Source organism: Cellulosimicrobium sp. NPDC057862 (assembly GCF_042797035.1).
GTDB lineage: Bacteria > Actinomycetota > Actinomycetes > Actinomycetales > Cellulomonadaceae > Cellulosimicrobium.
Genome location: NZ_JBHVMH010000007.1, coordinates 113,041 through 170,711, shown reverse-complemented (window position 1 = coordinate 170,711; position 57,671 = coordinate 113,041). Strand labels below are relative to the sequence as shown.

General features: G+C 74.5%; 50 protein-coding genes (2 of these 50 only partly in view). 17 read left to right on the top strand and 33 right to left on the bottom strand.

The genetic code is table 11. The features are described from left to right. A protein-coding gene (locus ACFVN3_RS11440; RefSeq protein ID WP_231581808.1) for a LacI family DNA-binding transcriptional regulator crosses the window boundary here: on the top strand, positions 1-957 show its 3' portion. It extends 81 nt beyond the left edge of the window; 957 of the gene's 1,038 nt are visible here — the last part of the coding sequence; its start codon lies off the left edge, out of view; its stop codon occupies positions 955-957. A 203-nt stretch (positions 958-1,160) separates the two neighbouring features. Further along, positions 1,161-3,011, top strand: coding sequence for a glycoside hydrolase family 13 protein (locus tag ACFVN3_RS11435; RefSeq protein ID WP_378232956.1), 1,851 nt, complete (start codon positions 1,161-1,163; stop codon positions 3,009-3,011). Positions 3,012-3,090: 79 nt separating this feature from the next. On the opposite strand, the gene ACFVN3_RS11430 is transcribed toward ACFVN3_RS11435, so the two are convergent. After that, complete coding sequence (locus tag ACFVN3_RS11430) at positions 3,091-3,342, bottom strand: hypothetical protein (protein ID WP_378232955.1); 252 nt, start codon at positions 3,340-3,342, stop codon at positions 3,091-3,093. A 69-nt stretch (positions 3,343-3,411) separates the two neighbouring features. After that, positions 3,412-4,656, bottom strand: a complete 1,245-nt coding sequence (dusB, locus tag ACFVN3_RS11425) for a tRNA dihydrouridine synthase DusB (protein WP_378232954.1) — start codon at positions 4,654-4,656, stop codon at positions 3,412-3,414. A gap of 116 nt (positions 4,657-4,772) precedes the next feature. Between dusB and ACFVN3_RS11420 the strand changes: the two genes are divergently transcribed. Continuing rightward, positions 4,773-4,931, top strand: coding sequence for a hypothetical protein (locus ACFVN3_RS11420; protein WP_144425673.1), 159 nt, complete (start codon positions 4,773-4,775; stop codon positions 4,929-4,931). 119 nt (positions 4,932-5,050) lie between these two features. On the opposite strand, the gene ACFVN3_RS11415 is transcribed toward ACFVN3_RS11420, so the two are convergent. After that, positions 5,051-6,454 (bottom strand): glycine--tRNA ligase, encoded by a 1,404-nt coding sequence (locus ACFVN3_RS11415; protein ID WP_378232953.1) that lies wholly within the window; start codon positions 6,452-6,454, stop codon positions 5,051-5,053. Positions 6,455-6,608: 154 nt separating this feature from the next. Here ACFVN3_RS11415 and ACFVN3_RS11410 point away from each other — a divergent pair, with 154 nt between their 5' ends. The 6 genes from ACFVN3_RS11410 to ACFVN3_RS11385 are packed head-to-tail and all read left to right on the top strand — an operon-like array spanning position 6,609 to position 11,105. After that, positions 6,609-7,598, top strand: coding sequence for a metal ABC transporter substrate-binding protein (locus ACFVN3_RS11410; RefSeq protein WP_378232952.1), 990 nt, complete (start codon positions 6,609-6,611; stop codon positions 7,596-7,598). Then, positions 7,595-8,425: a metal ABC transporter ATP-binding protein gene (locus tag ACFVN3_RS11405; RefSeq protein ID WP_378232951.1), complete on the top strand. Its 831-nt coding sequence runs from the start codon at positions 7,595-7,597 to the stop codon at positions 8,423-8,425. The genes ACFVN3_RS11410 and ACFVN3_RS11405 overlap by 4 nt, the downstream gene beginning before the upstream one ends. Further along, positions 8,422-9,390: a metal ABC transporter permease gene (locus tag ACFVN3_RS11400; RefSeq protein ID WP_378232950.1), complete on the top strand. Its 969-nt coding sequence runs from the start codon at positions 8,422-8,424 to the stop codon at positions 9,388-9,390. The genes ACFVN3_RS11405 and ACFVN3_RS11400 overlap by 4 nt, the downstream gene beginning before the upstream one ends. Continuing rightward, positions 9,387-9,776: a Fur family transcriptional regulator gene (locus ACFVN3_RS11395; RefSeq protein ID WP_087472417.1), complete on the top strand. Its 390-nt coding sequence runs from the start codon at positions 9,387-9,389 to the stop codon at positions 9,774-9,776. The genes ACFVN3_RS11400 and ACFVN3_RS11395 overlap by 4 nt, the downstream gene beginning before the upstream one ends. A 3-nt stretch (positions 9,777-9,779) precedes the next feature. After that, positions 9,780-10,385 carry a DedA family protein gene (locus tag ACFVN3_RS11390; protein ID WP_378232949.1) on the top strand — a complete coding sequence of 202 codons (606 nt, stop codon included), beginning with the start codon at positions 9,780-9,782 and terminating at the stop codon, positions 10,383-10,385. A 30-nt stretch (positions 10,386-10,415) separates the two neighbouring features. Beyond that, positions 10,416-11,105: an alpha/beta fold hydrolase gene (locus tag ACFVN3_RS11385; RefSeq protein ID WP_378232948.1), complete on the top strand. Its 690-nt coding sequence runs from the start codon at positions 10,416-10,418 to the stop codon at positions 11,103-11,105. Between the two features lie 68 nt (positions 11,106-11,173). Here ACFVN3_RS11385 and ACFVN3_RS11380 read toward each other — a convergent pair whose 3' ends face one another. From ACFVN3_RS11380 to ACFVN3_RS11350, 7 genes are all read right to left on the bottom strand, one after another. Further along, positions 11,174-11,551, bottom strand: coding sequence for a VOC family protein (locus tag ACFVN3_RS11380; protein ID WP_378232947.1), 378 nt, complete (start codon positions 11,549-11,551; stop codon positions 11,174-11,176). A 57-nt stretch (positions 11,552-11,608) separates the two neighbouring features. Beyond that, positions 11,609-12,400, bottom strand: coding sequence for an isoprenyl transferase (locus ACFVN3_RS11375; protein WP_378232945.1), 792 nt, complete (start codon positions 12,398-12,400; stop codon positions 11,609-11,611). Then, positions 12,400-13,200 (bottom strand): DNA repair protein RecO, encoded by an 801-nt coding sequence (gene recO, locus ACFVN3_RS11370; protein WP_378232944.1) that lies wholly within the window; start codon positions 13,198-13,200, stop codon positions 12,400-12,402. The genes ACFVN3_RS11375 and recO overlap by 1 nt, the downstream gene beginning before the upstream one ends. A 170-nt stretch (positions 13,201-13,370) precedes the next feature. After that, complete coding sequence (leuA, locus tag ACFVN3_RS11365; protein ID WP_378232942.1) at positions 13,371-15,152, bottom strand: 2-isopropylmalate synthase; 1,782 nt, start codon at positions 15,150-15,152, stop codon at positions 13,371-13,373. A gap of 287 nt (positions 15,153-15,439) precedes the next feature. After that, positions 15,440-17,572 (bottom strand): hypothetical protein, encoded by a 2,133-nt coding sequence (locus ACFVN3_RS11360; RefSeq protein ID WP_378232940.1) that lies wholly within the window; start codon positions 17,570-17,572, stop codon positions 15,440-15,442. 130 nt (positions 17,573-17,702) lie between these two features. Continuing rightward, positions 17,703-19,199, bottom strand: a complete 1,497-nt coding sequence (locus tag ACFVN3_RS11355; protein WP_378232938.1) for a PQQ-binding-like beta-propeller repeat protein — start codon at positions 19,197-19,199, stop codon at positions 17,703-17,705. 149 nt (positions 19,200-19,348) lie between these two features. After that, the gene (locus ACFVN3_RS11350; RefSeq protein WP_378232937.1) at positions 19,349-19,834 is read right to left on the bottom strand and encodes a hypothetical protein; all 486 of its coding nucleotides are present in this window, start codon (positions 19,832-19,834) and stop codon (positions 19,349-19,351) included. A gap of 209 nt (positions 19,835-20,043) precedes the next feature. Between ACFVN3_RS11350 and ACFVN3_RS11345 the strand changes: the two genes are divergently transcribed. Further along, positions 20,044-21,030: an IS481 family transposase gene (locus tag ACFVN3_RS11345; RefSeq protein WP_378232935.1), complete on the top strand. Its 987-nt coding sequence runs from the start codon at positions 20,044-20,046 to the stop codon at positions 21,028-21,030. Here the strand turns inward: ACFVN3_RS11345 and ACFVN3_RS11340 are convergent. From ACFVN3_RS11340 to ACFVN3_RS11295, 10 genes are all read right to left on the bottom strand, one after another. Beyond that, positions 21,027-22,625, bottom strand: coding sequence for an alpha/beta hydrolase family protein (locus ACFVN3_RS11340; protein ID WP_378232934.1), 1,599 nt, complete (start codon positions 22,623-22,625; stop codon positions 21,027-21,029). The two genes, ACFVN3_RS11345 and ACFVN3_RS11340, sit on opposite strands and share 4 nt — an antisense overlap. Before the next feature lie 91 nt (positions 22,626-22,716). Beyond that, entirely contained in the window at positions 22,717-23,667 is a 951-nt protein-coding gene (gene era, locus ACFVN3_RS11335) for a GTPase Era (protein WP_378232933.1), read from the bottom strand. Beyond that, complete coding sequence (locus ACFVN3_RS11330; protein WP_378232932.1) at positions 23,664-25,001, bottom strand: hemolysin family protein; 1,338 nt, start codon at positions 24,999-25,001, stop codon at positions 23,664-23,666. Before ACFVN3_RS11330 ends, era begins: the two co-directional genes overlap by 4 nt. After that, the gene (gene ybeY / locus ACFVN3_RS11325; protein WP_087469283.1) at positions 24,998-25,450 is read right to left on the bottom strand and encodes an rRNA maturation RNase YbeY; all 453 of its coding nucleotides are present in this window, start codon (positions 25,448-25,450) and stop codon (positions 24,998-25,000) included. Before ybeY ends, ACFVN3_RS11330 begins: the two co-directional genes overlap by 4 nt. Next, positions 25,447-26,550, bottom strand: coding sequence for a PhoH family protein (locus tag ACFVN3_RS11320; protein ID WP_378232931.1), 1,104 nt, complete (start codon positions 26,548-26,550; stop codon positions 25,447-25,449). Before ACFVN3_RS11320 ends, ybeY begins: the two co-directional genes overlap by 4 nt. A 121-nt stretch (positions 26,551-26,671) precedes the next feature. Continuing rightward, positions 26,672-27,034, bottom strand: coding sequence for an HIT domain-containing protein (locus ACFVN3_RS11315; protein WP_378232930.1), 363 nt, complete (start codon positions 27,032-27,034; stop codon positions 26,672-26,674). Further along, on the bottom strand, positions 27,031-27,843 hold the full coding sequence (locus ACFVN3_RS11310; RefSeq protein ID WP_378232929.1) for a 16S rRNA (uracil(1498)-N(3))-methyltransferase: 813 nt from the start codon (positions 27,841-27,843) through the stop codon (positions 27,031-27,033). Before ACFVN3_RS11310 ends, ACFVN3_RS11315 begins: the two co-directional genes overlap by 4 nt. A gap of 13 nt (positions 27,844-27,856) precedes the next feature. Further along, the gene (dnaJ, locus tag ACFVN3_RS11305; protein WP_378232928.1) at positions 27,857-28,978 is read right to left on the bottom strand and encodes a molecular chaperone DnaJ; all 1,122 of its coding nucleotides are present in this window, start codon (positions 28,976-28,978) and stop codon (positions 27,857-27,859) included. 133 nt (positions 28,979-29,111) lie between these two features. Further along, positions 29,112-30,128: a heat-inducible transcriptional repressor HrcA gene (gene hrcA / locus ACFVN3_RS11300; RefSeq protein ID WP_378232927.1), complete on the bottom strand. Its 1,017-nt coding sequence runs from the start codon at positions 30,126-30,128 to the stop codon at positions 29,112-29,114. Positions 30,129-30,207: 79 nt separating this feature from the next. Further along, the gene (locus ACFVN3_RS11295; RefSeq protein WP_378232926.1) at positions 30,208-31,671 is read right to left on the bottom strand and encodes an MFS transporter; all 1,464 of its coding nucleotides are present in this window, start codon (positions 31,669-31,671) and stop codon (positions 30,208-30,210) included. Positions 31,672-31,837: 166 nt separating this feature from the next. On the opposite strand from ACFVN3_RS11295, the gene ACFVN3_RS11290 reads away from it, so the two are divergent. Continuing rightward, positions 31,838-32,701 carry a DUF3097 domain-containing protein gene (locus tag ACFVN3_RS11290; RefSeq protein WP_378232925.1) on the top strand — a complete coding sequence of 288 codons (864 nt, stop codon included), beginning with the start codon at positions 31,838-31,840 and terminating at the stop codon, positions 32,699-32,701. Between the two features lie 84 nt (positions 32,702-32,785). Here ACFVN3_RS11290 and ACFVN3_RS11285 read toward each other — a convergent pair whose 3' ends face one another. From ACFVN3_RS11285 to lepA, 5 genes are all read right to left on the bottom strand, one after another. Beyond that, the gene (locus ACFVN3_RS11285; protein WP_378232924.1) at positions 32,786-33,904 is read right to left on the bottom strand and encodes a hypothetical protein; all 1,119 of its coding nucleotides are present in this window, start codon (positions 33,902-33,904) and stop codon (positions 32,786-32,788) included. Between the two features lie 119 nt (positions 33,905-34,023). After that, complete coding sequence (locus ACFVN3_RS11280; protein WP_378232923.1) at positions 34,024-35,130, bottom strand: hypothetical protein; 1,107 nt, start codon at positions 35,128-35,130, stop codon at positions 34,024-34,026. 205 nt (positions 35,131-35,335) lie between these two features. After that, on the bottom strand, positions 35,336-37,462 hold the full coding sequence (locus ACFVN3_RS11275; RefSeq protein WP_378232922.1) for an acyltransferase family protein: 2,127 nt from the start codon (positions 37,460-37,462) through the stop codon (positions 35,336-35,338). After that, positions 37,459-38,805, bottom strand: a complete 1,347-nt coding sequence (hemW, locus tag ACFVN3_RS11270) for a radical SAM family heme chaperone HemW (RefSeq protein WP_378232921.1) — start codon at positions 38,803-38,805, stop codon at positions 37,459-37,461. The genes ACFVN3_RS11275 and hemW overlap by 4 nt, the downstream gene beginning before the upstream one ends. After that, on the bottom strand, positions 38,802-40,694 hold the full coding sequence (lepA, locus tag ACFVN3_RS11265) for a translation elongation factor 4 (protein WP_378232919.1): 1,893 nt from the start codon (positions 40,692-40,694) through the stop codon (positions 38,802-38,804). Before lepA ends, hemW begins: the two co-directional genes overlap by 4 nt. A gap of 244 nt (positions 40,695-40,938) precedes the next feature. Between lepA and ACFVN3_RS11260 the strand changes: the two genes are divergently transcribed. Continuing rightward, positions 40,939-41,496 (top strand): type 1 glutamine amidotransferase domain-containing protein, encoded by a 558-nt coding sequence (locus ACFVN3_RS11260; RefSeq protein ID WP_378232918.1) that lies wholly within the window; start codon positions 40,939-40,941, stop codon positions 41,494-41,496. 50 nt (positions 41,497-41,546) lie between these two features. After that, complete coding sequence (locus tag ACFVN3_RS11255; protein WP_378232917.1) at positions 41,547-42,251, top strand: maleylpyruvate isomerase family mycothiol-dependent enzyme; 705 nt, start codon at positions 41,547-41,549, stop codon at positions 42,249-42,251. A 16-nt stretch (positions 42,252-42,267) separates the two neighbouring features. On the opposite strand, the gene ACFVN3_RS11250 is transcribed toward ACFVN3_RS11255, so the two are convergent. From ACFVN3_RS11250 to ACFVN3_RS11240, 3 genes are read right to left on the bottom strand one after another with little or no spacing between them, the layout of a single operon-like run. Continuing rightward, a complete protein-coding gene (locus tag ACFVN3_RS11250; RefSeq protein WP_378232915.1) occupies positions 42,268-43,110 on the bottom strand; it encodes a transglutaminase domain-containing protein in 843 nt (280 codons plus the stop codon). Then, positions 43,107-44,039, bottom strand: a complete 933-nt coding sequence (locus ACFVN3_RS11245; RefSeq protein ID WP_378232914.1) for an alpha-E domain-containing protein — start codon at positions 44,037-44,039, stop codon at positions 43,107-43,109. The genes ACFVN3_RS11250 and ACFVN3_RS11245 overlap by 4 nt, the downstream gene beginning before the upstream one ends. Beyond that, positions 44,033-45,694 carry a circularly permuted type 2 ATP-grasp protein gene (locus ACFVN3_RS11240; RefSeq protein WP_378232913.1) on the bottom strand — a complete coding sequence of 554 codons (1,662 nt, stop codon included), beginning with the start codon at positions 45,692-45,694 and terminating at the stop codon, positions 44,033-44,035. The genes ACFVN3_RS11245 and ACFVN3_RS11240 overlap by 7 nt, the downstream gene beginning before the upstream one ends. A gap of 129 nt (positions 45,695-45,823) precedes the next feature. Here ACFVN3_RS11240 and ACFVN3_RS11235 point away from each other — a divergent pair, with 129 nt between their 5' ends. After that, positions 45,824-46,447 carry a type II toxin-antitoxin system PemK/MazF family toxin gene (locus tag ACFVN3_RS11235; RefSeq protein ID WP_378232912.1) on the top strand — a complete coding sequence of 208 codons (624 nt, stop codon included), beginning with the start codon at positions 45,824-45,826 and terminating at the stop codon, positions 46,445-46,447. Positions 46,448-46,690: 243 nt separating this feature from the next. Further along, positions 46,691-46,951, top strand: a complete 261-nt coding sequence (gene rpsT, locus ACFVN3_RS11230; RefSeq protein ID WP_047232984.1) for a 30S ribosomal protein S20 — start codon at positions 46,691-46,693, stop codon at positions 46,949-46,951. Between the two features lie 238 nt (positions 46,952-47,189). On the opposite strand, the gene holA is transcribed toward rpsT, so the two are convergent. The 4 genes from holA to ACFVN3_RS11210 all read right to left on the bottom strand — a co-directional run bounded on the left by holA (position 47,190) and on the right by ACFVN3_RS11210 (position 53,360). Then, positions 47,190-48,200, bottom strand: coding sequence for a DNA polymerase III subunit delta (gene holA / locus ACFVN3_RS11225; protein WP_378232911.1), 1,011 nt, complete (start codon positions 48,198-48,200; stop codon positions 47,190-47,192). Between the two features lie 130 nt (positions 48,201-48,330). Next, positions 48,331-51,069, bottom strand: coding sequence for a ComEC/Rec2 family competence protein (locus ACFVN3_RS11220; RefSeq protein ID WP_378232909.1), 2,739 nt, complete (start codon positions 51,067-51,069; stop codon positions 48,331-48,333). Then, positions 51,066-51,959, bottom strand: a complete 894-nt coding sequence (locus ACFVN3_RS11215; protein WP_378232907.1) for a ComEA family DNA-binding protein — start codon at positions 51,957-51,959, stop codon at positions 51,066-51,068. Before ACFVN3_RS11215 ends, ACFVN3_RS11220 begins: the two co-directional genes overlap by 4 nt. Positions 51,960-52,478: 519 nt before the next feature. Further along, positions 52,479-53,360, bottom strand: a complete 882-nt coding sequence (locus tag ACFVN3_RS11210; protein ID WP_378232906.1) for a DegV family protein — start codon at positions 53,358-53,360, stop codon at positions 52,479-52,481. A gap of 84 nt (positions 53,361-53,444) precedes the next feature. On the opposite strand from ACFVN3_RS11210, the gene ACFVN3_RS11205 reads away from it, so the two are divergent. Continuing rightward, positions 53,445-55,376: a helicase HerA-like domain-containing protein gene (locus ACFVN3_RS11205; protein WP_378232905.1), complete on the top strand. Its 1,932-nt coding sequence runs from the start codon at positions 53,445-53,447 to the stop codon at positions 55,374-55,376. 204 nt (positions 55,377-55,580) lie between these two features. Next, positions 55,581-56,435, top strand: coding sequence for a hypothetical protein (locus tag ACFVN3_RS11200; protein WP_378232904.1), 855 nt, complete (start codon positions 55,581-55,583; stop codon positions 56,433-56,435). A 59-nt stretch (positions 56,436-56,494) separates the two neighbouring features. Here ACFVN3_RS11200 and leuS read toward each other — a convergent pair whose 3' ends face one another. Beyond that, positions 56,495-57,671, bottom strand: partial view of a leucine--tRNA ligase gene (gene leuS, locus ACFVN3_RS11195; RefSeq protein WP_378232903.1) — the end only. 1,823 nt of this gene lie beyond the right edge of the window; only the last 1,177 of its 3,000 coding nucleotides appear in the window; its start codon lies beyond the right edge, outside the window; it ends in the stop codon at positions 56,495-56,497.

Below are 57,671 nucleotides of genomic sequence, written 5' to 3'. Positions count from 1 at the left end.
GGCGTCGCGAGCGAGACCCGCCAGGCGGTCCTCGCCGCGCTCGACGTGCTGGGCTACGAACGCCCCTCGACGCTGCGCACCCGATCGGCCGGACTCGTCGGCCTCGTCGTCCCCGAGCTGACGAACCCCGTCTTCCCCGCGTTCGCCCAGACGATCGAGTCGCTCCTGTCGGAGCACGGGTACACGCCGCTGCTGTGCACGCAGTCGCCCGGCGGCACGACCGAGGACGACTACGTCGACATGCTCATGGACCACGCGGTCGACGGCATCGTCTTCGTCTCCGGACTGCACGCCGACACCCAGGCGAGCCACGAGCGCTACGAGCGACTGCGCAGCCGCGGCATCCCGATCGTGCTGGTGAACGGCTTCGCCGAGGGCATCGACGCACCGTTCGTCTCGCCCGACGACGTCGCGAGCGTCGAGCTGTCGGTGCGCCACCTCGTCTCGCTCGGCCACCGCAGCATCGGGCTCGCGATCGGGCCCGACCGGTTCGTCCCCGCCCAGCGCAAGCTCGCGAGCTTCGCCGAGTCGCTCGTGCGGCACGGGCTCGTGGCCGACGAGTCCGAGGCGGCGCAGCACGTCGTCGTCACCCTGTACACCGTCGAGGGCGGCCAGGCGGCGGGCGGCGAGCTCATCGACGCGGGCCACACCGCGATCGTCTGCGGTTCCGACCTCATGGCGCTCGGCGCGATCCGCGCCGCGCGCTCGCGAGGGCTGCGCGTGCCGCAGGACGTGTCGGTGCTCGGCTACGACGACTCGCCCCTCATCGCGTTCACCGACCCGCCCCTGACCACGGTGCGCCAACCCGTGAACGCGATGGCCCACGCCGCGGTGAGCGCGCTGCTCACCGAGATCGCGGGCGAGCGCGCTCCGCGCTCCGAGCTGCTGTTCCAGCCGGAGCTCATCGTCCGCGACTCCACGGGCGCCGCCCCGGCGACGGGCGCGCCCACCGCCTGACGGCAGCACGCCGCGGCTGCACGAACGCAGCACGACGCACGCCGCGACATCGGCGACCACCCTCCGGACCCCCGGAAGGAGACCCGTCGCCCCGCCACCGCAAGCGCTTACACTCGACGGAGGGTCGGCGTCACCCCCGCTCCGCCTGCCGAGTGATCCCCCCGAAGAACCCCGACACCACGCACGTGAGGACCGACAGCTCGATGACTCGTATCGATTCGACGCCGACCACCAGCAGCACCGCGACGGCCACCGCGCCCGCGCCGTTCAGCACCGGGGCGCTCGTGCACACCGGCCCGGGCGAGGCGCCCGAGTGGTGGCGCGACGCCGTGATCTACCAGGTCTACCCGCGCTCGTTCGCGGACGGCGACGGCGACGGCGTCGGCGACCTGCCCGGCATCACGTCCAGGCTCGACCACCTGGCCGAGCTCGGGGTCGACGCCGTGTGGCTGAGCCCGTTCTACCGCTCGCCCCAGAAGGACGCCGGCTACGACGTCGCCGACTACCGCGACGTCGACCCGCTGTTCGGCACGCTCGCCGACTTCGACGAGCTGCTCGCCCAGGCGCACGCGCGCGGCATCCGCATCGTCGTGGACCTCGTACCGAACCACACCTCCGACCAGCACGCGTGGTTCCAGGCGGCGCTGGCCGCCCCCGAGGGCTCGGTCGAGCGCGCCCGCTACGTCTTCCGCGAGGGCGAGGGCGAGCACGGCGAGCTGCCCCCGAACAACTGGCAGTCGATCTTCGGCGGCCCCGCGTGGACCCGCGTCACCGCGGGCCCCGACGCCCGCCCGGTCACCGGGGCCGAGGGCGAGACGCCCGGCCAGTGGTACCTGCACCTGTTCGACTCCACGCAGCCCGACCTCGCGTGGGAGAACCCCGAGGTCCGCGAGGAGTTCGAGCAGGTCCTGCGGTTCTGGCTCGACAAGGGCGTGGACGGGTTCCGCGTCGACGTGGCGCACGGCATGATCAAGGCCGACGGCCTGCCCGACTGGGACGGCACGGTGTCCATGGTGGAGGGCACCGAGGCCGCCGACGGCGACGAGGAGGAGACCGACCCGGGTGCGCCCGAGGACGGCTCGACGGGCGCCGGCAACTCGGGCCCGATGTTCGACCAGGACGGCGTGCACGAGATCTACCGCGCGTGGCACCGCGTCCTCGCCGAGTACGACGGCGACCGCGCGCTCGTCGCCGAGGCCTGGGTCGAGCCGCTCTCGCGGCTCGCACGCTACGTGCGCCCGGACGAGATGCACCAGGCGTTCAACTTCTCCTTCCTCACGACCGCCTGGTCCGCGGCGCCGCTGCGCACCGTGATCGCGGCGTCGCTGCGCGCGAACGACGAGGTCGGCGCGCCCACGACGTGGGTCCTGTCGAACCACGACGTCGTGCGCCACGCCTCGCGCCTCGGCCTCGCGGACCCCGGTCTGCGCCCCAACGGGATCTTCGCGCACGACCCGCAGCCCGACGAGGAGCTCGGCCTGCGCCGCGCACGCGCCGCGTCGCTGCTCATGCTCGGCCTCCCCGGGTCGTCGTACCTCTACCAGGGCGAGGAGCTGGGCCTGCCCGAGCACACCGCTCTGCCCGACGACGTGCGCGAGGACCCCGCGTTCTTCCGCACCCAGGGCGCCGAGGCCGGCCGCGACGGCTGCCGCATCCCGCTCCCGTGGCACGCGGACGCCGACGGCTTCGGCTTCGGACCGTCCGGGAAGACGTGGCTCCCCCAGCCCGCGTCCTACGCGCGGTACGCCGCCAACGTGCAGCGCGGCGTCGAGGGCTCGACGTACGAGACCTACCGCACCGCGCTCGCGACGCGCCGCGCGGAGCGCCTCGGGTCGGGCACGCTCGCGTGGGTCGAGGACCACGCCGGCTCGGCGGACGTCGTCGCGCTGCGCAACCGCGACGTCGTGGTGCTGGCCAACCTCGGCACGGAGCCCGTCGTGCTGCCGCGCGGCACGGAGGTCCTCGTGGCGTCGGGGCCCGTGCTCACCGACCGGTCGGCCGACCCGCAGGTCCGCGTCCCGTCCGACACGACGGTCTGGCTGCGCGCGCGCTGACCTGCGCGCTCGGCGGAACCGACACAGGGCGGCGACGCCCGCCGGGTACGGCCGGGGTCCCCAGGGGCCCCGGCCGTCCTCATGCCCGCAGCGCGGACTCGAACGCGGCCCGGACGACCTCGGCGGTGAACGCCGCGTCGTCGCCGTAGGCGGACGTGGAGCACACCACGACGCCCGGGCCGACGGCCGCCACGCGCTCGTCGTCCCCCAGCAGACCCGATCGGTCCGGCGACCGCGGGACCGCGCGGGGAGGCACGTCGTCGCCCGGGACGACGAGCCCGAGCGCATCGCGGAACCAGAGCAGGAGGTCGAGGTCGTGACCGTCCGTCATGGACAGACGCCACGACGGCTCGCCCGCCCGCCGCATCGCCGCGTCCCCCGCTCGCCCGCCGGACCGCCGTCAGCCGCCGGAGACGCTCAGCTCGGCCTCGCGCAGGCGCTCCTCGTGCTCGGCGTCGAGCTCGCGCGAGTCGAGCCACCCGTAGGGCAGGTGCGGCGTCTTGGGCGACCCGGCCCGACCACGCTGCCCCTCGGCGGCCTCGCCGGGGTACGGGGCGTCCTGGTCGAGCGCGTCGAGGTGCCCGCGCAGCTCGTCGAGCGTCGAGACCATCGCGAGGGCGCGGCGTGCGTCACCGCCGACCGCGTAGCCCTTGAGGTACCAGGCCATGTGCTTGCGCAGGTCGCGCATGCCCTTGCCCTCGTCGCCGTCGAAGTACTCGATCATGAGCTCGCCGTGGCGGTAGATCGTGTCGGCCACCTCGCGCAGCCCGGGGCGCACGCGCTCGGACCGGCCCGCGAACGCGGCGGCGAGATCGGCGAACAGCCACGGCCGCCCCTGGCAGCCGCGCCCTACGACGACGCCGTCGCAGCCGGTCTCCTGGACCATCCGCACGGCGTCCTCGGCGGACCAGATGTCGCCGTTGCCGAGCACCGGGACGCTCGTGACCGTCTCCTTGAGGCGCGCGATCGCGGTCCAGTCCGCAGTGCCGGAGTAGTGCTCGGCGGCGGTGCGCGCGTGCAGCGAGACCGCGGCGACGCCCAGGCCCTCCGCGATCTTGCCTGCCTCGAGGTAGGTGAGGTGGTCGTCGTCGATGCCCTTGCGCATCTTCACGGTCACCGGCACGCCGTAGGGGCGCGCCGCCTCGACGGCACCCCGCACGATCGCGGTGAAGAGGTCCCGCTTCCAGGGCAGCGCCGCTCCCCCGCCCTTGCGCGTCACCTTGGGGACCGGGCAGCCGAAGTTGAGGTCGACGTGGTCGGCGCGGTCCTCGGCGACGATGATCCGCACGGCCTCACGGACGGTGGCCGGGTCGACGCCGTACACCTGCGCGGACCGCGGCGTCTCGTCCGCGCCGAACGTCACGATGCGCAGCGCCTCGGTGTTGCGCTCGACGAGAGCGCGGCTCGTCACCATCTCGGCCACGTAGAGACCGGGGTCGTCTCCGCCGCTCGCGCCGGCCTCGCGGCACAGCGTACGGAAGGCGCGGTTCGTGACGCCCGCCATCGGGGCGAGCACGACCGGGGTGTCGACGACGATCGGGCCGATCCGCAACGGCGCGAGCAGCGGACCCGTGCCGGCGGAAGCCGTGCCGGGGCCGGCGGTCGTCGTGCTGAGGAGGGAGGCTGGAGCAGTCACGCGCTCCATTGTCCCATCCGGCGCAGGATCACCCGCGAGAGGCGTTCGACGAGCGAGCAGAGGCCGGTCGTGGCAGTGTTGAGGAGGTCCGGCAATACAGGCCGGACATGGACGAAAGGGACGACATGCCTCTCTGGCTCATCCTGGTCATCGTCGGCGCCGTGCTGCTCATCCTCGGCGTCGCCATCGAGGCCGCGAAGGTCCTCATCTGGATCGGCATCATCGTGCTGGTCGTGAGCCTCGTGATCGGCCTGCTCAACCGGGCGAAGGGGGCGGCCCGCTAGCGCGAGGCCGCAGGGGGCGACGCGTCCCGAACGACGCGACGGAGGGGCGGGACCGCAACGGTCCCGCCCCTCCTGCGTGCCCGGCGCGCGGCCCCGGGGGCGCGCGCTCGGGCTGACGGTCAGGCGCCGAGCAGGTGCCCGGCCAGGTACTCGGTGACCTTGTCGAGCGCGACGCGCTCCTGGGCCATCGAGTCACGGTGCCGGATCGTCACGGCCTGGTCGTCGAGCGTGTCGAAGTCGACCGTGATGCAGAACGGCGTGCCGATCTCGTCCTGGCGGCGGTACCGGCGGCCGATGGCGCCGGCGTCGTCGAAGTCCACGTTCCAGTACTTCCGGAGCTCCGTCGCGAGGTCCTTGGCCTTGGGCGAGAGCTGCTCGTTGCGGCTCAGCGGCAGCACGGCGGCCTTGACCGGCGCGAGGCGGTGGTCGAGGCGCAGGACCGTGCGCGTGTCCACGCCGCCCTTCGCGTTGGGGGCCTCGTCCTCGGTGTACGCCTCGACGAGGAACGCCATGAGCGAGCGCGTGAGGCCGGCGGCCGGCTCGATGACGTAGGGGACCCAGCGCTCGTTCTTCGTCTGGTCGAAGTACGACAGGTCCTTGCCCGAGTGCTCCGCGTGCGTCTTGAGGTCGAAGTCCGTGCGGTTCGCGATGCCCTCGAGCTCGCCCCACTCCGAGCCGGAGAAGCCGAAGCGGTACTCGATGTCGACCGTACGGGTCGAGTAGTGCGACAGCTTCTCCTGCGGGTGCTCGTACTGGCGCAGGTTGTCGCGCGCGATGCCCAGGTCGACGTACCAGTCGGTGCGCGTGTCGATCCAGTACTGGTGCCACTCGGCGTCCGTGCCCGGCTCGACGAAGAACTCCATCTCCATCTGCTCGAACTCGCGCGTGCGGAAGATGAAGTTGCCGGGCGTGATCTCGTTGCGGAACGACTTGCCGATCTGGCCGATGCCGAACGGGGGCTTCTTGCGGCTCGCGCCCATGACGTTGGCGAAGTTCACGAAGATGCCCTGCGCGGTCTCGGGCCGGAGGTAGTGAAGACCGGACTCGTCCTCGACGGGGCCGAGGTGGGTCTTGAGCATCATGTTGAAGTCGCGCGGCTCGGTCCACTGCCCGCGGGTGCCGCAGTTCGGGCACACGATCTCGGCGAGGCCGCCCTCGGGCGCGCGGCCCTTCTTCTCCTCGAACTCCTCGATCATCTGGTCCTCGCGGAACCGCTTGTGGCAGTGCAGGCACTCCGTGAGCGGGTCGGTGAAGACGCCGACGTGGCCCGAGGCGACCCAGACCTGGCGCGGGAGGATGACGGAGGAGTCGAGGCCCACGACGTCGTCGCGGCTGGTGACCATCGCACGCCACCACTGCTTCTTGATGTTCTCCTTGAGCTCGGTGCCGAGCGGCCCGTAGTCCCAGGCGGAGCGGGTACCGCCGTAGATCTCGCCCGAGGGGAAGACGAACCCGCGCCGCTTGGCGAGGGAGACGACGGCGTCGAGACGGGCGGTGGGTGAGGGCGCTGCGGCCACGGACATCACTCCTGGTGCTCACGGCCCCGCACGTGGCTCGTGGGGGCTGGACGGGTGGGCGACGCCCGCACGGGCGCCGACCGACCAGCGTACCCGGCCGTGACCCGCCTCACCGGGAACGGTTTTGACATTCATTCTCAAGAAGGCGGAGACTGGAGCCATGCACCGCTCCCCCGTCCGGCGCCGTCGCGCCCTCGTCACCACCGCCGCCCTCGCCACGGCCGCGCTCGTCGCGGCGTGCTCCCCCGGGGACGGCGGCTCCGGAGGGAGCAGCGACGACGGGCGGTTCCAGGTGCTCGCGTCGTTCTACCCGCTCCAGTACGTCGTCGAGCAGGTCGGCGGCGAGCACGTCGACGTCTCCAACCTCACCCCGCCCGCGGCCGAGCCGCACGACCTCGAGCTCGCGCCCGCCCAGGTGCGCGCGATCGGCGACGCCGACCTCGTCGTCTACCTCTCGGGCTTCCAGCCCGCGGTCGACGAGGGCATCGAGCAGCGCGCACCCGAGCACGTGGTCGACGCCGCCGCGTCCGCCGGGCTCGAGGAGCACCCCGGCGGCGAGGGCGAGCACGCGGACGAGAGCGCGGAGGAGCACGCAGAGCACGCGGACGAGTCCGGCGACGGCCACGACCACGGCGCGACCGACCCGCACTTCTGGCTCGACCCGACGCGCCTCGCCGCCGTCGGCGACGCCGTCGCGGAAGAGCTCTCCGCGATCGACCCCGACCACGCGGACGACTACGCCGCCGGCGCCGCGGCGCTCACCGCGGACCTTGACGACCTCGACACCGAGTTCTCCGAGGCGCTCGCGCCCTGCGCGGGCGCGACGCTGGTCACGTCGCACGAGGCGTTCGGGTACCTGGCGGAGCGCTACGACCTCCACCAGGTGGGCATCTCGGGCATCGACCCCGAGGCCGAGCCGTCACCCGCGCGCCTGCGCGAGGTGGGCGAGGTCGTCCGCGAGAACGGCGTGACCACGCTCTTCTTCGAGACGCTCGTCAGCCCCAAGGTGACCCAGACGCTCGCCGACGACCTCGGCGTGCAGACCGCTCTGCTCGACCCGATCGAGAGCCTCGCGGAGGGTGCGACGGACTACCGTGAGGTCATGGAGTCCAACCTCGAGGCGCTCACCTCCGGCCTCGCCTGCTCATGACGGGCGCAGCGGAGCTCGTCGCCGCCCGCGACGTCCACGTGACCCTCGGCGGGAGCGAGATCCTGCGCGGGATCGACCTGACCGTCGGCACCGGTGAGGTCGTCGCGGTCCTCGGCGCCAACGGGTCGGGCAAGTCGACGCTCGTGCGGGCTCTCGTCGGGATCGTCCCGCTGTCCCGCGGCTCCGTCGACCTGTTCGGTGCACCGCTCGGTCCCCGGCTGCCCTGGCAGCGGCTCGGGTACGTGCCGCAGCGCGTCGCCGCGCCGTCGGGCATGCCCTCCACCGCGTCCGAGGTCGTCGCCTCCGGCCTCCTCGGTGGCGGCCGCCTCCGGCTCCCCCGCGGCTGGCGGGCGCGCACGGTCGAGGCGCTCGACCTCGTGGGGCTCGCCGACCGCGCGGACGACTCCACCGCCGAGCTGTCGGGCGGCCAGCAGCAGCGCGTGCTCATCGCGCGCGCCCTGGTCCGCCGGCCCGACCTCCTCGTCCTCGACGAGCCGGTCGCCGGCGTGGACAAGCCCAGCCAGGAGGCGTTCGCCGCGACCATGACGCGGCTCGTCGGCGACGGGCTCACCGTGCTCGTCGTCCTCCACGAGCTCGGGGCGCTCGCCCCGCTCATCGAGCGCGCCGTCGTGCTGCGGCACGGCCGCGTCGTGCACGACGGCGCCCCGCCCCGCGCGTCGTCGACCCACGCCGGCGCCACGCACCAGCACCTGCACCCGCACGAGCCCGCGGACACCGACAACCGCTCCGGCGGTCCCGAGACCGGGCTCACCGACACGCTGAACCCCGACCTCGCCGCGGGCCACGCACCCAGGACGGCCTCATGACCACGTTGTTCTCCGAGATCTCCTTGATGCTCACCGACCCGCTCATGCAGCGCGCCCTCCTCGCCGCGCTCCTCGTCGGTGTCAGCGCGCCCGTCGTGGGCACCTACCTCGTGCAGCGCAAGCTCTCGCTCCTCGGCGACGGCATCGGGCACGTCGCCCTCACCGGCGTCGCGCTCGGCTGGCTCGTCGGGGCGGCGATGGGCGTCGTCCCGAACGACGCGCTCGCGATCCCGGGGGCGGTCGTCGCGGCGGTGCTCGGCGCCGTCGCGATCGAGGTCGTGCGCGAGCGCGGCCGGACGAGCGGCGACCTCGCGCTCGCGCTCCTCTTCTACGGCGGCATCGCGGGCGGCGTGCTGCTCATCGGCCTCGCGGGCGGCTCGTCCGGGAGCCTCATGCAGTACCTGTTCGGCTCGATCTCGACCGTCACGTCGTCGGACCTCGTCCTCACCATCGTGCTCAGCGCCGTGATCCTGCTCGTCGGGGTCGGGCTGCGCGCAGCCCTGTTCTCCGTGAGCCACGACGAAGAGTTCGCGCGCGCGTCGGGCCTGCCCGTGCGGACGCTCAACATCGCGGTCGCGGTCGTCGCCGCGCTCACGGTGACGGTGTCGATGCGGGTCGTCGGGCTGCTGCTCGTGAGCGCGCTGATGATCGTGCCCGTCGCGGTCGCGCAGCTCGTCACGCGCTCGTTCCGCCGGACGATGCTCGTCGCGTCGGTCGTCGGCGTGGTCGTGTGCGTCGTGGGGCTGTCCTTCACGTACTGGAACAACGTCTCCCCGGGCGCGACCATCGTGGTCCTCGCGATCGCGACCTACCTCCTCGTCGCCGTCCTGCGGCCGCTGTGGGTCCGGCGACGCCCGCGCGTGGCGCGTGACCCGCACCCGGACATCCCCGACGACGTCGAGCTCGACCTCGTACCCTCGGGGGCGTCGACCCGCACACCCGGAGGTGACACGTGCAGCGCATGACCCGGCAGCGCGCCGCCGTCTCGGACGCGCTGGAGGACCTCGACGACTTCCGCAGCGCCCAGCAGCTCCACGAGATCCTGCGCACGCGCGGGGACAACGTCGGCCTCGCCACGGTCTACCGCACGCTCCAGAGCCTCGCGGACGGCGGCGACGTCGACGTGCTGCGCACCGAGGAGGGCGAGAACCTCTACCGCCGGTGCGAGCGCCGCGAGCACCACCACCACCTCGTGTGCCGCACCTGCGGCCGCACGGTCGAGATCGACGGCCCGACCGTCGAGGCGTGGGCCAACCAGGTGGGTACGTCGCACGGGTTCGTCGACATCCAGCACACGATCGAGCTGTTCGGCACGTGCGCGGGGTGCGCCCGCGCCTCCGCGCGGGACTGAGCCGTGCCCGACGCGCTGGACGGCGCCCCGTTCGCCGCGCTGTTCGGGTTCTTCTTCGCGATCGCGTTCGTCCGGACGCAGGCGACGTACTGGATCGCGCGGCTCGTCACGACGTGGACGCTCGACCGCACCCGCCCCGTGAAGCCCTGGGTCGCGCGCGTCCACGCCTGGCTGTCCGGACGCTCGGCGGCGCGCGGGATCGAGACGGTCCGCCGGTGGGGCGTCCTCGCCGTCCCCGTGTCCTTCCTCGCGACCGGGACCAAGACGGTCGTCAACGCCGCCGCGGGCGTCGTCCGGATGCCGTTCGGCCGCTACCTCGCCGCGATGACGCTCGGGTGCGCGATCCACGCGACCATCTACGCGACCGTCGGCTGGGCCGTGTGGACCGCCGCCTTCGCTGCGGCGACCGGGTCGCCGTGGGGCGTCGCGGCGCTGGTCCTGCTCGTCCTCGCCGCGGTCGTCGGGGTGGTCGTCATGGTTCGACGCCGCGGCGCCCGAGGGTCCGTCGCCGCGGCCGGCTCGACGGCCGCCCTCGACGGGAACCCCCTCGCCCTCGACACCGACGCCCGCGTCCAGGACGCACGGGACGCGCCGCGCCTCGACCGATGAGATGACGCGCGCCCGACCGTCCGAACGTGCATGACCACGTTCCTCCTGCTGCCCGGCGCCGGCGGCGACCCCGCGTACTGGGACCTGCTCGCGCCGGAGCTCGTCCGGCTCGGCCACCTGCCGGTGCCCGTCGACCTGCCCCAGCACGACGAGGCCTACGGCTGGGCGGACCTCACCGACGTCGCCGTCGCGGCCCTGCACCGCTCCCTGCACCGCGCTGCCGGTCCCGCCGAGCGGGACGACCTCGTCGTCGTCGCCCAGTCCATGGGCGCGTACGTGGGACCGCTCGTGTGCGAGCGCGAGGGGGTGAGTCTGCTCGTGCTCCTCAACCCCATGATCCCGCTGCCGGGCGAGACGGGTGCCGACTGGTGGCGTGCCACCGACCACGCCGCGCGGCGCGCGGCGACCGGGCTCGGGCCGTTCGACCCCGTGGACGACTTCCTCCACGACGTGCCCGACGACGTCGCCGCCGTCGTGCAGCGCAGCGACCGGCAGCCGTCCGAGCGTTCCTTCGCCGAGCCGTGGCCGGCGCGCGCCTGGCCGGCCGTGCCGACGGTCGTGCTCCAGGGCGACGACGACCGGCTCTTCCCGGTGCCCTTCCAGCGCGCCGTCGCCCGCGAGCGCCTCGGCGCCGAGGTCGAGACGCTCCCCGGCGGCCACCTCGTGGCGCTCAGCCGGCCGGTCGAGCTCGCCTCGCGGCTCGACGCGCTCGTCCGCTGACGGCGCGTCCCGGGCGGGCCGGGGTCGGCCCGGGGCGGAGCTGTCGCGGCGCTTCGCCGGACCGCGGCTCAGCCGGTCGTCGTCGCCGAGCTGTCGGCAGCGCCCACGCAGAACTGGTTGCCCTGCGGGTCCGCGAGCACGGCCCAGCGGTAGCCCGGCATCGTGTGCTCGGCGACGAACGTCGCGCCGTCGGCCACGAGAGCAGCGACGTCGGCCTCGCGGTCGGACGTCCCGAGGTCCAGGTGCAGCCGGTTCTTGCCGGGCGTCGGGTCCTCGACGCGCTGGAAGCCGAGGACCGGGGCGGTCACTCCCTCCCCCGGCACGACCTCGAGGAACCACCCGTCCGACTCGTCGACGACCCTCCCGCCGAGCTGACGTGCCCACCACTGCGCGAGCGGACGGGGGTCGGTGGAGTCCGCGGTCACCATGCCGATGCTCAGAGCCATGGCGCGCACGCTACCGGCCGCCGCCCACGCCGTCCCCCGCACGGCAGGACCTCGACCTCAGGCGGTGCCGCCCACCGCGTCGACCGCGCCGCCGTAGCGGCGGTCGCGGCGCGCGTACTCCTCGACCGCGCGCCACAGCGACCGACGGTCGACGTCCGGCCACGGCTCCGGCAGGAACACGAGCTCCGCGTACGCGGCCTGCCAGATCATGAAGTTGGACGTGCGCTGCTCGCCCGAGCTGCGCAGGAACAGGTCCACGTCCGGGAGGTCGGGCTCGTCGAGGTGCTGCTGGATCGTTCGCTCCGTCACCTTGCCCGGGTCGAGCCGCCCGGCGGCGACCTCGCGCGCGATGGCGGCCGCGGCGTCGGCGATCTCCGCACGCCCCCCGTAGTTGACGCACATCGTCAGGGTGCACACGTCGTTGTTCTTCGTCTGCTCCTCCGCGATCTCGAGCTCCTTGATCACGGACGTCCACAGCCGCGGCCGGCGACCCGCCCACCGCACGCGCACGCCCCACGAGCCCATCTCGTCACGACGGCGCCGGATGACGTCGCGGTTGAAGCCCATGAGGAAGCGGACCTCCTCGGGCGAGCGCTTCCAGTTCTCGGTCGAGAACGCGTACGCCGACACGTGCTTGACACCGATCTCGATCGCTCCCGCGACGACGTCGAGCAGCGCGGCCTCGCCCGCCTCGTGGCCGGCGGTGCGGGGCAGCCCGCGCGCGTTGGCCCAGCGACCGTTGCCGTCCATGACGACGGCCACGTGGTTCGGCACGAACTGCGCCGGGATCGACGGTGCCCGCTCGCCGCTCGGGTGCGGGAAGGGCGGGGCGTAGGTCCGCTTCGCCATCAGGCGTCCGCCCCGGTGCCGGGGCGGTTCACGGGGACGCCGACCGGTCCGGCGGGCGGGGCGACGGGCGCGTCCCGCTCGACCATGCGCAGTGATCGCAACGTTCTCTCCAGGTGGTATTGGCTGTACGCGGCCACGAGGCCGCTCGCTTCCTTGCGGTGCCGGGCGTCCGACGCGTCGGCGGTCTCCCACTCCCCCGCGAGCAGCGCGGCGAGCAGGGCGAAGGTCTGGGGGGCGGGCGCCGTCGCACCGGGCGGGCGGCAGCGCGAGCACACGGCGCCGCCCTGCGCGACGGCGAACGCGTGGTGCGGGCCCGGCTCGCCGCAGCGCGCGCAGTCGACGAACGACGGCGCCCAGCCCGCGACCGCCAGCGCCCGCAGGAGGTAGGAGTCCAGGACGAGGCCCGGCGCGTGCGCCTGCTCGGACAGCGCCCGGAGCGCCCCCGCGAGCAGCCAGTACTGCTGCACCGCCGGCTCCCGCTCGTCCGCGACGAGCCGCTCCGCCGTCTCCAGCATCGCCGCGCCCGCCGTGTACAGGCCGTAGTCCTCGCAGATCCGCCGCGCGTACGGGCCGATCGTCTCCGCCTGCGTCACCGTGTCCAGCGAACGGCCCGCGTAGAGCTGGACGTCGACGACCATGAACGGTTCCAGCCGCGCCCCGAACCGGGACGACGTGCGCCGCACGCCCTTGCCCACGGCGCGCACCTTGCCGTGCTCGCGCGTGAGGAGGGTGACGATACGGTCCGCCTCGCCCAGCTTCTGGGCGCGCAGCACGATCGCGTCGTCTCGGTACAGCACCACGCCCCCATTGTCCGTCATGCCACCCACGCCACGTGCCGACCCGCAGCGGAACCCCGGTCACGAGACGCGAGAAGCTGCCCCTCCCCGCCACCCGCGGGGGGCCACTTCTCGCTTCTCGTCAGCACGACGCAGCCCCCGCCCGACAGGTCGGGCGGGGGCTGCGTCACGCGTCAGGAGGCGGCGCGCTCCGCACGGTTGACGGCGGACACGATGGCCTTGAGCGAGGCGGTCGTGATCGACGGGTCGATCCCGACGCCCCACAGGACGTCGTCGCCCACCTGGCACTCGACGTAGGCCGCGGCGAGCGCGTCGCCGCCCTCGGACAGGGCGTGCTCGGCGTAGTCGAGGACGCGGACGTCGACGCCCACCTGGGCGACCGCGTCCACGAAGGCGGCGACGGGGCCGTTGCCGGTGCCCTCGAGCGTGAGCTGCTCACCGCGGTCGACGACGTCGACACTCAGCGTGTCCGGCCCGTCCTCGCTCGACGACGCGCGCGTGGAGCGCAGCTTGAGGCGGCCCCACGGCTCCAGGCCGGAGTCGGCCTCGACCGGCAGGTACTCGTCGGAGAAGATCCGCCAGATGTCGTCGCCCGTGACCTCGGTGCCCTGCTGGTCGGTGTGGTGCTGCACCGCCTGGCTGAACTCGATCTGGAGGCGCCGCGGCAGGTCGAGGTGGCGCTCCGACTTCAGCAGGTAGGAGATGCCGCCCTTGCCGGACTGCGAGTTGACGCGGATGACGGCCTCGTAGGAGCGGCCCACGTCCTTGGGGTCGATCGGCAGGTAGGGGACGGCCCACACGAGGTCGTCGACCGTCTTGCCCTCGGCCTCCGCGTGGACGGCCATCGCGTCGAAGCCCTTCTTGATGGCGTCCTGGTGCGAGCCGGAGAACGCCGTGAAGACGAGGTCGCCGGCGTAGGGGTGACGCTCGGGCACGCCGAGCTGGTTGCAGTACTCGACGGTGCGGCGCACGTGGTCGATGTCGGAGAAGTCGATCTGCGGGTCGACGCCCTGGCTGAACAGGTTCATGCCCAGCGTCACGAGGCACACGTTGCCGGTGCGCTCGCCGTTGCCGAACAGGCAGCCCTCGATGCGGTCGGCGCCGGCCTGGTACCCCAGCTCGGCGGCCGCGACCGCGGTGCCGCGGTCGTTGTGCGGGTGCAGCGACAGGACGACGTCCTCGCGGTTGTTCAGGTGCCGGTTCATCCACTCGATCGAGTCGGCGTAGACGTTGGGCGTCGCCATCTCGACGGTCGCGGGCAGGTTGATGATGACCTTGCGGTCGGGGCGGGGCTCGAAGACCTCGAGCACCTCGTTGCAGATGCGCGCGGCGAACTCGAGCTCGGTCCCGGTGTACGACTCGGGCGAGTACTCGTAGTAGACCGTCGTCTCCGGGACGGTCTCCTCGAACTTCTTGCACAGCCGTGCGCCGTCGACCGCGATCGCGATGATGCCCTCGGGGTCGGAGCGGAACACGACCTCGCGCTGGAGCACCGACGTCGAGTTGTACAGGTGGACGATCGCCTGCTTGGCGCCCTTGATGGCCTCGTAGGTGCGGGCGATGAGGTGCTCGCGCGACTGCGTCAGGACCTGGATGACGACGTCGTCGGGGATGCGGTCCTCCTCGATGAGCATCCGGACGAAGTCGAAGTCGGTCTGCGAGGCGGACGGGAAGCCGACCTCGATCTCCTTGTAGCCCATCTCGACGAGCAGCTCGAACATGCGCAGCTTGCGCTCCGCGTTCATGGGCTCGATGAGGGCCTGGTTGCCGTCACGCAGGTCGACCGCGCACCAGCGGGGGGCGGTCTCGATGCGCTTGTCGGGCCACGTCCGGTCGGGCACCGACACGTCGATCTGCCGGTGGAACGGCAGGTACTTGTGGATCGGCATGCCCGACGGCTGCTGCGGGTTCGCGTCCGTGACGGTCGGCGTCGAGGAGGGGGCTGAGGCGTTCATCGTGGGTCCTTCGGGTCGTCTGATGGGTGTCAGCCGGCACACCGACCACCGCGACGAGGGACCGGCTAGAGAGCCTCGCCGCGGCAACGAAGGAGGAGCTGCCGCATCAGGTGCACGACGCCCACTGTACTCCCCCGCGATCCGTGCCCCGCGGACGTCCGCTCCTCGGGCACGTCGCACGCGCGCGCCGCGGAGGTCCGGGGCTCGGCCCCGCTCGTCGCCCTCGCACGGCGGCACGACGACGCCCGGCCGCCTCCGAGGGAGGGCGACCGGGCGTCGTCGGTCGGTCAGCGGCGCGAGCGCAGCGCGGCGTCGACGGCGGGGTCGCCGAGGTTGCCGAGCCACTCCAGCAGCGCCGGGTAGGTGGACGGGTTCGCCGCCACCTGGGGGCGCAGGTGCGGCGCGTCCTGGACGATCTGCGCGAGGACCTCGAGCGGCGTGCTCGGGTCGAGCGCCTGGGCGGCCGTGAAGCCCGGGACCTGGGCGGGCGGCGAGTACGACTGCTGCGGCTGCGCCGCGGGCTGCTGCCCGTAGCCGCCGCCGTAGCCCTGCTGCGGCTGCTGCTGGTAGCCCTGCTGGGGGTAGCCCTGCTGGCCGTACCCCTGGTAGCCCTGCGCGGGCGACCCCGCGCCGGGCTGCGCGGCCGGCTGCGGGCCGGTACCCGGCTGCCCCTCCTGGTACGCCGGCATGACGGCGGTCGAGGGGCCCTGGTCGGGGTCCAGCCCCGGGCGCGCCGCGTACCCGCTGCGCTCGGGCTCGACCTGCTGGACCGGGAGGACCTCGGTCGCGTCGCCGCCCGCGGGCGCCCAGCGACCCTGGTCCGGCTGCTGCGCGGCGACCGGACCGGTCTGCGCGGCACCCGGGTACGCCGCACCACCGTGCGGGGTCCCCTCGTAGGACCCGGGGTAGGAACCGGCCGGCGGCTGCGCCGCTGCGGGTCCCGACGGCGCGACGGGCGCCGGACGGACCGGCTTGGGCGCGGGCGGCTGCCAGACGTACGCCTGCGCCGCCTCCCCGGCGGCAGCGGCGGGCACCGGACGGTGCTCGGCGAAGTACGCGCGCACCTCGCGCGGGACGGTCAGGGCGCCGACGACGAGCAGCGGGAGCCCGAAGGCGAGGAGCACGTGCTCGACCCCACCGCCGAGCACGACCCGGTTGGACGTCACGACGAGCAGGACGATGCCCAGCAGGGCGACGACGCCGGCCCCGCCGAGGGCCAGCGGGCGACCCGACGTCGCGTCACGGGCGAGCGAGCGGCGCGCGACGAACGCGACGGCCGCCGCGAGGACGCCCACCACGACGGCGAGCACGACCGGCACGCCGCGAGCGCCGTCGGCCAGCGTGAGCACGGCGCTCACGGCGACGTACCCGGCGACGACGAGAGCGAGGTCGAGGGCGTTCACGGCGACACGCACCCAGGTCTTCACGGGGTCGGCCGCGGTCATCGCCCGGTGCACCGCGGGCGCGGCGGCGATCGCGGCGAGCGCCGGGACGAGCACGAGCCCGAACCGGCCGCCGTGCGTGCTCTCGATCGTGACGAGCCCGTTGTTGCCCGAGCCGAGCACGAACGCCACCGCGAGGATGACGCCCAGCCCGACGAGCGTGAGGCGCGCCGCCTCGGAGCGGCGCCACGTGCCGTACGTCGGCAGCCCGGCGAGCGCGAGGACGAACAGCGCGGAGACGAGCACGAGCAGGACGAAGAGGGCACCACCGAGGCGCGCTCCCGTGACCGTGAGGATGACCGTGAGCAGGACGGTCACCGCCAGGACGGCGGCCCCGACGAGGAGCGCCTGGAGCCAGCGGTTCGTGACCGCGCGGTCCTGGTCCTGCGGTCCGAGCTCGCTCTCGCGCGGCTGCGCCGCGAGGAGCGCGCCCGCGAGCCCGAGCGCGGCCGCGGAGCCGACGCCGCCCCAGCCGTCGCCGAAGTCCCCGCCCCCGACGACGTCGACGACGAGGTACACGCCGACGAGGAGGACGTACGGGGCGTTGGCGAGCAGGCGGACCTTCCGCGTCGTGTGCACGGTCCACGTCGAGGGCAGCACCCCGGTGCGGGCGAGGTACGGCAGCGCGAGGGTGAGCAGGGAGAGGATCGTCAGCAGGACGACCTCGATCTTGTCCGACGCACGGCTCGCGACGTCCCACGGCAGCGCGAGGGACACGAGGAGCAGGAGCGCTGCGACGCCGTCGCGCACGTAGTCGCTCACGGGGATCCCGGCGAAGGGTGAGGCGGTTCCCGACGGGGCGACCGGCTCGGCGGGCGTCTCGCCCGTCCCCGTCGCCTCGCTGCCCTCCTCGCCGACGCCTGCGTGCTCGGCCGTGGAGTCCCCGTCACCCACCGCGGCGCCCTCGGGCACCGTGGTCGGCCCGGCGCCCGCAGCACCGGGCTGCGGGTCCTCGGCCGGCTCTGTCTGGTTGGTCATCGTGCACTCCCTACGCTGTCGCGCCGTGCCGGACGCACGCACGCCGGGCCGACGGGCCCCGACCGTTTCTACCGGTTCATCACGTGCGTCTTCAAGCGCCCACGCGGCGCGGACCTCGATCCGGACCGGCTCAGGAGGCGGCCGTGAGCCAGTCGGCGCCGAGGAGGAAGAGGCGGCCCTCGACAGCGACGACGTGGTACGTGTCCTCGGGCAGGAGCCAGCGCCACTCGACGACGCCGTCGTCGAGCGCGATCGACACGAGCCCCGGTCCGCCGCGGCCGCGCTCGGTGACGTAGAGCGACCTACCGTCCGTGAGCACCGGTCCCGGCCCGTCGTCGTCGAGATCCACGGCCCAGGCCTCCTCGCCCGTGCGCGCGTCGACGCTGCGGTAGGTCGAGTCCGTCTGGACGACGACGCGCCCGTCCACGCGCGCGACCGCGCGGAGTCCGGTCCCCGGCAGCGACCAGAGCTCCGAGCCGGTCGCGGCGTCGACCCCGACGATGCTCCCGAACGTGTTCGTCACGAGCACGCCCGGCGCGGAGCCGTCGGAGAGCGGTGCCTCGAGGACCCGGCCCTCGACCCGGAAGGCCGGCTCGCCCGCCGCCGTGAACACGGTCGCCGTGCCGCGGCCGTACTCGTTGCCCACGTAGCGCCCGTCCTGGAGCCGCACGATCGTCCACACGTCGTCCTCGACCAGGGAGCGCCCGTCCTCGGTGAGCGCGGCCGCCACCCCGGGAGCCAGGACGTCGACGACGCCGCGCCGGACGTCGAGCACGACGTCGCCCCCGCGACCGAGCCCGTCGTGCTCGAGCGCGAGCTCCCAGCGGACCTCGCCCGTCGCGGCGTCCTCTCGGGCGAGCGCGACCTCGTCGCCCCGCCACCAGGCGCGCACGACGTCGGCCGCGCCGATCGGCACGACGGACAGGCGGCCGGCGGTCTCGACCGTGCGGTCCCCGAGGACCTCCCCCGTCGCGGACCGGACGGTGACCATCCGGGCGACCTGCTCGCGCCACCCGGTCGGGACGGCGCACACCACCACCTCGCGGGCGGGCTCGCCCGGCGCCGGCAGGCACGTCGCGCGGTCGCCGAGGAGCTCGGACCGCCAGAGCACCGCGCCGTCCTCGACCGCGTACCCGGTGAGGCCGCCGTCGACCGTGACGACCGCGCCGACAGCCGGGACGAGCTCGGTGCCCGGCTCTACGGGAACCGTCCAACGCGGCTCCGGGGGCTCGTCGAGCGGTCGCAGCCCGCCGGCGAGCGCCGTGACGTCGACGGGCCGCGCGTCCTCCATCGAGGCCGTGAACGCCACCGATCCCGCGAGCGCCGCGGCGACCCCGACGGCGACCCACGGCACCGGGTGCGCGTACCAGGCGCGGCGCGGGACACCGTCCTGGTCGCCACCGTGGGGCGGCTCGGGAGACGTGCCCGTCGGTGTCCGGGTACGCGCTCGCGCGCCGGCTTCCGTCTCCGGCTCCACGTCGAACACGGCGTCGAAGCGGTCGTCGGTGCGCAGCTCGGGGGGGAGGAGCTCGAAGCTCGCCGGTGCCCCGGCACCGTCCGTCGTCGGCTCGTGGGTGGCATGCCCGGCACGAGCCGCCCGGTCCTGCGCGAGCCGACGGCGCCTCACCCCTCCACGATAGGCACGCACCGACCGGTATGCCGCGCGAGCGTGCGGGTTCACCCACGGTGACGCATCCCGGCCCCGCGCGACCCGGTCGTCGTCTCAGCACCAACCCCGGGAGGCCGGGACGGGCTCCGGCCGGAGCGGCTCGTGCGTCAGAGCGTCCAGCCGATCCGGCCTTCCACCGGGCCGCCGCACGCCTCGGAGCCTCCGACGCGGACCATGTCGACGGCTCTCTCGGTCTGGGCGAGGACGTGTCCGGCCTCGTCGAGCGCGCGGAGCCCGATCGGGTTGGTCGGGTCGAAGAGCGTGAGGGTCCAGGTGTCACCGTCCCGCGACGGCGGGTTCGCGGGACCCGACATGTCCGGACCCGACGGCACCGGTGGCTGCCACCCCTCGTCGTCGCCGGTGCGCACCTGAAGGTGGGCCACCGCGGCGGAGTCGCCCGAGAGCACCACCTCGAGGGTGCTGGAGTAGGCGATCGCCGGGCAGTCTCGACCACCCCCCGCGAGCCGTGGCACCAGGACCGCGACGACGACGAGCGCCCCGACGACGACGGCCGCCGTCCCGACCCAGACCGGCGGGCGCGGGCGTCGACGTCGTGCCGGCCCGGGCTCCTCCCCGACGTGCTGCTCCCCCATGAGCACCCCCTCGCTCGCGTCCTGCCACGCATCATGCCCGAGGCGACGCCGGACCGGGCGGCGGGTCACGAACGGACGTGCCCTAGATGTACTGACCGGAGACGTTGGTCGAATGAGTGCGACGCGTTGATCTGATCTGGTAGCGCGCGAGGGCCTCCCGCGGTGGAGTGGAACTGCCTAGGTATCCGCTCCGCTCACAGGAGGCCCTCGTGTCCCACGCTAATGCCGCTCTGACGCCGCGCGCCCGGCTCACGGTCGCCCGGCTGGTGATCGACCAGCACGTCCCGATCGCGGAGGTCGCGGCCCGGTTCCAGTGCTCGTGGCCGACGGTCAAACGGTGGGCCGACCGGTACGCGACCGGGGAGTCCATGGCGGACCGGTCTTCGCGTCCGCGCCGGATGCCGGCCAAGACCGACCGGGCGACGACCAGGCGGATCGTGTCGTTGCGGCTGCGTAAGCGTCTGGGCCCGGTCCAGCTGGCCGCGCTGACCAGGGTTGCGCCCTCGACTGCGCACCGCGTCCTGGTCCGGTGCCGGCTCAACCGGCTCTCGCACGTCGACCGGGCCACCGGTGAGCCGGTGCGCCGCTATGAGCACGACCACCCCGGCGCGATGCTGCACGTAGACGTCAAGAAGCTCGGCAACATCCCCGACGGCGGCGGGCGGCGGTTCGTAGGCAGGCCCCAGGGCAGACGCCACCGGGCGGCAACGCCCGGCAAGCCCAAGAACGCCTACAGCCATCCGAAGATGGGGCACGCGTTCGTGCACACCGTGATCGACGACCACTCCCGGGTCGCCTATGCCGAGGTCCACGACGACGAGACCGCCGTCACTGCGACCGACGTCCTGCGCCGGGCCGTGACCTGGTTCGCCGCACGCGGCATCACCACCCAACGAGTCTTGTCGGACAACGGCTCGCCCTACCGCTCACACCTGTGGCGCGAGACCTGCGCCGAACTCGAGATCACGCACACCCGGACCCGCCCCTACCGGCCCCAGACGAACGGCAAGATCGAGCGCTTCCACCGCACCCTCGCCGACGGCTGGGGCTACGCCCGCGCCTACACCTCAGAGACCGAACGACGCGCTGCCCTGGCAGCATGGATCCACGAGTACAACCACCACCGCCCCCACACCGCTTGCGGGAACAAGCCACCGATCACCCGATTGACCAACCTGTCCGGTCAGTACACCTAGATGCCGAGCTGGTAGACGCCCCAGTACGCGAGGATCACGAGCAGGACGGCGGAGCCCGCCACGACGCACCACAGCATGACGCGCGTCGTCACGCCCCGCGCGACCCGCAGCACCCCCGCCCGACCCTCGTCGACGACGTCCGTGCCCGACGCGTCGGCCAGGTCCGCCGCGGCGCGGCGGGCGGCCCGTACCTCGGCCGAACGGTTGATGAGCAGCGCCGCCGCCACGAGCGTGGCGAGGCCGACGAGCCGGACCCCCACCCAGCCGCCCTGCACGACCCACGCGTCCTTCTCGTAGTCGAGCGCGAGCCGGGCGACCGCGACGAGATAGACGACGAGGGCCGCCGTCGTCCCGACGGCCCCCGCCCCGAGCCCGGCGAGCGGCAGCCGGAAGCCGGGCGCGAGCCCGGCCGGCGCGCTCGGACGCCCGGCGACACGACGCAGACGCCGCACGAGCCCGCCCAGGAGCCCGACGACCGGCCCGAGCACGAGCAGGCCCACGGCGCCGAGCACGAGCCCGACGAGGAGGTCGCCGTTGCCGAGCCAGCGCGGCGTCGGGACGGGTCCGGCGAGGTACTGCTGGTTCGGCTCCGCGCCGGCGACCTGCGGCAGCGCGGTCGCGCTGGCCGGCAGGGACGTGATCCACGCTCCCAGGTCGCGCGGGAAGTCGGGGACGAGCACGTCGTCGATCTTGATCCCGTGGTTCGCGCCCTCGTAGAACCGGACCGTGACGTCGGTGCCGCCGGACACCGACGACGGTCCGGTCGCGTCGAGGATCTGCTGCGCGCCCTGCTCGACCGGCATCGACGGGTCCGCGGTGCCGTAGACGACGAGGACCGGCTGGGTGAACCGCTCGAGGAACGGCTCGACGTCGAAGTCGGCGTACTCGAACCCGCCTCCCGGGATCGCCATGCCGACCGCGCGCGGGATCGCGCGGAACACCCCGTGCGGGACGTCGGTGTTGCGCAGGTAGCTGTCGACCGCGAACGCGGCCTGCTGGCGCGGCGGCACGACCGGGGCGGACACGAGCACGGAGAACGCGATCGTCGGGTCCTCGACCGCCATGACGGGCACGATCCACGTGCCCTCCGACTCGCCGTACAGGCCGACCTGGTCCGGGTCGACCCCCGGTCGCGCCCGGAGCAGTTCCACGGAGTGCTCGTAGTCGCGCGCCATGGCCTCGTAGTCGCGGTGGCGCGTCGTGTACGTGTCGAGGCGCTTGTCCGGGACGAGGGTGACGACGCCCGCGCTCGCGAGGTCGGCCGCGACGTCCACGAAGGCCTCCGTCGCCAGGCCCGTGCCCGCGCCGTGCACGAACACCACGCCCGGGAGGTCGTCGCCCGCGTCGACGGGCTCGCGCAGGATACCGCCGACCGTCGCGCCGTCGAGCCGGACCGTCACGTCCGTCTCCCGCACGTCGAACGTGCCGACCGGAGCGGCGCCGCCGGGGGGCTGGCCGCCGATCGTCGTGTCGGGCGTCGCAGGCTGCAGGTGCTCGGTCACGGGCACGGGGTCCCACTGCGGTCCCGTGACCGCACCGACGATCGCGAGGACGATCGCGAGGGCGGCGGTGGTCGCGGCGGTCCGGAAGATCACCGGGGAATCGTACGTCGCGCCCCGGACGCGGGTCCCTGATGACGCCCCGACGAACGGACGGGGGCTCTCCCCCGCCCGTTCGCCGGACGCGTCAGAACCCGAGCCGGTGGAGCTGCTTGGGGTCGCGCTGCCAGTCCTTGGCGACCTTGACGTGCAGGTCGAGGTAGACGCGGGTCCCGAGGAGCGCCTCGATGCCGTGGCGGGCGCGCGTGCCGACCTCGCGCAGGCGCGAACCGCCCCGGCCGATGACGATCGCCTTCTGCGAGTCGCGCTCGACGAAGAGGTTGACCCGCACGTCGAGCAGCGGCGGGCGCCCGCTGGCCTCGTCGCCGCTGCCCTCGCGGGGCGCGATCTCCTCGACCTGGACGGCGAGGGAGTGGGGGAGCTCGTCGCGCACGCCCTCGAGCGCCGCCTCGCGCACGAGCTCCGCGACCATCACCGCCTCGGGCTCGTCCGTGAGCTCCCCGCCCGGGTAGAGCTCCGGGCCCTCCGGCAGGTGGGAGACGAGGACGTCGGTGAGGACGTCGACCTGGTACCCGTCCTGCGCGGAGACCGGGACGATGTCCGCCCAGCCGCCCGCGATCTCCCCCAGCCGGTCCACGGCGATCAGGTGCGCGGCGAGCGTGCCGCGGTCGACGAGGTCGGCCTTCGTCACGACGGCGACCACGGGCGTGCCGCGGCGCCCCCGCATGAGCTCGGCGAGCTCGTTCGCGATGAACCGGTCGCCCGGCCCGATCTTCTGGTCCGCGGGCAGGCAGAACGCGATGACGTCGACCTCGGTCAGCGTCTCGCGCACGAGGTCGTTGAGGCGTTCGCCGAGCAGCGTGCGGGGCCGGTGCAGGCCCGGCGTGTCGACGAGCACGAGCTGCGCGTCGGGCCGGTGCACGATCCCGCGGATCGTGTGCCGGGTCGTCTGCGGCCGCCCGGACGTGATGGCGACCTTCTGGCCCACGAGGGCGTTGGTCAGGGTCGACTTGCCGGCGTTGGGCCGCCCGACCAGGCAGGCGAATCCGGAGCGGTGCTCAGGGGTGGTCGTGCTCACGGGGTGTCCTTCACGGTCGGGAGGGAGGGTCGGGGGTCGGCCGGGGTCTCCGGCTCGGGGGGTGCTGCGGGCGGCACCTCGGACGGTGCGGCGGCGTGGGAGACGAGGACGGTCGCGAGCTGCTTGCGCCGGCCCTCGACCCGGTCGGCCTCGATCCGCAGGCCGTGGACGTCGGCCACGGAGCCGGGCAGCGGGACCTTGCCGAGGGTCTTGGCGAGCAGACCGCCGACGGTGTCCACGTCGTCGTCGTCCAGGTCGAGCCCGAAGAGCTCGCCGAGCTCGTCCACGCCGAGGCGCGCAGGGACGCGCAGCACGCCCTCGCCGAGGTCCTCGACCTCGGGCTCGGGCCGGTCGTGCTCGTCGGTCAGCTCGCCGACGATCTCCTCGAGCGCGTCCTCGATGGTCACGAGCCCGGCGATGCCGCCGTACTCGTCGACGACCATCGCGATGTGCGAGGACGACGCCTGCATCTCGCGCAGCAAGTCGTCCACAGGCTTGGACTCGGGCACGAAGATCGCGGCGCGCGCGACGTCGCCCACAGGTCGCGCGTCCGTGCCCGGGCCGCCCTGGAGGACGCGCACGACGTCCTTGAAGTAGGCGACGCCGACCAGGTCGTCCGCCGACGTCCCCGTCACGGGGATGCGGGAGAAGCCCGAGCGCAGGAACAGCGACAGCGTCTTGCGCAGCGGCGTGTCCCGCGAGGTCGTGACCATGTCCGTGCGCGGGACCATGACCTCGCGCGTGAGCGTGCTGCCCAGCTCGAACACGGAGCGGATGAGCTCGCGCTCCTCCTCCTCGATGACCTCGGACTCGTTCACGCGGTCCACCATGTCCTGGAGCTCGCGCTCGTGCGCCCCGGAGTCCGGCGCGGGCGCGAGGCGCGTGAGCCAGCGGGTCGCGGCGACGATCCCCGTGAGGAGGCCCGAGAGGGCGAGCAGGACGCGGACGGCGTGCCGCCGGCCCAGCGACCGCGGGCTGACGCGCACGACGAGGAGCCCGACGACGACGCTCACCGCGAGCGCGACGAGCAGGACCTGCCACCACGGCTCGAGCCACGCGGCGACGAGCAGCGTGAGGCACGTGATCGCGGCGACCTCGGCGACGACGCGCACGAAGCCGACGGAGCGGGCGGTCGCGGCCGGGTCCGCGAGCAGGGCGAGCGCACGGCGCCCCGAGGGTCGCGGCGACGTCGTCAGGTCCTCGCCGAGCGCGGCCTCGCTCACCGCCGCGCGCGTCACGCGCAGCACCGCCGCCTCGCCGGCGCTCAGCGCTGCGGCGAGCACGACCGTGAGGACGGTCAGGATCGCCAGGAGCGCGACGGGTTCGCCGCTCACCGGCCGGCGAGGAAGGTCAGGAGCAGCTTGCGCTGGAGCGCGAACATCTCCTTCTCCTCCTCCGGCTCGGCGTGGTCGTAGCCGAGCAGGTGCAGGATGCCGTGCGTCGTGAGCAGCAGCATCTCCTCGGCGGTCGAGTGGCCCGCGGTGACCGCCTGCTGCGCGGCGACCTCCGGGCACAGCACGACGTCGCCGAGCTGGCCCGGCCCGGACACCTCGCCGTCGCGGCCCGGCCGCAGCTCGTCCATGGGGAACGAGAGCACGTCGGTCGGGCCTGGCTCGTCCATCCAGCGCACGTGCAGCTCGGTCATCACGTCCGTGTCGACGAAGAGGATCGACAGCTCGCTCTGCGGGTGCACGCGCATCGCGTCGAGCACGTAGCGTGCCAGCGCCGCGAACTCGGCCTCGTCGACCTCTGCCTCGGTCTCGTTGTTGACCTCGATGCTCACGCGTCGTCCCTCGTCCGTCGGTCCCTGGCCGCGGGGCGTCCACGGCGCTCGTCGTCGCGGCGGCGCGGCCCGCCGCCCGTCCCCTGTCGCACCCCGGCGCCGGTCCCGGACGCGAGGTCCCACCGCGCGTACGCGTCGATGATCTCGCTCACCAGCCGGTGGCGCACGACGTCCGACGACGTGAGCCGGCAGAACTCGACGTCGTCCACGCCCGTGAGGACGTCCTCGATCACGCGCAGCCCGGACTGGGTGCCGCCCGGCAGGTCCACCTGCGTCGCGTCGCCCGTGATGACCATGCGCGACCCGAACCCGAGGCGCGTGAGGAACATCTTCATCTGCTCGGTCGTCGTGTTCTGCGCCTCGTCGAGGATGATGAACGAGTCGTTGAGGCTCCGGCCGCGCATGAAGGCCAGCGGCGCGACCTCGATCGTGCCCGCCTCGATGAGCTTGGGGATCGAGTCGGGGTCGATCATGTCGTGCAGCGCGTCGTACAACGGGCGCAGGTACGGGTCGATCTTCTCCGTGAGCGAGCCGGGCAGGAACCCGAGGCGCTCCCCCGCCTCGACGGCCGGGCGCGTGAGGATGATCCGGTTGACCTGCTTGGACTGGAGCGCCTGCACGGCCTTGGCCATCGCGAGGTACGTCTTGCCGGTGCCGGCGGGCCCGATGCCGAACGTGATGGTGTTCGCGTCGATCGCCTCGACGTAGCGCTTCTGCCCGACGGTCTTGGGCCGGATCGTGCGCCCGCGGCTCGAGAGGATGTTGAGCGTCAGCACCTCGGCCGGGCGCGACGCCGTCGCGGCCGTGAGCATCGCGATGGAGCGCGACACGACGTCCGCCGTGAGCTGCGTGCCGGCCTCGACGACCTCGACGAGCTCGTCGAGCAGGCGCGAGGCGAGCGCCACGTCTCCCGGAGGGCCGGAGACGGCGATCTCGTTGCCGCGCACGTGCACGTCGACCGAGGGGAACCCCTCCTCGACGGCCCGGAGCACGGAGTCGCGGCTGCCGAGGAGCGCCACCATCGGCACGTGGGTCGGGATGACGATGCGGTGCTCGACCCGGTGCGGCTGGGGGTCGGGTTCTCGGGACGGAGAGGTCATGAGCCGGCTTGCGCCGCTGCGCTCCTTCGGTCGGACGGTAGGACCGGGGCCGCCACGGCCCCGCAGATCGCCTCCATCGTACCGAGCGTGACCGGGCCCCACACGTCCTTTCGCGCAGGGCTCAGGCCGGCGTCCACCCGAGCTCGGCGCCCGCGATGACGTGCCCGTGCACGTGGAACACGCTCTGCCCGGCGCGTGGGCCGGAGTTGAAGATGAGCCGGAACTGGCCGTCGGCCTGGTCGCCCGCGACCTCGTCGGCGAGCGCGACCACGTCCGCGAGCAGCGCCGGGTCGGCCGCGGCGAGCTGGGCGATGTCGCCGTGGTGGTCGCGCGGCACGACGAGCACGTGCACGGGAGCCTGCGGGTTGATGTCGCGGAAGGCGATCGCACGGTCGCTCGTCGCCACGACGTCCGCGGGCAGCTCGCCCGCGACGATGCGGCAGAAGAGGCAGTCCGGGTCCGTCCGGGGTTCGGTGCTCGTCATGCGCCCGAGGGTAGTCCAGGCCCGGCGGCCACGCCCCAGCGGCCGAGCCGCTCGGCGAGCAGCGCGACGGCGACGGGTCCGGCGGTCGACGTGCGCAGCACGTGCGGGCCCAGCCGGGCCGCGACCGCGCCGGCCGCCGTGAGGTCGGCGACCTCACGGTCGGAGATCCCGCCCTCCGGGCCGACGACGACCAGCACCTCGGGCGCCGACCCGCCGTCCGCGGTCGCGCCGTCGGGCAGCGCGACGTCGGCGAGCGGTGTCGCCGCCTCCTCGTGCAGCACGATCGCGCACCCCCCGCGCGCGACGACGTCGGCCGCCCGGGCGGCGAGGCCGCGTGAGTCGAGGGCCACCTCCACGTGCGGCAGGCGCGCGCGACGCGCCTGCTTCGTCGCGGTGCGGACGGTCGCGAGCCAGCGCGCGCGGGACTTCGCGGCGCGCTCGCCCCGCCACACGACGACGGAGCGCTCCGCCTGCCACGGGACCACGACGTCGACCCCGATCTCGGTGGCCGCCTCGATCGCCATCTCGTCACGGTCGCCCTTGGCCAGGGCCTGCACGAGCGTCACGACGACGGCGGGCGCGGGCTCGCGGTCGACCTCCTGGACGAGCAGGGTCACGCGGCCCGCGTCGGCGTGCTCGACGACGCAGCGCAGGCGCAGCCCGGCCCCGTCCACGACGTCGAGCCGCTCGCCCGTCCCGCGGCGCTGGACGACGCCCGCGTGGCGTCCCTCCGCCCCGTCGAGGACGTAGCGGTCGCCGGGCGCGACGGCGTCGAGCCCGGTCTCGGCGAGGAACACCGGAGCACTCACGCGCCCGCCCCTCTCAGCGCCCGGAGAGCTTGTCGCGCAGGCGCGAGAACACGCCCGGGTGCGCGGCGGACAGGCGCGGCTCGGGCCGCTCCTCGCCGCGCAGCGTCGCGAGCGTGCGCAGGAGCTGCTCCTGCTCCTCGTCGAGCTCGCGCGGCACCTGGACCTCGATGTGGACGTTGAGGTCGCCACGACCGCTGCCGTGCAGGTGCCCGACCCCGAGGTTCTTCAGCGTGACGATCTGGCCCGGCTGCGTGCCCGGGCGCAGGTCGATCTCCTGCGCGCCGTCGAGCGTCTCGAGCTCGAGGACCGTGCCGAGCGCGGCCGCGGTCATGGGCACCTGGAGCGTGCAGTGCAGGTCGTCGCCGCGGCGCACGAACGTGTCGTGGTTGCGCTCGCGGATCTCGACGTAGAGGTCGCCCGCGGGGCCGCCGGCCGGGCCGACCTCGCCCTGCGCGGTGAGCTTGATGCGCGTGCCGGTGTCGACGCCCGCGGGGACGTTGACGGTGATGGTGCGGCGGCTGCGCACGCGGCCCTCGCCCGAGCACTCGGCGCACGGCTCGGGGATGACGGTGCCGAAGCCCTGGCACGCGGCGCACGGCGCGCTCGTCATGACCTGGCCGAGGAACGAGCGCGCGACGCGCTGGACCGTGCCGCGGCCGTGGCACACGTCGCACGTGCGCGGGGAGGTGCCCGGGCGACAGCACGAGCCGCCGCACGTCCCGCACACGACCGCGGTGTCGACCTGAAGCTCGCGCTGCGCGCCGAACGTCGCCTCGGACAGGTCGATGTCGAGCCGCACGAGCGCGTCCTGGCCGCGCCGGGCGCGCGGGATGGGGCCCTGCTGCGCCTGCCCGCCGCCGAAGAACGTCTCGAAGATGTCCTGGAAGCCGAAGCCGCCGCCCATGGGGCCGGCGCCCCCGCCGGGGGCGCTCGGGTCGACGCCGAGGTCGTACTGCTGGCGCTTCTCGGGGTTGGAGAGCACCTCGTACGCGCGCGCCACGTCCTTGAAGCGGTCGCCCGCCTCCTCGCCCGCGACGTCCGGGTGCAGCTCGCGCGCGAGCTTGCGGTACGCCTTCTTGATCTGGTCCTGGCTGGCGTCGCGCGCCACGCCCAGGATCTCGTAGTAGTCGCTCACACGTCACTCTCTGCTGGTGCGGGTCGTGAGGCCGGCACGGGGCCGGTCGTGAAGGGTCTGGTGCGGGTCGGAAGACCGGCGCGGGGCCGGTCGTCGAGGGTGCCCGCCGCGTGCGGGGAGGCCGCGGCGGGGCTCACGTGCCGAGCACCCGTGACAGGTAGCGCGCGACGGCGCGCACCGCCGCGATGGTCCCGGGATAGTCCATGCGGGTCGGCCCGATCGAGCCGACGAGGGCGACCGTGTCACCGTCGTTACCGTAACCGGTCGTCACGACGGAGGTCTCCACGAGGCCCTCGAGCTGGGTCTCGTGCCCGATCCGGACGCTCACGCCGGTCTCCGCGGCCATCTCCGTGAGCAGGCCGAGGAGGACCACCTGCTCCTCGAGCGCCTCGAGGACGGGGCGCAGCGCGTGCTCGAACCGCATGCCCGCACGGGCGAGGTTCGCCGTGCCGGCGAGCACGAGGCGCTCCTCGCTCTCCTCCGCGAGCGTCTGGGCGACGAGGTCGCCCACGGCGCGCACGAGCGGGGCGTCGTCGGGGTGGAAGCTCTCCGTCACGGCGGCGAGCCCCGGCGCGAGGTCGGTGAGGCGCTTGCCGGCCGCGGCGGCGTTGAGCCGCGCGCGGACCTCGACGAGCGTGCCCTCGTCGGGCACGCTCGCGACCTCGAGCGTGCGCTGCTCGACGCGCCCCGTGTCCGTGATGATGACGACGAGCAGGCGCGACTCGCCGACCGGCACGAGCTCGAGGTGGCGCAGCCCGGACCGGCTCAGGGACGGGTACTGCACGACCGCGACCTGACCCGTGAGCTGTGCGAGCAGGCGCCCGGCGCGCGCGATGACGTCGTCGAGGTCGACCCCCTCTGAGAGGAAGGTCTCGATCGCGCGCTTCTCCGGTGCCGACAGCGGCTTCACGCCTGACAGGCGGTCGACGAAGAGGCGGTAGCCCTTGTCCGTCGGGATGCGGCCCGCGGAGGTGTGCGGCTGCGCGATGAACCCGGCGTCCTCGAGGGCCGCCATGTCGTTGCGGATCGTCGCGGGCGAGACGCCGAGGCTGTGCCGCTCGGTGAGCACGCGCGACCCCACGGGCTCGCGCGTGAGGACGTAGTCCTCGACGATCGCCCGCAGCACCTCGAGCCGGCGCTCCTCGCTCACGTCCACCTCCGTGTGCCGCGCCGTCGCCGCCCCGGGCGGGCGCGCGGGCGTCGGCACTCTCGACCTCCGAGTGCCAATCCTACGCGTCCGCGCGGCCCGTCCCGCGGTCCTCCGCTCGTCGCGAACGCAGGTCCACGAGCCCGACGACGAGCGCGAGCGCGACGAGCACGATCGTCACGAGCAGCGCGCGCCCCGTCGCGTGCGCCGCCGTGTCGCCGCTCGCCAGCCCGCCGTAGTACACGGACAGCACGACCGAGATCCCGACCGCCGACCCGATGCGCTGGCCGAGCTGGAGCATGCTCCCCGCGACGCCCGCGCGGCTCACGGGGACCTCGGACAGCGTGAGGGTCTGGTTCGGCGCGATGACCGTGCCGCTGCCCGCCCCGGCGACCAGCAGCGCGCCCGCGAGCGCCGGCCCGACGGCGCCGGGGTCGTCCCCGAGGAGCCGCACCACGGCGTCGGCCGCGACCACCCCGACGAGGACGAGCAGCACGCCGCCCACGACGAGCTGGCGACCCCACCGCGCGACCCACCGGCCCGAGAACCACGCGGAGACTCCCGACGCGACCGCGAACGGCGTCCCGACGAGCCCCGCCTGGAGCGGCGTGTACCCGAGCTCGTCCTGGAGGTAGAGCGTGACGACGAGGAAGATGCCCGTGAAGCCCGCGAAGTAGGCCAGCCCGAGCAGCGCCCCGTTGCGGAACGACCCGAGCCCCACGACCTGCGGGTCGAGCACGGCCTCCCCCGTGCGCCGCTGGTACCGCCGCTCCCAGACGACGGCCGCGAGCCCGGCCACCGCGGCGGCGACCAGCCACCACCAGCGCGACGCGTCGTCGCCCTGGCCCGTGGTCGTGACGAACGGCATCATGACGCCGAGCGTCGCGGCGCCCAGGAGCGTCAGCCCGACGAGGTCGAGGCGGCGCGGGCCCCGTCTGGTCCGCGCGTCGGCGGGCGGCGGACCGGGCACGAGCCGCCACGCGAACGGCAGCAGGACGGCGACGACCGGGAGGTTCACGAGGAACACCCAGCGCCAGCCGTCCGCGGAGCCGGCCGCCGCGATGATGAGCCCGCCGAGCAGCGGGCCGAGCGCCGTCGAGACGCCGATCGTCGCGCCGAACATGCCGAACGCCCTGCCGCGCTCGAACCCCGAGAACTGCTGCTGGATGAGCCCGACGACCTGCGGGTTGAGGATGCCCGCGCTCACGCCCTGGAGCAGGCGCGCGACGCCCAGCCACGTGTCCGTCGGCGCGAGCCCGCACGCGAGGCTCATGAGCGCGAAGCCCACCAGGCCGGCGATGAACAGCGAGCGCCGGGCGCCCGCGTCCCCGAGGCGGCCGGCGGGCACCAGGGCGAGCCCGAACGCGAGCGTGTAGCCCGCGACGACGAGCTGGAGCTCCGTGGGGCCGGCGTCGAGCGACGACTCGATCGACGGGAGGGCGACGTTGACGATCGAGACGTCGAGCGTCGTGACGAATCCCACGGCGAGGCAGACGGGCAGCACGCGCCAGCGGTTCGGGTCCGGTTCGGCGCGCTGCGGGCTCACCGCTCCGTGGTACCACCCCGGCCCGGCACCGCGCGCGTCGGGGCCGCACCCGGGGCCGCGTGCCGAGATCGGCCCGAGTGTCCGAGATCGGCCCTCGGGAGGTCGATCTCGCGACGCACGGGCCGATCTCGGCGGGGCGCGTCCGGCGCTGACCTAGGGTGACGGCGTGTCCTTCGACCGGTATGGCTCCGACGTCCTCGGCGGCACGCCCGCCCCCGCCCACCACCGCGCGCGACCGGTGTCCCGACCGCAGGCCGCAGAGCGCGGGCTCGTGGTCGAGGAGGTGCAGACGGGGTGGGTCGGCGCCGTCGTGCGCGTCGAGAAGTCGGGCGGCATGCACGTGGTCGTGCTCGAGGACCGCGCCGGCCGCACGCGGACGTTCCCGCTCGGGCCCGGGTTCTGGGTCGACGGCGAGCCGGTCGAGCTCACCGCGCCCGTCACGTCGCGCGCCCCCGCCGCCCCCACGCGCACCGCGTCCGGCTCGCGGGCCGTCGTCGGGCAGCGGGCGCGCGTGGCCCGCGGCAGCCGCATCTGGGTCGAGGGCAAGCACGACGCCGAGCTCGTCGAGAAGGTGTGGGGCGACGACCTGCGGGTCGAGGGCGTCGTCGTCGAGCCGCTCCACGGCGTGGACGACCTCGCGGCGGCGCTCGCGGACTTCGGCCCGACGCCGCAGCGCCGGGTGGGCGTGCTCGTGGACCACCTCGTCCCCGGGAGCAAGGAGCGGCGGATCGCCGACGAGGCGCTGCGCCGCTCCCCCGCAGGCACCGTGCTCGTGCTCGGGCACCCGTACGTCGACGTGTGGCAGGCCGTGAAGCCGGCGCGCGTCGGCCTCGACCGCTGGCCCGTGATCGAGCGGGGCACGGAGTGGAAGCGCGGCATCCTGCGCGAGCTCGGATGGCCCGCGGACACCGCCGAGGACGTCGGCCGCGCGTGGCAGCGCATCCTCGGCACCGTACGCACGTACGCGGACCTCGAGCCGTCCCTGCTCGGCCGCGTCGAGGAGCTCATCGACTTCGTCACGGCGCCCTGACCTCGCCCCGGGGTCCGGACGCACCGCGCCCCGGCACCGACGGGCGGCACCGGGGCGCGGTGGACGGGCGACGACGACCGGCCGTCAGACGGCGGGCACGCCCCCGGTGAGGCGGCGGTAGGCGAAGCCGACGGCCACGTAGCTCAGCGGGATCGTGACGAACAGGCCGAGGCCGCACGGGATCGCGCCGAGGATGTTGATGCCGAAGAGCGCGAGCAGCAGCAGGAACACCTGGCCGAAGTTCTTGGCGACGAGCGAGAAGCTCGTCCGGACCGCGGTGATCGCGTCGACGCCCTGGTCGAGCGCGACGTAGTAGACGAACGCGGAGAAGAGCAGCACCGCGAGCCCGGGCAGGATGCACAGGATGAGCCCGACACCCGTGAGGATGCCGACGATCAGCGCCGCGAGCAGCACGTTGACGACGTTGCCGATCCGGAAGAACGCCGCGACGTCCGGGCGGCGACCGTCCACCTCGTCGAGCGCGCCGCGCGTGAAGATCGCCGTGACGAGGTAGCTGATGACCGTGCCGACGATCCCGAGCAGGACGCTCGCGAACGTGACGCCCGTGACCGCGGCGAAGTTGGTGTCCGTGTAGTCGAACTGGTCCTGGAACCGGTCGAACCCGCCCGTGATGAGGTTCCACGCCACGTTGACCGCGATGAAGATGAGCGCGACGAGGATCCACGGCCCGAGGTTCGAGGTGACCTTGCGCCAGCCGTAGGAGATCGCCTCACCCACCGCGAAGGCGGGTCCCGTGTACCCGGGCTGGGCGCCGTAGCCGCCCGCCGCCTGCGGGTACGAACCCGGCGGCGGAGGATAGGCGCCGGACGGGGGCGGGTAGGCGCCCGGCGGCGGGGTCGTCGGGCCCGGGGCCGTGGGGTCGCCCGGCGCGCCCGCGGGAGCCCCGTAGGCACCGGGCGCGCCGTACGCGGGCGGGCCCGACGGCGGCGCGGCCGGGTCCTGCGGTGCGCCCCAGGCCGGCGGACCCGACGGCGGGGCGGCCGGGTCCTGCGGTGTCGCGTCGCCCGGTCCGTACGGCGAGGCCGGCGGAGCGTCGGGGGTAGCGGGTGGTGGGCCTGCGGGCTGGTCCGGCGCCGGACCGGCGGGCGGCTCTGCGGGCTGCTGCGGGGTGCCGGAACCGTCGCTCGGCGTCGGCTCGTCGTCGCGGGGCGGCTGACCGCCCGGGTTCGTGGGGTCCGTCATGGTGCACCTCGTTCCTCGTCGTCACGTGCTGCGGGCAGCACGCGTCCTCGACGTGCTCGGTCCTATCCTGGCTGCTCAGAGGCCTGGGCGCGCGGCGAGCACCGCGACGCCCACCCTCCTCAGACGGGCTGCTCGGCGTTCAGGCGTCGGTACACGTACGCCGTCGCGATCTGGGCGACCGGCAGCGCGACGAGCAGGCCGACGTAGCACAGGAGCGTCCCGACGAGCTGCGCGAGGTACACGCCGAGGAACAGCAGCACGACCGTGCCGAGGTTCCTGCTCACGACCGTGAAGCTCGCCTTGAACGCGTCGAAGACGCCGAGCTTCTTGTCGATGACGTAGAACAGCGTGAACTGGGCGAAGAACACGAACACGATCGGACCCACGATCGTGATGGCCAGCACGCCCGTCGCGAGCCCGATGAGGAGGGCGGCGAGGATCACGTTTCCGAGGTTCGGGTACCGGAAGAAGTCCGCGTACTCGAGCTTCTTCCCGCGGGTGACCAGGAGCGACACGTTGACCACCGCGGCCTGCACGAGGAAGCCGAGCACGACGAAGATCGCGACGAACAAGAACGTGCCGAACCCGAACGCGAACCCGCCCGCCGTGCTGACCTCGCCGGTGACCGGGTCGACGGTCGTCTGCGCCGTCCCGACGAGGATCGCCCAGAACGCGACCGACAGGCCGGCGAGCACGGCGACGTACGTGAGGACGCCGCCGAGGATGACCCCGACGTTCTGCGTGAACCTGTTCCAGCCGTAGGAGAACGCGTCCTGCACCTGGACCGTCTGCCCCGGGTAGCCCGGCTGCCCGTACGGCGCGGCCGGCGGTGGGTAGCCGGGCCGCCCGCCGTACGGCGGCTGCCCCGGCGGCTGCTGGCCATGCTGCTGCGCGGGCGACGGACCCGCGGGCGGCGGGTACGCACCGGCCGGCGGAGCCCCGTACGGCTGATCGGGCGGCGGCCCGGCCGGGGGCGGGTACGCACCCGCGGGGGGAGCGTCGTAGGGCGGGGCCGCGGGCTGCGCGGGGCCGGGCGGCGTCTGCGGGGCGGGCGGGCTCTGGGGTGCGGGAGGTTCGTGCGGCGCCGGCGGCTCCTGGGCGGTGGGCTCCTGGGGCGGGACCGGCGGCTCGGCCGCCGCGTACGGGTTCTCGGGCGCCGGGGCGTCCGACGGGAGCTGCGGCTCGTTCTCGTCGCGCGGCGGGCCGCCTGCGGTGCTCTCGCTCATGGGTCTCCTCGGACGGTCGACGGGCCGCGGTGAAACCGCCGCCACGCACCGGATGTGGACGTCGTGTGTCGGTCGCACATTTCGCTGTCGCCGTACAGCCTCTCGGGATTCCGCCGACGACGCTAGGGGAAACGCCGGGCGGAACGGCCGGGGGCAGAAGTCACCCGGCGCCCCCACGGGCGAGACCGCACGACGTGCCGCAGGGTCAGCTCGTCGCGGAGCCCAGCGCCGCCGCGCGGGTCAGGCCGTCGACGACGACCGCCGTGTACGTCGTCCCGCCGGCGTCCGTGGGGTGCACGCCGTCCGGGCCGAGCACGGACGGGTCCGCGGCCACCGCGGCCGCCCAGTCCGCGACGACCACGCCGGGGTGCCGGCCCGCGGCGGCGGCGATCTCGGCGTTGGTGCCCGGGACCCACGGCCTGTCGGCGTACCCGGTGACGAGCACGACGCGGTGGTCGGGCCCGATCGCGGCGAGCAGCTCGTCCATCGCCGCGGCGCTCGCGGTGCTGTTCGTCCCGAGGGAGACGACGACGTAGGGCCGCAGCGCGCCTGCGTCGCGCGCGGCGGCGAGCGCCGCCGGTCCGTCCTTGACCTGGCGCGAGACCGCGCCGTCGACGTAGGCGCCCGGGAGCGCGGACATGAGCGCGGGCGCGCTCGCGAGCGTCACCGAGTCGCCGACGACGGTGACCTGGTCGCCCGTCGGCGCGGCGACCGGCGCTGCCGGCACCTCGTCGGCCCCGGGCTCGGGGTCCGGTGCGGGCGAGGCGGCCGGCTCCGGCCCGGCTCCGCCTGCCGGTGCCGCCCCCTCCGGGGCGACCGCCTCCGGAGCGGCCTCCGCCGAGGCATCCGACGCGGACTGCGTCGCCCGCGCGGCCTGCTCCCCCGCCGCGATCTGCTGCTCCACGCTCGTCGTGGCGGGTGCCGTGAGGATCCCGGCGGCGGAGAGGCCGACGACGAGCGCGCACGACGCCGCGAGCGCCCAGCCCCGGCGCGAGAGGACGTGCGGTCCGGCCTCGTCGGACGTCGGCCGGAGCCGGCGCGCGAGGTCGCGCGCCGCGCCGCGCAGCCCGCGCCGCAGGACGGGCCGCTCGACGTACCGGAAGGAGAGCGCCGCCGCGACGACCGTCACGGCGAGCGTCACGACGACGACGAGCGGGTGCACCGTGCCCGGCGGCACGGGACCGACCACCGTCCCGATCGAGGCCGCGGCGAGCACGAGCACGGGCCAGTGCCACAGGTAGAGCCCGTACGACCGCCGTCCGACCCAGCCGAGCGGGCCGCGGTCGAGCTGCGTGCCGAGTCCCGGCAGGCAGACGACGGCGTTGAGCACCGCGGTCGCGGCGACGGCGCACACGAGCAGCCCGCCGCGGTAGGCGAGCGCGTCGTCCCAGCGCATCGTCGCGACCGCGACCACGAGCACGACCGCGCCCGCCACGCCGGCGGCGAGGACGGCGAGCCGGCCGCGCGGCGTGCGCACGCGCGGACCGCCCGGCAGGAGGGCGTGCGCGTCGGCGCCCGATCGGGCGTCGCCGTCGGGCCGTTGGACGGGGCGCACGTGCCAGAACGCGAGCGCCGCCCCGGCCATGAGCGCGAAGAGGTGGGTGTCGGTGCCGACGTAGACGCGCGTCGGGTCGGTGCCGGGCGCGTAGAGCAGCGCCATGAGGGCCGCGGACGCCAGCCCCAGCCCGGCGACGATCCACGGCGCCCGGCGGCGCAGGGGCCGCACGACGCTCAGGAGCACGACGGCGAGCGGCCACAGGAGGTAGAACTGCTCCTCGACCGCGAGCGACCAGAGGTTGCCGAAGAGCTGCGGGAGCAGGGCTCCCGAGTAGGTGGCGCCGCTCGCGACGTCGACCCAGTTGCTCGTGAAGGTCGCGGCGCCGAGGAGCTGGGGGCCGATGCCGACGAGGACGTCGCCGCCGACGACCGCCGCGGCCGCCGTGCACACCGCGACGACCAGCACGAGCGCGGGGAGCAAGCGGCGGGCGCGCCGCGCCCAGAAGGCGCGCAGCCCCACGTGGTGCCGGTCGCGGTGCTCGCGCACGAGCAGCGTCGTGATGAGGAAGCCCGAGAGCACGAAGAAGACGTCGACCCCGACGTACCCGCCCGGGAAGGCGGCGGGGGCGAGGTGGAACGCCACCACGACCACCACGGCGAGCGCCCGCAGGCCGTCGAGCCCCGGCATCCGGCGGTAGCGCACGGTCGGTCGGCCCGGCCGTCGACCCGCGCCGGGGGCGCGCACGTGCCCGACGACGCGAGGCTCCTCGAGCGTCGGGCGACCGGCCCCCGCAGGGGTCGTCCCGGGTCGAGGTGCCTCGTGGGTCGTCGTCACTCGTCCGTGATCTCCCGTACCACCGTGTCCGCCAGCAACCGTCCTCGCAGGGTGAGCACCGCGCGTCCCGCGATCGCCGCGCGGCCGTCGAGGAGCCCGTTCGCGACGAGCCCGGCGACGGCGCGCCGTCCGGCCGGGGACAGGACCGCGAGGTCGAGACCCTCGTGCAGCCGCACGCCGAGCATGGCCTGCTCGAGCCGTCCCTCGTCCCGCGTGAGGAGCTCACGTCCTGCGGCGGGGCTCGTGCCCGCCTCGAGCAGCGCCGCGTAGCGGCGCGGGTGCTTCACGTTCCACCATCGCACGCCGACCCGCGGGTCCTGGACCGACGCGCCCGTGTCGTCGGTCACGGTCGTCGGGTCCGTCGCCGGACCGGTCGTCGCGTGCGCGGGGCCGGCCGACGGCGCGGCGACGTACGAGTGCGCACCGGGCCCGATCCCCCACCAGTCGTCGCCCCGCCAGTACGCGAGGTTGTGGCGGCAGCGGTCGTCGTCGGTCCGGGCCCAGTTGCTCACCTCGTACCAGGTGAGCCCGGCGGCGGTGAGCAGCTCATCGGCGAGCTCGTACTTCGTCGCCTGGTCGTCCTCGCTCGGCAGCGCCACCTCGCCGCGCCGCACCTGGGCGGCCATCTTGGTCCCCGCCTCGACCACCAGCGCGTACGCGGACACGTGGTCGACGCCCGTCGCGAGGGCGGCGTCGAGGCTCGCCCGCCAGTCGTCGAGGCTCTCCCCCGGCGTGCCGTAGATGAGGTCGAGCGAGACCTGGAGGCCCGCGTCGCGCGCCCTGCGCACGACGTCGGGGATGCGCCGCGGGTCGTGCGTGCGCTCGAGGGTGGCGAGCACGTGCGGGACGGCGGACTGCATGCCGAACGAGACGCGCGTGAACCCGGCCTCCGCGAGCTCCGCGAGGGACTCCGGCGTCACCGAGTCGGGGTTGGCCTCGGTCGTCACCTCGGCGTCGGGCGCGAGGCCCCACGCGTCGCGCACGCCGTGGAGCAGGCGGCCGAGGTCGCCGGCGGGCAGGAGCGTGGGCGTGCCGCCACCGACGAACACGGTCGACACCGGCCGCTCGGGCAGGCCGGCGTCGCGCAGGACGCGCGCCGCGAGGTCGATCTCGCGCAGCGCCGTGCTCGCGTACGACGCCTGGCTCGCGCCCCCGCCGAGCTCGGAGGCCGTGTAGGTGTTGAAGTCGCAGTACCCGCACCGGACCGAGCAGAACGGGACGTGCAGGTAGACGCCGAAACCGCGCGACGCCGTCGGGCCCGAGGCGCCCCCGCCCGCCGCGACCCACGCGGGGAGCGAGCCGTCGGGCGGGACCGGCTCGCCGTCGGGCAGGGCCGGGCTCACTTCTTCGACTTGTCCTTGGCGTCCTTGCCGCCCGCGGCGTCGGAGGAGAGCGCGGCGATGAAGGCGTCCTTCGGGACCTCGACGGACCCGATGTTCTTCATGCGCTTCTTGCCCTCCTTCTGCTTCTCGAGCAGCTTGCGCTTGCGGCTGATGTCGCCGCCGTAGCACTTCGCGAGGACGTCCTTGCGCATGGCGCGCACCGTCTCGCGCGCGATGACGCGCGCGCCGACGGCCGCCTGGATCGGCACCTCGAACTGCTGGCGCGGGATGATCTCCTTGAGCTTCGCCGTCATCATGACGCCGTAGTCGTACGCCTTGTCCTTGTGCACGATCGCGCTGAAGGCGTCCACCTGCTCGCCCTGGAGCAGGATGTCGACCTTGACGAGGTCGGCCACCTGGTCGCCCGAGGGCTCGTAGTCGAGCGACGCGTAGCCGCGCGTGCGGGACTTGAGCTGGTCGAAGAAGTCGAACACGATCTCGGCGAGCGGCAGCGTGAAGCGCAGCTCGACGCGGTCCTCGGACAGGTAGTCCATGCCGAGCATCTGGCCGCGGCGGTCGTTGCACAGGCCCATGACGGTGCCGACGAACTCGCTCGGCGCGAGGATCGTGGCGCGCACGACGGGCTCGCTGACCTGCTTGATCTTGCCGCCCGGGAACTCGGACGGGTTCGTCACCTTGACGAGCGTGCCGTCCTCGAGCGTCACGTCGTAGACGACGTTCGGTGCGGTCGAGATGAGGTCGAGGTCGAACTCGCGCTCGAGCCGCTCCCGCACGATCTCCAGGTGCAGGAGGCCGAGGAACCCGACGCGGAAGCCGAAGCCGAGCGCGACCGACGTCTCGGGCTCGTAGTTGAGGGCCGCGTCGTTGAGCTTGAGCTTGTCCAGCGCGTCGCGCAGCACCGGGTAGTCGGTCCCGTCGATCGGGTACAGGCCCGAGAACACCATCGGCTTGGGGTCGGAGTAGCCGCCGAGCGCCTCCGCCGCGGGCTTCGCGGAGTTCGTCACCGTGTCGCCGACCTTGGACTGGCGCACGTCCTTCACGCCCGTGATGAGGTAGCCGACCTCGCCGACGCCGAGGCCCTTCGTGACGATCGGCTCGGGCGAGATGACGCCGATCTCGAGCAGCTCGTGCGTCGCGCGCGTCGACATCATGAGGATGCGCTCGCGCGGGTTGAGGTTCCCGTCGATGACGCGCACGTACGTCACGACGCCGCGGTACGTGTCGTAGACCGAGTCGAAGATCATCGCGCGCGCCGGGGCGTCGGCGTCGCCCACCGGGGCGGGCACGCGCTCGACGATGCGGTCGAGGAGCGCCTCGACGCCCGCTCCCGTCTTGCCAGAGACCTTGAGCACGTCGTCCGGGTCGCCGCCGACGAGGTTCGCGAGCTCCTCCGCGTACTTCTCGGGCTGCGCCGCCGGGAGGTCGATCTTGTTGAGCACCGGGATGATCTCGAGCTCGTTCTCCATCGCGAGGTACAGGTTCGCGAGGGTCTGCGCCTCGATGCCCTGCGCCGCGTCGACGAGCAGCACGGCGCCCTCGCACGCGGCGAGCGAGCGCGAGACCTCGTACGTGAAGTCGACGTGCCCCGGGGTGTCGATCATGTTGAGCGCGTGCGGGGTCTCGACGCCGTCCTCGACGACCCCCCACGGCATGCGCACGGCCTGCGACTTGATCGTGATGCCGCGCTCGCGCTCGATGTCCATGCGGTCGAGGTACTGGGCGCGCATGGCACGCGGCTCGACGACACCGGTGAGCTGCAGCATGCGGTCGGCCAGGGTCGACTTGCCGTGGTCGATGTGCGCGATGATGCAGAAGTTCCGGATCAGCTCGGGCGGCGTGGCCGCAGGCTGGATACGGGTGCTCAGCTGGGCGCTGGGGATCGGGGACAACGCGGGTGCGCTCCTGGGAGTGGCGTGCGGGTCGGGCCCGCGCCCGTGGGACGGGCGCGCCGACGGTCGCTCTCGGGCTGGCGGGAACCCCCATTGTCCCACGTCCGGCGTCGGGCCGGTCCGGACCCTCCCGTCCGTCCTGCCGCCGGGCGGTCCGCCGGCCGCCCTGCGAGACGGCGCCACCCGCCCTAGCGTGAGTGGTCGGCCGACGTCGCTCGCCGGCCGGTCGACGAGAGGAGCCCCCATGGCCGCCCCGGACCTCACCGGACGCCGCGTGCTGGCGATCGTGACGAACTACGGCGTCGAGCAGGACGAGCTCGTGGTCCCGCTCGAGCACCTGCGCGGCGAGGGGGTCACCGTCGACGTCGCGGCCACCTCGGCCGACGACGTGCGGACGCTCGTGGGCGACAAGGACCCCGGGCTCGCGGTCACGCCCACGCTCACGCACGCCGACGCCGACCCCGCCGAGTACGACCTGCTGCTCGTGCCCGGTGGCACGATCAACGCCGACGCGCTGCGCCTCGAGGACGATGCCGTGAGCCTCGTCCGCGCGTTCACCACCGCGGGCAAGCCCGTCGCGGCGATCTGCCACGGCCCGTGGGCGCTCGTCGAGGCCGCGGCCGTCGAGGGCAAGACGCTCACCAGCTACCCGTCGCTCGAGACCGACGTGCTCAACGCGGGCGGCGCGTGGGTGGACCGCCCGGTCGTGCGCGACGACGACGGCTACACGCTCGTCACGTCGCGCAACCCCGGCGACCTCGACGACTTCCTGCGCGCGGTGGACGCCGTCCTGGCGGCCTGAGCCGCTCCGGTGCCGGCGCCAGGTCCCGACATCCGGCCCATACTGGGCACGTGACGCTCGACCTGGACCACCTCGCGCTGCTGCCCGACCTCCAGGGGTCGTTCCTCGCCGGGGTCCGTGACATCGATCCGGACGTGCCCGTGCCGACGTGCGGGCCGTGGCGAGTGCGCGACCTCGTGCAGCACCTCGGGTACGTGCACCACTGGGCCGCCGCGCAGGCGCGTCGCGAGGAGGACACCCCCGTCGACCCCGCGCCGTCGGACCTGCCCGCCTTCTACGCGCAGCACGCGGGAGAGCTGCGCGCGACGCTCGGCGCGCTCGACCCGGACACCCGGGCGTGGACGCTGCTCGAGCCCGACGACCCCGGCTCGACCGTGCGCTTCTGGCACCGGCGTCAGGTGCACGAGACGCTCGTCCACCTGCACGACCTGCGCGCCGCCGTCGGCTCCGTGGTGGACGACGTCGCACCCGCCGTCTGGGCGGACACCGTGGACGAGGTCGTCACGGTCGTGCAGCCTCGCCAGGTCCGGCTCGGGCGGACGGCGCCGCTCGCCCGACCCGTCGCGCTCCGGGCGAGCGACACCGGGCGCACGTGGTTCCTCGGCGGCGCCGACCCGGTCGCGACGGCGTCCGCGCCCGCGCGCGAGCTCGCGCTCGTCGTGTGGGGGCGGCTCGGGCCCGACGAGGCAGGAGTCGTGGTCGACGGCGACACGGACGCGCTGCGCGCGGCGCTCGCGGAGCACATCACGCCCTGAGCCGGCTCCGGCCGGGTCAGCCCAGCCGCGTCACCTCGACGGTCACGTCGAGCTCGCTGCCACCCGTGCCCGCGTACACGCCCTTGAGCGGCGCGACGTCGAGGTACTCGCGCCCCCGCCCGAGGGCGACGTGGTCGCGGCCCGCGGGGCGTCGGTTCGTCGGGTCGAACCCGTACCAGCCGCCGACCCACCACTCGACCCACGCGTGCGACTCGCCCGCCACGGTCTCGCCCGTCCCGGCGTCCGGGCGCGGGTGGAGGTACCCGGACACGTACCGCGTGGGGATGCCGAGGCTGCGCAGCGCGCCCGCGCACAGGTGCGCCAGGTCCTGGCACACGCCCTGGCGCGCGTCCCACGCCTCGCGCGCCGGCGTGTGCGCGGTCGTCACGCCCGGGACGTACTCCAGGCGGTCGCGCACCGCGAGGCAGATCTCCTCGGCCGCGGCCTGCGGGTCGCGCCCGCCGGCGACGTCGAGCGCGAGGGCCGCGACGTCGTCGGGCACCGCGGTCGTGGGCGTGTCCCCGAGGAACGCGGCGTAGGCGTCGAGCACCCGGTCGCCCCCGAGCTCCGTCCACGAGACGGCGGCGACGGCCGGGCCCCGGCGCTCCTCGATCTCGACCGTGCTCTCCGCCCGGACGACGAGCTCGCGGTGCGGCTCGAGCACCTCGAACGCGGTCACGGTCGTGCCCCAGTAGTCGACGTAGTCGTGCGACCACGTCTCGGCGCGCACGTCGACCGTGGCCGAGAGCACACGCTGCCCCCGACCGGACGACGGCGTGAGCCGGGCCTCGTTGTACGACGCCGTGACGTCGTCCGCGTACGAGAACCCGGTCGTGTGGACCACGTGCAGCACGCTCACAGCGCCTCCCCCACCCAGGTCGTCACGGCGCCGGACGGGAAGTACCGGGCCCGCACCGCGTCGGACGCGCGCGAGCACGCCCGCTGCACCTGCTCCATCGCCTCCGGGAGCGTCGCGAGCAGGTCCGGGAGCCGTGCATACTCGAGACCCGTGCGCACGAGCCCGAGCTCGCGTCGCGCCTCGTCGGCCACGCCGTGCCGCCCCTCGAACGGCCCGAGCTCGCGCAGGCACGCCTCCGCCGAGTCGAGCGCGTGCACGACCGAGCGCGGGAAGAGCCGGTCGAGCAGGAGGAACCCGGCCGCGCGCTCGTCCGAGGCGAGGCCGCGGTTCGCCCGCAGGTACGACTCGTACGCGCCGCACGAGCGCAGGAGCGTCGTCCAGCCCGGCCCGGCGGCACCGAGGCGCGCCTGCGTCGTGACGAGGCGCGCGGTCATGTCGGCGCGCTCGATTGAGCGCCCGAGGATCATGAAGTGCCACGTCGCGTCCCGGCTCGTCGCCGAGTCCATGAGCCCCGCGACGATCGCCGCCCGCTCGCGCACCCACGAGAAGTACTCGTGCGGCGGCGCGGTGCGGATCGACCCGAAGAGCTGGTTGCGCGTGGTGTTGAGGCACTCCCACAGCTCGGTCGACACGATCTCACGAGCCCGCCGCGCGTTCTCGCGCGCCGCGACGAGCGCGCCCGCGATCGACGACGGGTCGAGCTGGTCGTGCGCGAGCAGGCGCAGGACGTGGGCGCGGTCGACGAGCGTGCCGTCCGCGGGGACGGGGTGGTCCATGACCGCCAGGAGCGAGCGGCACGCGAGGTCCTCCTCCGCCCACGGGTCCTCCGAGAGCATCTGCACGTGGACGTCGAGGATGCGCGCGGTGTCGTCCGCGCGCTCGACGTAGCGACCGATCCAGAACAGGGACTCCGCGATCCGGCTCAGCACCCGTCCACCTCCGTACCGCTCGCTCCCGCGTGCCGTCGTTGTTGCTGTTGTTGCTGTTGCTGCTGCTGGGCGCTGCCCCCGCCCTCGTCCTCGGGGTTGGTCGCGATCGGGACACCGGGCGCGGCGGTGCCCGGCGCCGCGGCACCGGGCACGGCCGGGCTCGCCCCGGTCCCCGGGGCACCCGCCACCCCGGGGGACGCCGCGACGTCGGACGGGCGGCGCTCGTCGCGCGCGAGGACCCACGTGTCCTTGGAGCCGCCGCCCTGCGAGCTGTTGACGACGAGCTGGCCCTCCGGCAGCGCGACGCGTGTGAGCCCGCCCGGCAGGACCCAGACGTCGCGGCCGTCGTTCACCGCGAAGGGGCGCAGGTCGACGTGACGCGGGCGGAACGCGCCGTCGACGTAGGTCGGGGCGGTCGAGAGCTGCACGACGGGCTGCGCGATCCAGCCGCGCGGGTCCGCCTGCAGCCGTGAGCGCAGGGCGTCGAGCTCGGCGCGCGAGGCCGCCGGGCCGACGACGATCCCCTTGCCGCCCGACCCGTCGACCGGCTTGACCACGAGCTCGTCGAGCCGGTCGAGCACCTCCGCGAGCGCCTCCGGCTCCTGGAGCCGCCACGTGTCGACGTTCGCGAGGACGGGCTCCTCGCCCAGGTAGTAGCGGACCAGGTCGGGGACGTAGGTGTAGACGAGCTTGTCGTCGGCGACCCCGTTGCCGACCGCGTTGGCGATCGTGACGTTCCCGAGCCGGGCGCACGTCATGAGCCCCGGAACCCCGAGCACGGAGTCGGGCCGGAACTGGACGGGGTCGAGGAACTCGTCGTCCACCCTCCGGTAGACCACGTCCACGCGGCGACGCCCCTCGGTCGTGCGCATGTAGACGCGACCGCCCGCGCAGAACAGGTCGCGGCCCTCGACCAGCTCGACCCCCATGAGCCGCGCGAGCAGGGAGTGCTCGAAGTACGCGGAGTTGAACACGCCCGGGGTGAGCACGACGACGGTCGGGTCCGGGACGCCGTCGGGCGCGGACGCGAGCAGCGCGGCCAGGAGACGCTGGGGGTAGTCGACCACCGGGCGCACGCGCAGGCTCGAGAAGAGCTCGGGGAACGTGCGCACCATCGCGCGGCGGTTGGTGACGACGTAGCTCACGCCGCTCGGCACGCGCACGTTGTCCTCGAGGACGCGGAAGCCCCCGGCCTCGTCCCGGATCAGGTCGATCCCCGCGACGTGCACCCGCACGCCGTTCGCGGGCTCGATCCCCCACGCCTCGCGGTGGAACTCCGACGACGACAGGACGAGGCGCTGCGGCACCACGCCGTCCGCGACGGCCCGCTGCGGGCCGTACACGTCGGCGAGGAACGCCTCCAGCGCCCGGACCCGCTGCGCGACGCCGGCCGTCACGACGTCCCACTCGTCCGGCTCCACGACGCGCGGCACGACGTCGAGCGGGAACGGCCGCTCCTCTCCCGCGAAGTCGAACGTCACCCCCTGCGCGAGGTAGGCCCGAGCGAGCGCGTCGGCGCGCGCCGCGACCTCGCCCGCCGTGAGACGCGTCATCGTCGCGTGCACCCGTTCGTAGCGCGGGCGCAGCGAGCCGTCGCGGTCGAGCATCTCGTCCCAGGCCCGCGAGACCGGGTAGTCGTCGAACAGGTCCGCCATGCGCGCACGCTAGGACGCCCCCGATGCCGGGGAGTCACGGGCGTGTGTCCGCGGGGTAACGAGGCCCCGTCCCGCGTGACCGGGGCGGACCGGGACCCGGGCTCGTCCGGCCTTGGGTAGATTGCGCGCGTGGCGAGGAATCGATGGCTGGGACTGCTCGGCGACGCGGCGCGTGCGGTGGTCAAGGAGCTCACGCGGGGGTCGGGAGGACGTGGCGGGACCGCGGCGACCCGCACGCCGGGACGCGAGCGGACGACGTCGAGGCGCGAGCGGGCTTCGTCGGGCAGCACGCCGCGGCCGAGCCCGGGGCCGAAGCCGGGGCCTCGTCCCCCGGCGCGGCCCGCGGCGTCCGGCTACCCCGGCGACTACGGGGGCCGGGTCCGTGCGCAGTACGCGCCGCAGCTGGACGGCGACCCGGACCCCGGAGAGATCGTCTGGACCTGGGTGCCCTTCGAGGAGGACTTCTCGCAGGGCAAGGACCGGCCGGTGCTGCTCGTCGGCTCGGACGGGGCCTGGCTGCTGGGCGTCATGCTCACGAGCAAGGACCACTCGCGCGACGCCCGCGACGAGGCCCGATGGGGCCGCTACTGGCTCGACATCGGGTCGGGCCCGTGGGACGCCCAGGGTCGTGACAGCGAGGTCCGGCTGGATCGCGTGATCCGCGTCGACCCAGCCGCTGTCCGACGCGAGGGCGCCGTCGTGGGGCGCGACGTCTTCGACCGTGTGGTGGCGGGGATCTCGCAGCATCGCTGACCCCGCGGACCGGGAGCCCGACAGGGGACGCGACGCGGCGACCTCACGGCGTCGTCCGGCGGGGATCCTGCGGATTGGAGTTCGGACCACGACCGCTGGTAGTCTTGGTGGTCGCGTGTCCGCCCAGGTCGGCGGGCACAGCCCCAGCACCTCTCCACGGGTTCCCCACCCCAGTCCCGGAGCTGGAGCCGCCCTCTACGACCTATCCGCTCGCTCCGGCGAACAGAACCAGAGAGTCCACACGTGGCAAACATCAAGTCCCAGATCAAGCGCATCCGTACGAACGAGAAGGCTCGCCTGCGCAACAAGGCGGTCAAGTCCGAGCTCAAGACGTACGTGCGCCGCGTGCGCGAGGCCGTCGCCGCGGGCGACAAGGACGCGGCGAGCACCGCGCTCCAGGCTGCGTCGCGCAAGCTCGACAAGGCCGTCTCGAAGGGCGTCATCCACGCGAACCAGGCCGCGAACCGCAAGTCGGCCATCGCGAAGGCCGTCAACGCTCTCTGAGCGCACGGTTCGCCCGCGTCGGCGTGACACGCTGAGCGTCACGACGGCCGCACAGGCTTCCCACGGAGGGGCGCCGACCCGCACGGGTCGGCGCCCCTCTGTGCGTGCAGTGAGCGAACGCCCCTACCCGGCGAGGTAGAGCCCTGGTCCGGCGAGGTAGAGGCGTGGTCCGGCGAGGTAGAGGCGTGGTCCGGCGAGGTAGAGGCGTGGTCCGCCGCTGCCGGCCCGTCGAGCGCGCTCAGCGACCGTGGGCGCGGGCGATGGTGAGGACCGCGCGCTCGACGGCGAAGACCGGGTCCCTCCCCGCGCCCTTGACCTCGGCGTCGGCCTGCGCGACGGCGCTGATCGCCGTCGCGAGGCCCTCCGGGGTCCATCCCGCGAGCTCGCGGCGTGCGCGGTCGACCTGCCAGGGGGCGAGTCCGAGGTCCTTGGCGGCGATGCCGCCGCGGCCGCGCATCGCGCCGACCTTCGCGAGCGCGCGGAGCTTCATCGCGAGCGCCGCGACGAGCGGCACCGGGTCCGCGCCGGTCGCGAGCGCGTGTCGCAGGAGCGCGACGGCCTCCCCCGCGTTCCCTGCCACGGCCGCGTCGGCGACGCGGAAGCCGGTCGCCTCGACCCGGCCGCCGTAGTAGCGGTCCACGACGGCCTCGCTCACGGTGCCGTCCGTGTCAGTGACGAGCTGGTTGCAGGCCGCGGCGAGCTCGCGGAGGTCGTTGCCGACCGCCTCGACGAGCGCGCGCACCCCCGACGCGTCGATGCGTCGCCGGGCGCGGCGAAACTCGGCGGTGACGAACGCGGTCTTGTCGGAGTCCTTCTTGATCGCCTCCACCGCGACGACCGGCGCGCCGCTCGCCTTGATCGCGTCGAGCATGCGCTTGCCGCGCACACCGCCCCCGTGCACGACGACGACGGTCGTCTCCGGATCGGCCGTCGGGACGTAGTCCACGACGTCGGCGACGAGCGCGTCGGTCGCCGCCTCCGCGCCCTCGACGACCACGACCTTGGCCTCACCGAAGAGGGACGGGCTCGTGGCGACCGTGAGCATGCCCGCCTGGTAGGTCGCCCCCTCCATCGTGACCTTCTCGACCTCCGGGTCCCGCTCGCGCGCGAGCCCGACGATCGCGTCCACGGCGCGCTCGGCCAGGAGCGACTCGGGTCCCTGCACCAGCACGACCGGCGCGATCCGGACGTCGTCCCACGCGAGCGACGGGCCGGCGGACGGGCGGGCGGTACGGGTCGGCGCGGGCATGGCACCAGCCTCCCACGAGCCACCCACCGCGCGAGAACGCTCGCACCCGCCCACCCGCCTCGGACACCACCGAAGACCTTCCACCACGGCCCCTGGGAAGCATCCCCCGAGGCCGACCGCACCGGCCGCCTCAGCCGCACCCGGCGGCGGCGAGGAGTCCGTCGCGCACGACGAGCGCGAACGTCCCGCAGGTGTCGGTCCGCAGGACCGTGGCGCCCACGCCCCGGTAGAGGTCGAGGGCCCGGTCGGTCGGGTGGCCGTAGGTGTTCTCCCCCGAGCTGACGAGCGCGACCGTCGGGGAGAGCAGCTCGGCGAGGCGGTCGGACTGTGTCGCCGATCCGTGGTGCGCGACCTTGACGACGTCGACCGGACCGGAGCCGCGCTGCGCGAGGGTCCGGGCGAGCGCAGCCTGGCCGGCGTCCTCCAGGTCGCCCAGCGCGACGACGTCCATCCCCGCCACGTGCAGGAGGAGCGCCACGCTCGCGTCGTTCGCGCCGCCGTCGGACTCCGTGAGGGCGGTAGGTGCCGTGCTCGGGCGCGCGGCGCTCGTCGGCACGCCGCCCACCCCGGCCTGGAGCACCTCCCACCGCACGCCACCGGTGCCGGGATCTCCGGACGCGCCGGCGTCCTGACGACCGTCCACGTCGTCGACGCCGCCCGAGCTGCCGGTGGCGCCCGGCTGTGCGACCTCGACCGGGACGCCCGCGCCCGTGAGTGCGGCGAGCGTGCGCTCGGCCTGCTCCGGCGGATCGGCCGTCGCGGTCACGAGGGCGCGCGCGACGGCCCGGCCGCGCAGCACGGCGTCGAGACCGCCCACGTGGTCGGCGTGGAAGTGGCTGAGGACGAGGAGGTCGACCCGGTCGACGCCGAGGCGGTCGAGGCAGCCGCCGGCGGCGGCTCCCGGTGGCCCCACGTCCACGACCACCGCCGACCGGGGTCCGGAGCGCAGCACGAGGGCGTCGCCCTGCCCGACGTCGCACGCGACCACAGCCCAGTCCTGCGGCACCGGGCCGGTCGTCACGACGAGCGGGCGCACGAGGGCGACGACGAGCGCCACCAGGCCCACGACGGCGAGCGCTCCGGCCACGACCTGCCCCGGGGACGGGCGCGGCCGCCTCGGCGTCGTGCCGGGCCAGCCCTTGCCTCGGCGGTCGCCGGACCATCGTCGCCGGGTGACGCGGACCACCCGGGCGGCGCGCTCGCGCAGGGGTGGTGACGACGCTCGCCGGGCGGCGCGCCGCTCCCCGGCCTCGCGCAGCGCGCGCGAGCGGAGCACGACGGCGAGCAGCACGACGGTCCCGAGCGCGAGCAGGACCAGCCCACCGACGCCCCCCGGCCACGGCAGCCGCGCGCCGGGGAGACCCGCGAACGCCTCCGCGACGCCGGCGATCCACCCGGTGAAGATCCCGGCGGCCCACCCGAGCGCCGTCGCCGCGGCGGGCCACCACGGCGCGACCACGGTGGCGAGGACGCCCAGGACGGTCGCGGGACCGAGCGCCGGGGCCGCGAGCAGGTTCGCGGGGACGGACCAGGTGCTCACGCTCGGGTCGAGCAGGACGAGGACGGGCGCGCACGCCGCCTGGGCGGCGACGGGCACCGCGACCACTTGCGCGGTGGTGCGCCCGCACCACGGCGCGAGCCGAGCAGCGAGGGGCGACGTGAGCAGCGCGAGCCCGGCCGTCGCCGCGACCGAGAGCACGAAGCCGTACGAGCGGGCGAGCGCGGGGTCGAGGACGAGCAGCACGACGACCCCGGCCGCAAGGGCGGCCACGGCGCGCGACGGCCTGCCGAGCGCGATGCCGACCACCCCGACGACGCCCATCGCGGCCGCCCGCAGCACGCTGGGCTCCGGGTGGACGAGCACGACGAAGCCCGCCATGGCCGCACCGGTGATCAGCACGCGCGCCCAGCGGGGCGCACGGGCGAGGACGCACAACCCGGCCACGCAGGCCACGACGATCGCGAAGTGCCCGCCGGACACGGCGGTGACGTGCGTGAGCGACGTCGTCCGCATCGCGTCGGCGAGCACGGGGTCGAGCCGTGAGGTGTCGCCGACGGCCACGCCCGGGACGAGACCGCGCGCCTGCGGGCTCAGGCCCTCGGTCGCGTCGAGGAGCCCGCGGCGCATCGCGTGCACGCCGCGCAAGAAGACGCCCGGAGGCTCGACGACCCGCGGCGGGCCCTCCGTCCGGAGCATCGTCCGGTCCCCCTGGACCGCGAGCCGCCCCGTGACCACGACGGACGCCCCGTACGGGAGGCCCTCCCAGCCGTCGCCGGTCCCCGTGACGACGACGGTGCCCCCCGCGGCGGTCGTCACGCCACGCGCGGTGAGGTCGTGCAGGGAGACGCGTACCTCGTGGCGGTCGGTGGCACCCGACCACGGGTTCGACCGCGGCACGACGGCGGAGCGCACGGTCGCGGTGGCCGTCGCCGTCGCACCCTGGCCGGCGAGGTCGGCGAGGGCCTGCCGGTCGGCGAGCTGCGCGCCCGCGGACAGGAGCACCGCCGCCACGCACGCGACCACCAGGGCGACCTGTCCCAGCACGCGTCCGGTCAGGCCCCACCGCACGGGCTGGCCCGTTCGGACGGGCTGGCCAGGCCGGACGGGCCGGCCCGGGCCCGACGGGCGTCGTCGGTCTCCCGGCCCCGACGGCACGCGCGCGGCGCGTAGGGACGTGGCGGTTCCCGGGCCGGCCGCCGTCCCGCGGCGGGCTCGTCGCGCGCCGAGCAGCACCCCACCGAGCACGACGCCCAGCAGCGCGGCGGCGAGCGACGCGCCGCGCAGGACCGCCACCGGCGCCGCGCCGACCGCGAGGAACGCCGTCCCCCAGGCCGCGAGCGCCGCCGGGACGAGCCGCAGGTCGGTCACACGCGGACGAGGTCGCGCACGTCCGCGAGGACGGCGGGCCCGATCCCGCTCACCTCGCCGAGCTCGTCGACCGTCGTGAACGGACCGTTCTCCTCCCGCCACGCGACGATGCGCTCGGCGAGCACGGGCCCGATCCCGGGCAGCGCGTCGAGCGCCGCGGCGTCGGCCGCGTTGAGGTCCACCGCTCCGCCCGCGGTGGTCCCGGCCGCAGGTGGTGCCGACCCTGCGGCGGGCACCGCCTCACCGGGTCGCGGGACGACGATCTGCTCGCCGTCCGTCACCGTCCGGGCGAGGTTCAGCGCGGCGAGGTCGGCCTCGGCCGTCGCACCGCCCGCCGCCTCGAGCGCGTCCGCGACGCGCGCGTCGGCGGGGACGGTCACGAGTCCCGGCGTGGCGACCTGGCCCACGACGTGCACGACCACGCCGCCCGACGGTGCACCCTCGGCCCCGGTGCCCGCTCCCCCGCCAGCGGCTCCGGCCGGCTCTGCGGTACCGCCGTCGGTCGTCACACCGGCGCCCGCCGGGGCGACGGGCTCCGCGTCCGGTCCCGGCGCCGGACCGCCGGCCGCCGTCGTCTCGAGCGGCGCGACCGGAGTGACCCCTCCGGCCGGGGACCGCAGCAGCACGACCCCGGCCGCGAGGAGGAGCACGACCACCAGGGCGGCCACCGCCGTCCGGGGACGCAGCGCCCACCGGCGGCGCCCCTCCTCGCCGAGCCCGGCGAACCCCGCGTGCGACGTGGGGTGCCCGTACGTCGCGGTGTACGCGGTCGCCGCGGTCTGGGCCGCACGGGACCGCAGCGTGTCGACCGCCACGTCGCCCGGACCCGCAGGACCGGCGTCGTCCGTCCCCGGCTCTCCGGCCACGTCCGCGCGCCTGCTCTCGTCCACGTCGGGACGCGGCGGGAGCCAACCCGTGGCGCTGTCGTCCCACCCCCGCTCACGACCGTGCTCGTGGCGCTCACCACCCTCGGGCGCGGGCGGCTCCGCGCGGCGTCCAGGCGCCGCTCCGCCCGGCGGGAGCACCGTGCCGTCGCCCACGGGGCCGAGCACCGGCGTCCCCGGACCGCCCGGCCACGGACCGACGTCGGGCGCGGCGTCTGGGTCGCCCGGTGGTCCAGCCTGCGGGAGGGTCGCGGTCGCCGGGTGCCAGGCGAGCGCTGGTCGCCCTGTCCCAGTCACGGCGCGCAGACGCTGCCGGACGACCGCTCCCTCCCGCGCGGGGTCGCGAGCGGGACGGGCGTGCTGACGCGGCTCGGGTCGTGGAGTGGTCACGTCGCGCACCGTACGGAGGTCGGGCCGGGCGGGGCTCGGGCGCCGGACACTCCTGTGGACGAGACCGTCCGCGGACGGTCCTGTGCACGGCCAGGACCAGCGGTGCCCTCCCGTGGCAGGCCGAGGTGACGGGGCTCAGTGCGCGGTCGAGCCGCCCTCGACGCCCGAGCCGCGGTCCGCGAGCTCCGCGACGACGACCGCGAGCACGCCCGGTCCGACGTGCGCCCCCAGCACGGCGCTCACCGGGGTCACCACGACGTCCAGGCCCGTGCGAGCGGTCAGCTCGGACGCGAGCCGGAGCGCACCGACCTCGTCCCCGACGTGGTGGACCGCGAGCGCCGGCCGCGTCCGGCGCGCGGCGGACTCCACGGCCACCGTCGTCAGCCGCTCGACCGCCGCGGCCTTGGTCCGGACCTTCTGCACGACCTCGATCTTCCCGTCCCGCACGGCCAGCAGCGGCCGCACGCCGAGCACCGTCCCCAGCGCCGCGGACGCCGCGCTGAGGCGGCCGCCGCGGCGGAGGTGGTCGAGCGAGTCGACGAGGAAGACGGCGCGGCTCGCGTCGGCGACCTCGATGGCACGTCGGGCGACGACGTCCGTGCTCTCCCCCGCCACCGCGGCGCGGGCGGCGGCCTGCGCCGCGAAGCCCAGCCCCATCGCGACGGTCCGGGAGTCCACGACCCGCACCGGGACCGGTGCGTCGGCCGCCGCGAGCGCGGCCGCGTGCACCGTGCCCGACAGCTCGCCCGAGAGGTGGACGGAGACGATCTCCCGCGCCCCTGCGGCGGCAGCCGCGGCGTACGCCTCGGCGAAGGCGCGCGGCGTCGGCTGCGAGGTCGTGACCCGGCGACCGGCCTGGAGGTGCGCGGCCACGTCCTCGGCCGTGAGGCCCACTCCTTCGAGGGAGGACACGTCGTCGACGATCACGTGCAGCGGGACGGAGCGGAACCGCTCGTCGGGGACGGGCGGGAGGGACGCCGTCGAGTCGGTGACGACGTGCACGCGGTGGTCGGTCATGGCCGCGCCACCTTACGGCGCGCGCGGGCCGTCGCGCATCCCGGCCCGGCTGCGCCCGCGCGGCGCCGCCCCTACGATCCGAGCATGGCCGACGACGCCGCACAGTCCCCGACCGAGCTCGCCGCCCTGCGCGCGGCTGCCGCGCAGGCCGCCGCGGAGGCGGCGGAGGCCAAGGCCGTCGCCGCGCAGGCGGCTCTGGAGGCCGCGGAGGCGGCAGCGCAGACGGACGCCGCTGCCGGGACCGCGGTTCCCGGGAGCGCCGAGGCGAGCGGCTCGCGCGAGGGGGCGGCACCGTCGGGCACCGAGCCGAGCGCGAAGGCGGGCGAGCCCGCGGAGGAGGTTGCGCCGTCGGGCGCCGGGCAGACCGAGGGCTACGCCGCCGAGGTCGCGGCCGGCTATGCGTACCGGGGCGGCACGCTCGCGCTCGGCGCGCTGCTCGAGGGCGAGGCGGGCGCCGACCCGACGCCGCGCGCCGAGGTGCAGGTGGGGTTCGCCCTCAGCATGCTCAACCGGCACGGGCTCGTCGCCGGCGCGACCGGGACGGGCAAGACGAAGACGCTCCAGGGCATGGCGGAAGGACTGTCGACCGCGGGCGTGCCGGTGTTCCTCGCGGACGTCAAGGGCGACCTGTCCGGTCTCGCCGTGCCCGGCGAGTCGAACGAGAAGATCGTGGAGCGCTCGGCGTCGATCGGGCAGGACTGGAGCCCGACGACCTTCCCCCTCGAGTTCTACTCGCTCGGCGGGCTCGGGGCCGGTGTGCCGATCCGCACGACCGTGACGGACTTCGGCCCGTTGCTGCTGTCGAAGGTCCTCGGCCTCAACGAGACGCAGGAGTCGAGCCTCGGGCTGATCTTCCACTGGGCGGACTCCCAGGGGCTCGCGCTGCTCGACCTCAAGGACCTCCAGTCGACGATCGCCTACCTCACGTCGGACGAGGGCAAGGCGGAGCTCAAGGGCATCGGCGGGGTGTCCAGCGCGACGGCGGGCGTCATCCTGCGCGAGATCGTCGCGCTCCAGGCGCAGGGAGCCGACGTGTTCTTCGGCGAGCCCGCGTTCGCGACGTCGGACCTGCTGCGCACGGCCTCCGACGGCCGCGGCGTGATCTCCGCGCTCGAGCTCCCCGCGGTGCAGGACCGCCCCGCGCTGTTCTCGACGTTCCTCATGTGGCTGCTCGCCGACCTGTTCCAGGAGCTGCCCGAGGTCGGCGACGCGGAGAAGCCGAATCTCGTGTTCTTCTTCGACGAGGCGCACCTGCTGTTCACGGGGGCGTCGAAGGAGTTCCTCCAGCAGGTCGTGCAGACGGTGCGGCTCGTGCGGTCGAAGGGCGTCGGCGTGTTCTTCGTGACGCAGAGCCCCAAGGACGTCCCCGCGGACGTGCTCGCGCAGCTCGGCAACCGCGTGCAGCACGCGCTGCGCGCGTTCACGCCCGACGACGCCGCCGCCCTCCGCGCGGCCGTGCGCACCTACCCGACCTCGCCCTACGACCTCGAACGGCTGCTCCAGTCTCTCGGCACGGGCGAGGCCGTCGTCACGGTCCTCACGGAGAAGGGTGCGCCGACCCCGGTGGCCTGGACCCGCGTCCGCGCGCCGCAGTCGTCGATGGAGCCGGCGCCCACGGCCGTGCTCGACGGGATCGTCGCGGCGTCACCGGGGTTCGCGCGCTACGGGACGGCGGTCGACAACGAGTCCGCGTTCGAGCTGCTCCAGGTGCGCGTGCAGGAGCAGGCGGCCGCGCGGGCTGCGGCTGCGGCCGCCGAGGCCGAAGCGGCCGCCCAGGAGAAGGCGGCGAAGGAGGCCGCCAGGGAGGCCGAGCGCGCGGCCAAGAAGGAGCAGGCCGAGCTCGAGAAGATGCGCGCGAAGCTCGAGCGCGACGCCGCGAAGCCCCGCTCCGGGTCGGGCTCGTCCGGCTCGTCGCGCTCGCGCGCAGCGAACCCGCTCGACTCGTTCCTCCGCTCGGCCGGCACCCAGCTCGGCCGCGAGCTCACCCGCACCATCTTCGGCACCCGCCGCCGCTGACCCTGACCTTGACCCGCTGAGTGCATGAAATAGTCGCGTCCGGGCCTGGTGAGCGCGACTATTTCACGCACTCACGGTGTGGTTGTCCACAGCGGCGGGGGCCGGGGTTTCGCTGGGTCGCAGCGGGCGGCATCCTCGGTCGGCATGGTGACCCGGCAGAGCCCGACCGGCCCCTTTCGTACGCGCACGGCGCAGACCTTCGGGATGACGCCCGCGTCGCTGCGCAGCCCCTCGTTCGAGGCACCGTTCGCCGGGGTGCGGGTCCCGCGCGGGAGCCTCGTGTCCGTCCTCGACGTGTGCAGGGCCGCGGCCAGGGTCCTGCCCGACGGCGCGGCGTTGAGCCACGTCACAGCACTCCGGCTGGTCGGGATCGAGGTGCCCTGGCGGCTCGCAGACGACGACCGGATCCACGTCGTGACGCCACGCCGCGACCAGAGGCTGCAGCGGGCGAACGTCGTCGCGCACTTCTGCGGCCAGCGTGCACTGGAGACGACCATCGCTCACGGGATCCCGGTGACCTCCCCAGCCCAGACCTGGCTGCACCTCGCCCACACGCTCCCGCCGGACGATGTCGTCGTGCTCGCAGACTCCATGACCCGGCGAAAGGACCCTGCCACGACCGTGGGAGAACTACGCCGGCTCATGGACATGACGTACAAGATGCGCGGCATCGTGCGGTGCCGGGAGGCGATCGACCTCGTCCGGCCGGGGACCGACTCGAGCATGGAGACCCGGACGCGGCTTCTCCTCGTCCAGGCGGGACTGCCATGCCCGCAGGTGAACTTCCCGGCGCACGACGGCGCCGGTCGGTTCCTCGCCCTGCCCGACCTCTCCTACCCCGAGCTGCGCATCGCGATCGAGTACGACGGAGACATCCACAGGACCGACCCGGCAACCTGGCGGCGCGATGTCGAGCGTCGACAACGCCTCGGGGACGCCGACTGGATCATCGTCACGGCGACGGCCGACGACGTTCTCCGTCACCCGGAGCGCCTGGTGCGCCGCGTGCGCGCAGCGAGGGGACGCCGTCTGGCACCCGGCCGACGCATGAGTGCATGAAATAGTCGAGCCCGAAAGCCTCGGACGCGACTATTTCATGCACTCAGCGGGTCGGGGCGTCAGACGACGATGTTGACCAGCTTCGGGGCGCGGACGATGACCTTGCGGACCTCGGCGCCGTCGATCGCGCGCACGACGTTCGGCTCCGACAGCGCGGCGGCCGTCAGGTCCTCCTCGGAGATCGACGGCGGCACGTCCAGGCGGGCGCGGACCTTGCCCTTGACCTGCACGACGCACGTCACGGTGTCCTCGACGAGGTAGCGCTCGTCGGCCGTCGGGAAGGGCTCGTGCGCGAGCGAGCGCTCGTGGCCGAGGCGCTGCCACAGCTCCTCGGCGATGTGCGGTGCGACGGGCGCGGTCATGAGCACGAGCGGCTCGACGGCCTCACGGGGCACGCGGTCGAGCGACGTCAGGTGGTTGTTGAGCGTGATGAGCTTCGCGATCGCCGTGTTGGGGCGCATGTGCTCCATCTCGACCTGCACGTCGGCGATGGCGCGGTGCACGGCACGCAGGGTCGCGGCGTCGGCGGGCTCGTCGACGACCGTGAGCTCGCCCGTCTCCTCGGAGACGACGTTGCGCCACAGCCGCTGGAGAAAACGCTGCGACCCGACGACGGCGCGCGTCTCCCACGGGCGCGACAGGTCCAGCGGGCCCATCGACATCTCGTAGACGCGGAACGTGTCGGCGCCGTACTCGGCGTACATCTCGTCGGGCGTCACGACGTTCTTGAGCGACTTGCCCATCTTGCCGTACTCGCGCTGCACGACCTCGCCGTTCCAGCGGTACACGACCTCGCCCGAGCCGTCGGACGCGGGCTCCTCGACGACCTCGGCGGCCGGGACGTACTGGCCGCGCGCGTCGGTGAACGCGTACGCCTGGACGTAGCCCTGGTTGAAGAGCTTGTGGAACGGCTCGACGCTCGTCACGTGGCCCAGGTCGTAGAGGACCTTGTGCCAGAAGCGCGCGTAGAGCAGGTGCAGGACGGCGTGCTCGACGCCGCCGACGTACAGGTCCACTCCCCCGGCGCGACCGGCGCTCGGGTTGTGCTCCGGGCCCATCCAGTAGCGCTCGAGGCCCCCGTCGACCACGACGTCCTCCGCGCCGCCGTCCCACCGCGGGTCCAGGTAGCGCAGGTAGTACCAGCACGACCCCGCCCAGTTCGGCATGGTGTTCGTGTCGCGGCGGTACTGCTTCGGGCCGTCACCCAGGTCGAGCGTGACGTTGACCCACTCGTCG

Coding starts and splice junctions, on each gene's coding strand:
- ACFVN3_RS11435 (WP_378232956.1), top strand. CDS start 1,161: ATGACTCGTATCGATTCGACGCCGACCACCAGCAGCACCGCGACGGCC.
- ACFVN3_RS11430 (WP_378232955.1), bottom strand. CDS start 3,342: ATGACGGACGGTCACGACCTCGACCTCCTGCTCTGGTTCCGCGATGCG.
- dusB (WP_378232954.1), bottom strand. CDS start 4,656: ATGGAGCGCGTGACTGCTCCAGCCTCCCTCCTCAGCACGACGACCGCC.
- ACFVN3_RS11420 (WP_144425673.1), top strand. CDS start 4,773: ATGCCTCTCTGGCTCATCCTGGTCATCGTCGGCGCCGTGCTGCTCATC.
- ACFVN3_RS11415 (WP_378232953.1), bottom strand. CDS start 6,454: ATGTCCGTGGCCGCAGCGCCCTCACCCACCGCCCGTCTCGACGCCGTC.
- ACFVN3_RS11410 (WP_378232952.1), top strand. CDS start 6,609: ATGCACCGCTCCCCCGTCCGGCGCCGTCGCGCCCTCGTCACCACCGCC.
- ACFVN3_RS11405 (WP_378232951.1), top strand. CDS start 7,595: ATGACGGGCGCAGCGGAGCTCGTCGCCGCCCGCGACGTCCACGTGACC.
- ACFVN3_RS11400 (WP_378232950.1), top strand. CDS start 8,422: ATGACCACGTTGTTCTCCGAGATCTCCTTGATGCTCACCGACCCGCTC.
- ACFVN3_RS11395 (WP_087472417.1), top strand. CDS start 9,387: ATGACCCGGCAGCGCGCCGCCGTCTCGGACGCGCTGGAGGACCTCGAC.
- ACFVN3_RS11385 (WP_378232948.1), top strand. CDS start 10,416: ATGACCACGTTCCTCCTGCTGCCCGGCGCCGGCGGCGACCCCGCGTAC.
- ACFVN3_RS11380 (WP_378232947.1), bottom strand. CDS start 11,551: ATGGCTCTGAGCATCGGCATGGTGACCGCGGACTCCACCGACCCCCGT.
- ACFVN3_RS11375 (WP_378232945.1), bottom strand. CDS start 12,400: ATGGCGAAGCGGACCTACGCCCCGCCCTTCCCGCACCCGAGCGGCGAG.
- leuA (WP_378232942.1), bottom strand. CDS start 15,152: ATGAACGCCTCAGCCCCCTCCTCGACGCCGACCGTCACGGACGCGAAC.
- ACFVN3_RS11360 (WP_378232940.1), bottom strand. CDS start 17,572: ATGACCAACCAGACAGAGCCGGCCGAGGACCCGCAGCCCGGTGCTGCG.
- ACFVN3_RS11350 (WP_378232937.1), bottom strand. CDS start 19,834: ATGGGGGAGCAGCACGTCGGGGAGGAGCCCGGGCCGGCACGACGTCGA.
- ACFVN3_RS11320 (WP_378232931.1), bottom strand. CDS start 26,550: ATGACCTCTCCGTCCCGAGAACCCGACCCCCAGCCGCACCGGGTCGAG.
- ACFVN3_RS11315 (WP_378232930.1), bottom strand. CDS start 27,034: ATGACGAGCACCGAACCCCGGACGGACCCGGACTGCCTCTTCTGCCGC.
- ACFVN3_RS11285 (WP_378232924.1), bottom strand. CDS start 33,904: ATGACGGACCCCACGAACCCGGGCGGTCAGCCGCCCCGCGACGACGAG.
- ACFVN3_RS11280 (WP_378232923.1), bottom strand. CDS start 35,130: ATGAGCGAGAGCACCGCAGGCGGCCCGCCGCGCGACGAGAACGAGCCG.
- ACFVN3_RS11260 (WP_378232918.1), top strand. CDS start 40,939: ATGGCCGCCCCGGACCTCACCGGACGCCGCGTGCTGGCGATCGTGACG.
- ACFVN3_RS11240 (WP_378232913.1), bottom strand. CDS start 45,694: ATGGCGGACCTGTTCGACGACTACCCGGTCTCGCGGGCCTGGGACGAG.
- holA (WP_378232911.1), bottom strand. CDS start 48,200: ATGCCCGCGCCGACCCGTACCGCCCGCCCGTCCGCCGGCCCGTCGCTC.
- ACFVN3_RS11210 (WP_378232906.1), bottom strand. CDS start 53,360: ATGACCGACCACCGCGTGCACGTCGTCACCGACTCGACGGCGTCCCTC.
- ACFVN3_RS11205 (WP_378232905.1), top strand. CDS start 53,445: ATGGCCGACGACGCCGCACAGTCCCCGACCGAGCTCGCCGCCCTGCGC.
- ACFVN3_RS11200 (WP_378232904.1), top strand. CDS start 55,581: ATGACGCCCGCGTCGCTGCGCAGCCCCTCGTTCGAGGCACCGTTCGCC.